This is a genomic window from Bacillus sp. 3255 (assembly GCF_031456485.1).
In the GTDB taxonomy this organism is placed as follows: domain Bacteria; phylum Bacillota; class Bacilli; order Paenibacillales; family NBRC-103111; genus Paenibacillus_E.
This window is the reverse complement of record NZ_JAVDUS010000006.1, coordinates 115,344-173,014: the sequence shown is the minus strand read 5'-3', so window position 1 is coordinate 173,014 and position 57,671 is coordinate 115,344. Positions and strand designations below refer to the sequence as shown.

Genomic DNA, 57,671 nt, shown 5'->3' with positions numbered 1-57,671 from the left:
TTGACCACAAGCGCGTTGGCCACTTTCTTCAATTCGTCCCATGTTGTCGGAACGGCAAGCCCTTTCTCATCCAGCATATCCTTATTGATATAGAAAATTGGCGTAGAGCGGTTGAGCGGCAAGGATACCAATTTATTGTTAAATGTGGAATGCCCCATCAAGCCAGGAACGAAATCGTCAGCGCTCAGCTTCGAATTTTTCATATAGGAATTGAGATCCTGCAAAACGTCGGCGTCCGCAAACTGCTCGACATAAGCCCGTTCCAGCATCGTCACATCCGGTGCGGTATTAGCTGCAATAGATTGCTGCAATTTGGTAGCGGTTTCATCATAATTGCCTTGAAACGTTCCGACCACTTCGATGTTCGGATGGGAAGCATTGAAGCGATCGATCATCGCCGTCATGTATTCGCCTGTTTTGCCGCCAAGAGAGTGCCAGAATTGAAGCGTAACCTTGCCTTTGGCCGGTTCGGACGAAGTCTTCGCCGCCGGAGCTGGAGCCGTTCCCGGAGCCGCCGACCCTTCAGATCCGCCGCTTCCGCCGGACGAACATCCTGCAAGCAAGCTTGTGATTGCGACTGCGGATACCACTAATTTACCAAATTTGTTCTTCATGTACTTACCCCTCCATCATTTGGATTAGATTGTCATACCTAAATCAAGTTATTTAATGCCGGAGTAGACGAACGCTTTGACAATGTATTTCGAACAGAACGCATATACAATCAGAATAGGAATGACCAGCACAACATTGGCAGCCATTAGAATATTCCAGTTGCTGACACCCTCGGTTTCCTTCAGCATGGAAATACCGATGGTCAGCGGTCGAACGCTGGTGGAGTCAGTCATGACGAGCGGCCAAAAGTAATCGTTCCAATGGCTGACGAAACTGAACAACACGATCGTCGCGAGTGCGGGCAGCGCCATAGGCGTCAGAATGTTCCACATAATCCGGAACTCGCTGGCATTATCCATTCTGGCCGCCTCGATAATCTCCTCAGGCGCTTGCATGAAATATTGGCGCAGCAGGAAAATCCCGAATGCATTGGACATGAATGGTAGGATTTGCGGCAGCAGCGTCTTGATCATCCCCCACTCCGCCAGCATCAAATAGACCGGAATGAATGTAACCTGGCCGGGAATCATGAAAGCCAGCAGCACCATGCCGAACAAGATGGTTTTTCCGCGGAAATTGTACTTGGCAAAGGCATATGCGGCTGGAATCATCACGATCACTTGCAGGATGATGACAGAAACGGTCACGATGACCGAGTTCCTCGTATAAGTGAGGAACGGCCCTGCGCCCATGGCGTCCGAGAAATTGTTCCACTGCGGCATGGCCGGAACCATCGTCGGCGGGAACGTCATGATTTCATCGTAAGACTGAAGCGAGGTCGATATCATCCATAGAAACGGGAATATAAAAATGAGCAGAAGCGCAATTTTGAATATAAAGCTTAAGGTTCGCTTCATGGCAAATCGGACTCTCCTTTTTCATCCTCTAGTTGCCATTAGGAATAATGGACTTTTTTGGACAGTAATCGGAAGTACAGCACGGTCAATAGCCCAATTGCCGCCATCAATACCACACCCGTCGCTGAAGCATACCCGATATTCGTTGTGCGGAACTCATAAATGTAATAGACCAGCGTGTTGGTAGCTTTATTAGGACCGCCGCCTGTCATAATTCGGACCGTATCGAAAACCTTGAAGGAACCGATCGTCATAATAATCAGGATAAAAAAAAGCTGCGGCGAAATCATCGGAATCGTGATGGAGAAAAGCACACGAAATTTACTGGCGTTGTCAATGGCTGCCGCTTCAAGGATCTCCTTCGATATTCCCCGGATAGCCGCAATAATAATCAATGCATAATAGCCGATGCTGTGCCATACCGAAACGAGAATAACCGAGACAAGCGCCGTTCTCGAGCTCTGCAGCCACTGAGACGGAGGCAGACCGAGCGCTTTCAACATGTAATTGAGATAGCCGACACTCGGCTCCATCATCCAAAGCCAAACGAGCGCAATGGAGACGATCGAAATAATATGAGGCGTAAATATCCCGACTTGGATGAGAGAATTAAACTTGCTGCTATGGCTTAACCAGACGGCAATAATCAGGGATAAGGCCAACGTCAGCACGACGACCCCGACCGTATACAAGCACGTATTCCACAACGACTTGTAAAAGTCTTCTCGCGTGAAGATCTCGGCGAAATTATCCAGTCCGATGAATCGGCTCTTCGCCTTGTTCAGCATGTTGTACTTGAAAAAGCTCAAGTACACTAGATACAAGATAGGGTAAATCACAAAAACTAAGATGCCTGCCATAGCCGGCGCAATCATAACATAGGGGCGAAGCTTGCTCCAAAGCCTCATCTTGTTCAAATGAATCCTCCTTCCACTAGGGTCCGTGAGTAATACCTGCGCGATAATGTTCAAAATTATGTGGTAAACGCTTTCTTTTGTGCTTAGATAAGTTTACTTCAATTCATTATTTTTGTCATTACTCGAATTTGCTTCTGCTTCTGAGCTTCCATTCACCACTTGATGTCCAATAAAACCTTCTGCCACCCCCTGTTAGCTTCTGCAAACTCCATGGCGTGCGAGAAATCTTCAGAGGATTGGATTGACTTCCGTTCATTCGGCAGCAGTTTTCTCAAAGTCGCCTGGCACCGCACATCTTTCATCGCTTCCAGCACGGGAATGAAATCAGGGATGGAGCTCCGGCTGCTGCCTCGCATTGTGATGCCTTTCTCCAGAACGTCGCGCGTATTAATGGGCACCCTGTCTTCGGTGACTCCCATTAGGATAAGATGACCTCCGGGATTCAAAACATCAATCGCTTGATTAATGGCGCTTTCTGAGAATTTGCCCCCGGTGCATTCCAATGCGACATCATATTTGCTGCCTTGGGAGAAGTCGTAATCCTGCACCAGCCTGCAGGTTGCAAATTCGAACTGCGCCAGCTTCTCCGGAACGGCGCCGAACACCGTCAGCCGGTCTTGGCTTACTCCATAAACATGATGAAGCATCGCCGCCGCCAAATATCCGACCGGACCGTCTCCGAACACGACAACGCGCGCCTCCTTCAGCGTCTCCGCAATATGGCTGAGCGCTTGATAGGATACGGAACTGAGCTCCGTCAACACGGCAATCTCATCCGGCACTTCATCGGGAATCGGGATCGCGCTTGCGGCCGGGATGACCAGCCGGCTCTGCATGATGCCGTCCGTCCCGCTCCCCAAGAAGCGCCCGCGTTCGCAATAGTTCATTCCTTTGCCGCTTCTGCACGATTCGCAGCAGCTCTGGCGGTCCGCCCCATCCAGCAGATAACCCTGAATATTCGGAACGATAACAACCCGCTCGCCAACTTTCACATTCGGCGATGCGCTCGCCTTCACGATTCCGATCCCCTCATGGATGAGCGCCATAGGGAGCTTGCGTTCCAATGCTTCCGCTCGCCGTTGACCGCTGTAATAGCGCAAATCTGCATGACAGACGCTGCCCAGCGACGGTTCCACAACGACCTCCCAATCATGAACTTCCTTCTCAAGAACCTTCTCTTCCACCACATGGGGCTTGGTGAGGCGGTACACACGAGATTGGACGTAATTCGGTTTTCCTTCAGCCTGTTCCACGTACGATTCCTCCCAACTTCATCTCTCAAGCTCTTTAATGTTCATTTTATGCATTAATAAGTTCATTAATGCTCGTTATTGCTTGATTAGAGTATATATCGACGATTTATTCGGCGTCAAGCATTAATTTTATGCGTATTTCATGCTTTGTTACTGACTTGCAGGACTGATTTACAGCAAAAAGAAGCATGACTACACCGTGAACGCCTGGCCTCATGGCTTGAGGTCGTTCACTGGTTGTCATACTTCTTTTCTTTTTCATACATATTGAAAAAGCACCTTGCCCCCTGGTTGATTCATTTGGAATGTAAGGATGATTTCCATGCATGTTCATACGGATTATTTCCCAGGTAATTAGGTTGAACGCTCGGAACAATAGCGAGAACACCCTCGAGGGAATTTAACGCATCTGTTATATCTGCAAGCAGCTTTTCGTTACGAGCCGTTACGATAAGTTTCAGGGAAGTTTCCGGATCCGGTACAACGCGCACTCTCTCCGATCTTTCCTCACCGTTCATCACTTGCAGATGACGAATTTGCACCTGCAGCTCCGCCAATTTATCAAAAAGATGATTTAACTTCGCCGTATTGCTCGTTACCCAGATCACGTATTCCTTGCTCCGCCGTTTCCTCATCCAATACTTCTCCCAATGATTGAGAACAAACAAGCTAAACAAGACGAGCACAGCCGCCATAATCGAAACGTAATAAAATCCGGCACCGACAGACAATCCGATGGCGGCGACTACCCAGATCGAAGCCGCTGTCGTCAGCCCTGAAACCGTTGCCCCCGTGCGCATAATCGCACCCGCGCCCAGGAAGCCGATGCCACTGATCACCTGCGCTGCCAAGCGGGCGGGATCGATCCTTACATTCGCTTCGTTAACGAATTCGTTGAACCCGTAAACCGACAAAAGCATGATCGTCGTGGAGCCGACGCAGACGAGAATATGCGTGCGCAGTCCCGCTGCATGATTGCTCCACTCGCGCTCCAGACCGATTAGCCCCCCGAGTACGACGGATAAGATCATTCGGAAAGTCAGTGACCAATCGCTAATATACCAAATTGAGTCTTGCGATAACAATCGGCGATCCCCCCTAGATAAGCTAGCTTTCAAATGCTTTGTTTGCTTTTGAATATGGAATGTTCATTTAGATTAATTTAATGCTCATAAATGTTTATTTAAATCCTATTTCATCTTTGCGGATGTGTCAAGCACATCATGGAACAGAACCACCAACATGCCGGCTGCTTCCGGTGGACAAAGAGACGGGGGTTGGCCCCTGCGTATATAAGGGCACTGGTGTCCGCCGCATAAAGAACGGGACTGGTGTCCGCTGCGCAAAGCCTGCCTCAACCAATAAGGGCCTCGCTGGCTGTTAGCGAGTGCTGCAAAATACGAACCCCGCCCGCCTAACCTAGCCGGCCGCCTTGAAGACCATTGTGGTCGAAAATTCATATACATTTCGCGTTGCGAGGGCAATATCATATAAATCTATATGAAAAATAGTATACATTTGCGTTTTTTTCCTCTTACCCCGATGAATCTATTCGAAAATTCATATAGATTCTCACAATTCGCCCGCGCAAACAAAAAAAGCCGCTAAAGCGATTATCTCCAGCTCAGCGGCTTTGATCATATTCACGACCCTTTGCTCACCCAGAACGTGATGCGGTCGCCCTGGCGGACGGCAGCTCCCGGCGTGAGGTCCTGCTTGAAAACAATCCCTTTGGCGGCGGCATTCGCCTCCAGGAAAAATTGGTAGCGCAGCCCGGCGGCTTTCGCCATCCGTTCAGCGTCTTCCCTCGTATGGGCGATCAAATCCGGGACGACGCCCGCTTGCACTTGATCGCCTCCGTCGGTTGGAGGCGCATCCGTCTGCACAGCCGCGGGCTGGGATGTCGGATTAGCCGGCGGAGCGGCTGTCGGTGCGGCCGATTGCGCAGCCGACGGCGCAGCCGTTGCTGCCGGCAGCTGAGACGCCGGCACGCGATTCGCCGATAAGGAAGGCTGCGGATTGCCGCCGCTCACAGAGGCCGGGCCCGGTCGCAGCGTTAGCCAGAGCAGCACGATCAGCGCACAGAAGCCGGCGCCGGCGAGAAGCTGCCGGCTGCGCAGCCGTAACGCTGAGCGGTCAGCAGCCTTCTTGCTGGCCGCGGCAGTGCGGGCGCGCGGCTGCGGCTGCGGCTGCGGCGCCGGCTCCGGTCGCTTCCCTTCTGGTGCCGCCACCACACTCTCCGGCTTCTTCACCTCGCGGCTGCCGAGCAAAGCTTCCAGCTCCGCTTGGAAATCGGCCAGCGTGCATTCTCCTTCATACGCCCTGCAGGCTAGCGTCACAGCACGTTCCCGCGTCTCAACCGGCATATCCGCAAACAGCCGGTTCATCTCGAAGGCGTAGGCGCTGAGCGATGATGTCGGGATATCCGTTCTGGCGCCCAGCTGGTATAGCAGCAGCGCCAATCCCGGGACACCGCGCCGGCCGTGCTTGCCTTCCGACCAGTAATTCAGGATCCGCATCCGGCCGCTATGATCCAGCCACAAATTACCTGCATCGACGGAGCATTCCGGCAGCCGGTTGCGGCGGCTTTCCCGAATGCCTTTGGCGAGCTCGCGGACATATTCAAGCGCCTTCCGGCCGGTAATATCCAGATCGATTAACCGTTCCTGCAGCGGACTTCCTGTTTCCGCCTGCAGAACAACGATTATATGACCTGCCTCCGCTCCCGCCTCAACCATGCGCATGAGGTGCGCACCGGATATCCGGCACGCTTTGGCCAGCCAGCGCAAAGCTTCATGATGCGCCAACTCATCTGTTTCTTGATAGGTATAGAGAAGAACCTCCCGCCCGAGGGTCAGATCCGTTCCCCTCGCCAACATCCCGTTCATCATCGTTTGAATCGGCTGTTCTGTCCGATAGCGATTTCCGTCAAAAGTCATGGACGTGTTCCCCCTTTATATCCATAGATATTCGCCGCGTTGCGTTTATTTGCGTCATCGGCACTTTTTCCCGGCACCGTCTTGCCTTCTCCTTCAACTTCATGCTACTGTGAGAACGAGCACTCCTACTATTCAGTAAGAACGAAAGCGAGGGAATGACGTTGCTATATGAACTGCGCATTTATACGATGCATGAGGGTAAAATGGAGGCCATTCAACAACGGTTCAGCGAGCATACACTCCGGATTTTTGAACGGCTGGGGATGAACGTCACCGAGTTCTGGATCGATCAAACAGGGCTTTCGAAGCTGTATTATGTATTGGAATATACGGACAAGGACGAACGTCAGCGGCAGTGGGACGCCTTCCGGCAAGATCCCGAGTGGATCGAGGCGAAACGCAAATCGGAGGAGAATGGACCCATCATTGAAAGCATTCAGGAAATTTTCATGAATCGAGCTTCATTTTTTGCGAAATAGCATAGAAAAGCCCGCCATTACTTGGCGGGCTTTCCAATTCGCAGCGGCAAATGAACTGCCTACTTGGTTTTCGTTCCAATCCTTCTGATCTTGGTCTCCATCGAGACTTCGAAGGACATTTCTTTATAAGCCGCTTCCCAGGCTTCCTTCGTTCTGATTTGCTTATTCCAGTATGCAGACTGCTTGGCGCGTACATATTCTCCGAAGCCAAAAATATCGCAGCCATCGTGCTGTGTTTGCTGGATGAACGCTCGAATCCCCGACTCTGCGTCCTTTTTAATTTTTTCCTCCAGCTTCTTCATATTTTCCTTCGTGATAAGTATTTCTTCGTTCGACTTTTCCTTTAAATTCCCTTCGACTTGGCATTTAATGATCGCATGTACCTTACCGTTCCTGATCTTCGTCGTTATTTTGGATTTCCGGTGCGTGGTTTGGTAAACGACCAAAGTTTCGGAGTCGGGCATTTGTTGAAGAATGCTATATCCGCTTGGGTTAATCTCTTTGACCGCCATATACTGGCCGATTTGCAGCGCCGTTGAGGAGCCTACCATTTTGTCGTTCCTGAAATAAGCCAGCCCGGCGATTTCGATATTCGATTCCTTCTTAAGTTCCAAATAAGGAATTATTCCTTCCTGGCCTTTGGCCGAACTGGCACTTAAAAACACACCCAGGAAAATGTTCGGCAGCTTCCCCATTTCTCTTGCATGCTCCAAAGTCGCCAACAAATACAAAGTAGGAACTCGCTCTAATTGCGGTGTGGCGTTCAATATATCAATCGCAAGCCCTTTGGATACGACCATCCAGACCGTTCTTCGAACTTGCGGCTGCCGGCGAAAGAAATCGTTCTCGTTCTGAATTCCCCTCTTGGCTACGGCTTCCGAGAGTACAATAACCCGCAAATGTCCGTAAAATAAACGATGCGAAAGCTGCTGCTGGAGATTCATCAGCGCATCATCAACCGTATGGCCGACGCTGCCCAGCACCCAAACCGGTTTCTGTTTGGACGGATTGCCGCCATCGCTGCCCGTTCCTAATGGAATGCGTCCCGGAACGGCAATTTGCACCGTTATTCGAATGAGATCCCTATTCGCGCCTTCATCCTGTTTCCGGATATGCGTAGCATTGCTGCTCTCCTTCTCATCGCCAGGCTTCGCCTCATCGATCCCGATCGCCAGAACGACGGCACGATCTTCGATTTCCAACCGGTCCCAGCAGCCTCCAAGCAAAGGAGCTATCAACACGAAAACAAGAATCTGTTTGATCAGATTTTGCCGCAAGTTGATCACCCCATCCAATCATCTATTCCATAATGTTATCTAAAAATGGAATTCTATGCATGGGAGGCGCCGACCAGCATCTTCATCAATTGATCCGCTTCAAGCGGCCTGCTGATCAGATAGCCCTGAATTTGATCGCAATGATACCTTTGCAGCAGTTGAAGCTGCTCCGGCTGCTCGACGCCCTCAGCGACGACAAACAGCCCGAGCTGATGCGCCATCAGGATAAGCGTAGAAACAATCACTTGACTGCGTTCGTCGTGATTCACGCGATCGATTAATGTTTTGTCCAATTTCATGCATTGTACGGGCAGCATGCACAAATATTTCATGGAAGAATAACCCGCCCCGAAATCATCGAGCGAAATAAGAAAGCCCATGGACCGCAGCTTGCCGAACACATCGATCACGCGCTCGACCATACCGATGGCCACGCTCTCCGTTACCTCCAATTCAAAATGAAACGGCTGTACCCCCTCTTCTTCAAACACATTCTGGATACACGCCAGAAAGTGGGGGTGAAGCAGTTGGGCGCCGGAAATGTTGATCGCGATCCGTATGCATACATGCTGCTGCTCATGCTCCCATCTCTTGAACTGCCGGCAAGCCTCACGCATGATCCATTCACCGACTTCATGAATCATGCCGGACGATTCCACAATCGGGATAAATTCAGCAGGAGATACCTGCCCAAGTACCGGGTTATTCCAACGCAGCAGCGCCTCTGCTCCCGTTATTTTTTTGCGCTCCGGTTCCCACTTCGGCTGGTAAACCAGCCGAAACTCTCCAAGCTCCAGCGCACTCTTCAGCTGCCTTTCGAGCAGCGATTTGCGGGCCCGCGGCGATTCGAACGCCGCGGAATACCATTGGTAATTGTTCTTGCCGGATTCCTTCACGTCCAGCATGGCCGTATCGGATTGCTTCAGCAATTGCTCGGCCGTAGTTCCATGATCTGGATATAGACTAATTCCAATACTGGCAGAAATAACGACATGTTGGCCCTGTATCAGGAACGGGTTGTGCAGACACTCCTTCAAACCGGCCGCCAGCTGCTCGATTTCCGTGGAAACCGAAATGATGCAGAACTCGTCGCCGCCCAAGCGGCACAGCCTTTCGCTATCCTTCACGCAAGCCCTCAGGCGCCGAGCAACTTGAATTAGAAGCAAGTCACCGACACTATGCCCCATCGTATCATTAATTGTTTTGAAACCGTCCAAATCAATGAACAGCACAGCGAACTGCGAACTTGTCCCCTTAGAAGTGCCAATCAGCTGCTCAAGCTGAAGATAGAACGCTTTGCGGTTCGCCAAGCCTGTCAACACATCGTGATGGGCTTGATACTGAATTTCCGATTGCGCATGCTCCAAGGACGACATCATATGATTCATAGACTTCTCAAGCTGCGAAATTTCATCGTTGCCGGAGACCCGTATGCGGATGGAAAAATCCTTGTCCATTTCAATCTTTTTCATACCGCCGATCACCCGGCTGAGTCGGATGAATATATTGTGTTCCAACAGAGCCATTGCAACGATGAATAGGGCAATTCCGGATAAGGTAAGGAAAATCAAAAAAAACTGCGTGTTTTTGCGCGCTTGCATATAGAGCTCTCTTGGAACTGAATAAGCCAGTAAAACAGCAGGTTTGCCCTCAATGTCGCTTAATAAAGCATAGCTCTTCATTGCATCCCCTTCGGTTGCCGTCCAAAATGGAATGTTCTGATACATCCGGATGTTCACGGTCGTACTAGAAGAAGGAACTTTGAACAAAGGTTCCACTAATGTGTACGTCAAGGGAATATCCGCTTTGGCCGAAATATACTGGATGTAACTGTCGTCCAGGAACCGGGCAAACAGCAGCGCCCCGCGGACAGGTCCCGCGTTATCGCTCGTCAAGATCGGATAGGAAGCGGCAATCATCGGCTTATGGTCAATCACGACCAAGCCTTCTTTGCGCGAATTGATATCCGAATGGGTTAGGAAAGAAGCATATTCTTTCTGTAAAGTTTGTATGTATGTATCCGTATTTGGCAGTCTCCTATTCCCGCCGAAATCATACGCTTTGGCAAAATAGACTTGCTTCTGATTATTCAACAGCACCGCAAGGTTGAGCCGGCTGGAAGTAAACAGAGCATCCGGATAATTGGCTGCCAAATAAGGATCGTTCATATCGAAGGGCGTTTCCTTTTGGATAAATTGATACGTTTCGTCCCAGCCTGAATAATTGATGGTCATAGCTCCAAGATTCGTATACTCGTCCGATAAAGCGATCAGCGCCCTTTTCATCCCTTCAAGGGAGTATTCCCGCTCCATCATCAAATAGTTACGAAGCATCATTCTGTCGGAAATGGTATAGAGGATCCCCATCAGCACCAGGGCGACAACTCCAACATACAGCATGAATTTACGGCGAAGTGACATACTCACACGCTTCCTTATTAATATCTGAAGGTATTTATATCGAGTGTTAGAGTTTCTATGTATAGGAAGCGCATTCCTCCAAATTTCGACAACAGCCATTATTATCCATAAACAAAGTATGAAAGAAGGGATCCGTGTGTTAGACAGAAAAAAAAGCCCCTGCAGCAGCAGGAGCAACCTCGTCTATTCGGACAACCAGTTAGCCAAATGGGTTTGCACGAAGGCATCATCGTTCAAATGCGGGTAGTCGCGATACATCCGGTCGATCTCTTCCACTTGCCCCGGGGACAGCTGTTCATGCGGATTGAGGCACCACGTGCCTTGCATCAGTCCCTGACGCCGCAGCACCTCATGAATGCCGGGGATGCAGCCCGCGAACGCGTGAGCCGGATCAAAGAAAGCCGCGTTCGTATCCGTAACTTCGATGTTGCGCGTGAACCAATCCAGCGCTATCCGTTCGTTTTTCCTCGCTTGTTTGATCTCATCCAGCAGCTCTACCGCTTTTTTCGTCCAAACCGCCCAATGACCTAGCAAGCCTCCGGCAATTCTTTTCTCAACCGGCTGGCCGTCGACCTGGAATCGGAATACGGTTAGCAAGTCATTCACGATATTATCGTCGTTGCCTGTGTACAGCGCGATTTTGTCGCGACGGTCCGAATAGCAGACGGCACGGGCCACATCAATCGTCTGATAGCGATTGAACGGCGCGATTTTGATCGCGATGATGCCGGGAATATTGGCAAACGCTTGCCAGAAATCAAAACTGAACACCTTGCCCCCGACCGACGGCTGCAAGTAAAAGCCGATTACCGGCATGCGCTCTGCGACCCTCGCCGTGCGCTCTAGAATTTGAGCCTCGCTCCACCCGCCGAGACCGCCCATCGACAGCAGGCCTGCGTCGTAGCCCAGCCCCACCGCCAAATCCGCTTCGTACAACGCCTGCTCCGTAGGGCCGCAAATGCCCGCTACTTGGATAAAAGGTCTCGCCAATGCAGCTCGTTTCACTTCTTCAGCCGCCATGCCCAGCACCTTCTCCAGCAAACGATGCTTCGGATCGCGAATTTCAAATTGCGTGGAATGAACCCCTACGGCGATGCCGCCTGCCCCGCTCGCGATATAATAACGGGTCAACGCCCGTTGGCTTCGTTCGTCCAGCAGCCTGTCGGCCCCCAATGCAAGCGGATGTGCCGGAATAACCAGACCGTCATGAAGCGCAGCTTCCTGCTGCACGGTTAGCTCCCGCCGAGTCGTCGCCATCAGAATTTCCCCTCTCTTTCTTGAAAATGCGTCGGCTTATTGATGGTCGCTCCGCCGTGCTGCACCCATTCCGCCACCCAGTCGAACATTTGCAGAAGCGAAACCCGCGGATATCCGTGGAGCTGCATGTTCTTGGACGCGTTACTCAGGAGCGCCGTAGACGACTCTTCGCCTTTGAATACAGGCTCGATGCCTAGTCTGAGGCCGAGCTGCTGGGCTGCATATTTAACCGAAATCGTTTCCGGTCCGGTGACGTTCAAGAAATTGGCCGGGCTCTGCGCCGCATCCAGGGATCGAAGCGCAATCTCATTGGCATCTCCTTGCCATATGCAGTTGAAATGGCCCATGGATAGGTCGATAGCGCGTCCATCTCGAATAGATTTGGCGATTTCTAGCAGCACGCCGTACCGCAAGTCAATGGCATAATTGAGCCGGTATATCAGCACTGGAGTGCCATTCTTGTGACTAAAGTGCTCGAACACGCGCTCACGCCCCAGACATGATTGGCCGTATTCGCCGACCGGGGCCGGGGCTACGCCTTCATGAGCGCCGCCGTAAGCGACGGGCGTGAAGGGGTACACATTGCCTGTCGAGAAGACAACGATGCGCGAGTCGCGGAATTTCTCGGCAACGCGTCCCGGCAAATACGCGTTCATGGTCCAGGTGAAATGTTCCTTGCCCGTCGTTCCGAACTTCGTTCCGGCCATATAGATAACATTCCGGACTTCGGGCAGCTCCTGCAGCGCTTGATCGTCAAGCAGATCGCAGGCAATGGTCTGAACGCCTAGCGCCTGCAGCTCGTCTTTTAATCCGGGTTCCGAGAAGCGCGATACGCCGTATACGGTTTTGTTCACGCCTGCTGCCGCAATGGCGTTCATCGCCAGCTTGGCGAGACTCGGCCCCATTTTCCCGCCGACGCCCAGCAGCATGATATCCCCTTGCAGCTCCTGCATAAAAGCGATTAATGCCGGCGACGGCTTCGCCATAACTTCGTCCAGTTCCTGCAGTGTTCGCATCCTTGCATTCCCCTCTCGTCATAACCAATTGGTGGTAATGAGGCAAGTATACAGGGGGTTTTATATAAAAGACAAATCTTTTAATTGTCTTTAAATGGACTCTTGGTAGACTGGTTACTGGTGGGGTACGACACTATTTGCGGCGATTGGATACTAGCGGGTGACGGCACTATTGGCGGGTGTTGGCACACGGGGCGGAACAGAATACTGGCGCGATAAGCTACTTTGGGTGGAAATTCGGATACCGGCGGGGATAAGGCACTCTTGGCGGGTGACGGCACACTAGTAAACTAGCTAACGGACACAGCGGCCGTTATTCGATGATCTTGCGACATTTGGGAATTCTAACGGACACTAGTGCCGCTATTCACCTGTTTTCACTCGATTTTGGCTGCGAAATCGGCAAATAAAGCCTTGGGTGTCCGTTAGAATCGGCACACCACGGTTTTCACGAGAATAACGGCTCCCGTGTCCGTTAGAATGCGTGCTGCATGAACTAACGGCTTATGGAGCAGGCAGCTGCCATGCCAGAATCTATATACTGGCGCGATAAGCTACTTTGGGTGGAAATTCGGATACTGGCGGGGATAAGGCACTCTTGGCGAAAATTCGGATACCGGCGGGGATAAGGCACTCTTGGCGGGTGACGGCACACTAGTAGACTAGCTAACGGACACAGCGGCCGTTATTCGATGATCTTGCGACTGTTGGGAATTCTAACGGACACCAGTGCCGTTATTCGCCTGTTTTCACTCGATTTCGGCTGCGAAATCGGCAAATAAAGCCTAGGGTGTCCGTTAGAATCAGCACACCACGGCTTTCATGAGAATAACGGCTCCTGTGACCGTTAGAATGCGTGCGATTTCAGGGGCACAACAACAAGCCCCTCCCGAAACTTCGCATAGGTGCGACCCGTCACACGTCCTCCAGAAAGGACAGCCGGAACAGCTGCTTGGGCCGGCCTTTGGGCACTTTGACCGATCCCGCTATCGTGATAAGGTCATGATCCATCCACTGCAGCAGCAGCCGGTGCGTGCTGCGAACGGTAATGCCGAGAATCGCCGCCAAATCGTGCACCTCGTATTCCAGCTTGCTCGTTCGCGCGACCGTAGCCAGCAGCCTGCTCAAGTAAGCGGAAGTCATCCCCGCTTCTTCGGCTTTCCGCAGCAGCGCGGGATCCGTCATCGACAAATCGCGGCTCAGCGAGTCCGCCATCTCCAGCGGACCGATCAGCGTTTTGTCCTCGCGCACGATGAAACAAGTGTTGCCGCCGGCCTCCTTGCAGCGGCGCAGCGCCAAGCGGGCATGCGTCCCCGCCTCATTCGCACTGCGTCCAAAGCCGATGCCCATGCTTAACGACAGCCCGAGCGACTTCCAAATCTCCCGGGCCAGAGGAACCGTTTTGTAACCGACGGTTTCCCGCTCAAAGATGCCCCGAGTCGTAAAAAACAAATACTCATCCCCGCCAAGAGGGGTCAAATAGCCGTCCAGCGATTCGACATAGTCGATCAGCATCCGATGAATGTCCAGCTTAAAGCGCTGAATATCATGCTCGGATCCTTTGAACCGGAGCCTTCTGCCGAAGTCGTCCACATTCAGCATGCCGACCAGAATTTGCGCTTCCTTGCTGCGCCTTGTTTCCGTGGAGAGCAGTGCGCGCTCCAGGACAACGGTTATATTTTGATCCGTCGGCTTAATCCATTCGCATGGAATTCCCCGCTCGCCAAGCTTGGCGGCAACCTCGCTCTCCGTCGTCAAAGCTCCCTGCGACACACCGCTTAGGAAAGCCTCCGCATGATAACGGACCAGCTCCTCTGCCGGCGGATAAGGCGGACCGTCATAAACGCGAAAAGCGCCGGGCGATTCCCCAATGTCTGCGGCGATGCGCCCGACAGCCGAAGTGGAGAACGAGTCGATGCTGTACGCCGCCTCGCTTCGCCCGGGCTGCACCCGCTTCTGGAGCCGGTACAGCGCACTGATGAAGCCCGTATCCGTTAACGGAACCGCGTGTACCGGCAGGTGCGTGATCACCTGGTCTTTGACTCTCCGGTACAAAGCCGGTCCGGTAACGAGCAGCGCCTCGACCTGATCCAGCAGAGCCGCAGCCGCAGCCGGCGCTTCTTCCTCCGAACAAATCCGGGCAACCGGATGAAGGGAAGGAAATGACGAGGTAATGACATGCAGCACCTGGTTAACCAAATCTTGCGATCCAAGCACGCCGATGAGAATCCGATTCGCATTTTCCATGACAGACGACTCCTTAACATGGGTAGTTAACCCATTATAACCATTAGCATTAAGTATGAACAAGGTATATGTGGGGCGAGCATCTTTGCGTAGGAACAAACAGGGTTGCCTAGAAGCTGCGCTGCAGCAACAGAGCGCAAGGCCACGACATGCCAGCCTATCGCTCTTGTTCATGAGGGCAACGCCGGTTACGACGCCTGCGGGTCGCGGGCGGTCTCCTCTCCTTCAAAATTTCTACCAAAAATTACCCGTTTCTATGCTATAATTAGACAATAAACAACATTATTCGCCAAACAGAAACTGAACGATCAGGAGGGAATTTGTGATAGCTGCAAGATGGTTGATAACAAGTTTGACACTCATCATCGTTATGCTCGTCATTCCTTGGCAGGCGCGAGCGAACGGTGATTCCAATGCGGATTTACAAAGTATTTATCAAGGCTCGGGAAGCCTGTCGCCGGGCTTTTCTTCCGGCGTTACGGAATATTGGGTGCGCATGCGCAGCACGGATCCGAACTATTACACGGCATTCATTTCATCCAATTCTTCTGCTTCAATCGCCTACTCGATGAATGGCAGCGCTTGGACACCGATCGGTTACAACGTCTCTACCGGCTACCTCTCTACCAATCGCGGTGATAATACGATGCAGGTGCAAGTGACGGCAACGGACGGTACGACAACCAAAACGTACACAATTCACATCTACTATCCGCAGGCGGACGATGCCGAATTATTCACGCTATCCCTGGATCAAGGCACACTGAGCCCTCCCTTCCAATCCGCCGGCACGTCCTACTCGGCGACGGTTCCTTATTCGACCAGCCATGTCGCTCTGACAAGCGTACTGAAGGACCAGGCTGCCACGATGGAAGTAAACGGTATCGCTGTATCCAGCGGAACGGCAACCGCTCCGATCCCATTGGATGTTGGCAGCAATACCATTACGGTTGTTACTCGCTCGCAAGACACGACTCAGAGCATGACCTATACGGTTGATGTCACTCGTTCAGCCCCGAGCACGAATTCGAATTTAAGCATGCTGGCCGTGACGGATTACGAGTTGACGTATCCCTTTCAGCCCGCTCAAACGGCCTATTATTTGCCCGAACTGGCATATGCAGCTGACCAAATCATTTTAACGCCTACGGTTTCGGATCCGAATGCGACGGTGGAAGTCAAAGCTAACGAAGCAGCCTATGCCGCTGTAAGCAGCGGTTCTCCAAGCTCGCCATTGCCTCTGGAAGTGGGCAGCAATGTGATTTCTGTGAAAGTAACAGCACAAGACGGCTCTTCCAAGGTTTACACCATAACGGTGAAACGGTTGAACAATGAAGCGCATCTAAGCAATTTAACCATATCTCCAGGTAACTTAAACGAGCAGTTCTCCAGCGACAAGCCGGATTATACAATGGCGGACGTTAGTTATTCCACCTCTAGCATAACCGTCACGCCTACGGCTGTTGATCCGGCAGGGGTTTATATCCGAATGAAGAACATAACCAATCCCAACTTCATCCCCGTAACTAGCGGGTACGGCATGAGTCTTCCCTTGGAGGAGGGAACGAATACGATTCTGGTGGAAGTTTGGGCGGAAGATACGAGCATCAGGAAGCAGTACACGATTACCGTAAAACGCAGAACCCCTTCGGGGAACTCTTTGAGCGGTCTAACCGCATCCTCGGGCAATCTCCAATTCGCCGAGCAAACGTCGGCGTATTCCATTACTGTCGGACAATCGGCTTCTTCATTGACGGTGCGCCCCGTGCTGTCGGCGGACAATCCGGATGCTTCGATCCGGGTCAGCTTGAATAACGGGGAATATTCACCCGTGCAATCCGGAACGGACAGCGATCCGTTATATTTACTGCCGGATACTCCGAATGTGATCCGTGTCCTGGTCACCGCGGAGGATGGGATAACGACACGTCTCTATACCATCTATGTGTCCCGGGCATATGCACCAATACTCGAACGTTGGGAAATGGAAGGAACGCAGGTCAAGCTGACGTTCTCAGACCCGCTGCTTAACGCGGTGACGGATGTGACCTATTATCAAATCTACAATGGGAATACCCCGCTCACCGTAACGGGAATTGTATACGCCGAAGGTGCTGCCGAGGTCAACTTGACGATCAGCGAGCAGCCGAATCCGACGGACCAACTCTTGTTCAATATCCTAGCCGGCGCGGTGACCGGCTCGAACGGCGAGACGAATGCGCCGATTCGGTTTTCACATGTGTATGGAACCGCACTGGAGCAGGCGCTCTATAGAATCCAATCATTCGACCACTCGCAGGACGGCATCCAGGTGAATGAAATCATCCAATACTTGATATCCCCTTATGGTCAGCTTGATGTGACCGGTGACGGCCAATTCGACAGGACCGACGTGCAGCAGCTGCTTCCGCACATTGCTCCGCTTCACGGCCATTCATATGAATAGATAGAAAATGACCGGCAAGCGCTCCCCGCTTGACCGGTTATTTTCTTTTGCCTTTGTGTCCAACATCTCAAAAAATAACTTGAAGTTATTTCCAAAAGTGATATCATATCAATATCACACTTCATGGGATTTCATTCAGATCGTGAAGCGAGCCCCCTTATTGGGCGGCAAATACATAGAACAAGGAGTGAAGGACATGGTCCATCAAGGCTCGATCATGGCAATGATCGTTCAAGTCATTATTGGAATTGCACTCATTCTTTTTCTGCTCCTTTACTACAAGCGAACGCTTCAAATCTCTTTCCGTGCGGTCGGTGCCGGCATCGTTGTCTTCCTTGTATTCTCGCAGGTTCTGGAACAACTGCTGCATGCTTACATGTTCTCAGGCAACCGCACCACAGCGCAATGGCTGGCCAACCCTTGGCTCATGGCCGTCTACGGCGGTCTTGCCGCAGGTATTTTCGAAAATGCCGGACGTTGGGTCGGGTTCTCGCTCCTTCTGCGAAAGCGCCAGGAGCGCAAAGACGGCATTGCGTTCGGGATCGGACACGGCGGCATGGAGGTGCTGCTGATTGGCGTCTTGCTGGGTATCGTCGGTATCGTGCTTGCTACCATGATGAACGCCGGTGTATTCGAGCAGTCCTTCGGCACCGAAGCGACGTCCGAGCAAATAGCGCTCTTCCAAGCCCTGAAAGACAAAATGCTGCAAACAACGCAGGTTGAATACTGGCTTGGGGCGTTCGAGCGAATTCCGGCGATAAGTATCCAGATGGCCTTATCTTTGATCGTTCTGTATGGCGTTCGGACGCGCAAGATCGTGTACTTGCTGTATGCGGTTCTGATCCATGCGTGTATCGATTTTTTTGCCGGCCTGTATCAAGCCGAGATGCTGCCGTTATGGTTCGTCGAAGTCATCGTGTGGGCCTGGGGGCTAGCCGCTATCTTCCTTGTCGGCAGATCTAAAGTCTGGTTCGCCCGATAACCGGTGTTCAGGTATCCCGCCCTGCGAGGCTCAAAGCCGAGGAGCCGGCCGCTCGATCGCTGCTAAGGCATGGGTATCTGCAGCGGGTCCAGGTCCCTCGTGACGACCGAACCGCTTGACTTTCAGAATTCAAACTGATAGCATGAATTTGTAATCGCGACCATTCGCGTTGCGATACACCCCTAAGTAAATACTAAGGTGACGGTTGGAGTCCTTGAGAAACCCGAACAATTGGATTGGCTCGTTAACGAGCTGATCTTATTGCTCGGGTTTTATTGTGTTCACCGGACTCGTCCGACAGGAGGAGGTGCCGTTCGCAGCTTACGGCCAAACAGCATGCAGCATAGGATCAGTCGTAAAGAATTGCCCACCAAAGGAGGTATTCGAATGTTTCGAGTTCAAGCATTGAGCCTTATGAAATGGCGATTGAAACTTCTCTTCTCTGTTGTTCTCTCCATCCTGATTGGGGGAATGTCCGTTATGCCCGCGTTCGCAGCAACACCTCAGAAAACCGTCAACGCTTCGGCAACGCTCGCTTATAACCTCAAAGGCCTTAAACACAACGTGGCCGTTCAAAAAGCCTATATTGCGTCAACGTATCTTTACGTAACCCAGCGGTCCGGGGGCACCTGCTATCTGTCCAGATTGCTCATTAACGGAACCGACGCCAACTACGTTGATGAAATGACCGTTACCAATGCGGGGCACTGCCAAACGCTGGATATGTACACCTACAACGACATTAATTATTTCTACTTCAGCTCCAAAGCAGACCCCGATACAACGAATTACTGGTCGCTTCAAGTAGCCAGACTTCAATACGCAGCCGGTGCGACCTATGATTATACGGATCTTCACCGCTTCACTTATATGAATTATGCCAATAAGACCGGCACGAGCTTAGGCGAGACGTACCGTGTGGACGCCGGCGGCAACAGCACGCATACGGTTTTCCGTGTGCAAACGAAGAACGGCGACGTCACATGGTCCATTTATGACACGGTCGCCTTGAACCAACTGCTTGACGCCAACGAGCAGGTCCGCATGGACAGTGCGGCGGCGATGAGCGCGTGCGTGACCAACTTTACGCAGTCGGGCACTGCGATCGTCAGACCGAACGAATCTTTCCAAGGCGCCGATCTGTTAGGAAGTACGGAAATCTATACGTCCGGCGGAGCGGAAACCGAAACGCCGCAGATTGCGATGATGTCCAACACCGGCGCATTCAAGACGCTTGTCCGTATTACAAATGTGGGAACGCATGAGATCGAAGGCGTACAGACGAAGAACAGCAACGTCTACTTTACCATCGTTACTGACCCCGTGAATAAAACAAATACCCAAAAAATTTATTACGTGCCTGACAGTATATTCCGGTAACCCGAAAGTTAGAAGGCCATCACAGATAAGCATGCTGGATTTGCAGCATGCTTTTTGGTTTGGGCTGAGTTCTAACTAATTGGCGTGAACTTTTCAGTTGCTTTCCCCCACTTCCATCCGGGATTTGTCCCTCTCTCTCGCTCACAAGCTGATGCTATATTGGTAGAAACGAAAGTGAATCAACGTGATCGGGAGGTCCATACACATGAGAAGCCACACTACGAGGAAGACGGTCAAACGCCCTTTCGCCTGCTATGAGGCCGGGCAGTTGGCGAGCATCCGCAGCAGGATTGCCGCACAGCCGGAGCTGCGGGAGGAATATGAGCGTCAGGTGATGCTATCCGATGCCTACGCAAGAACGGAGAAGTCTTTGCCTATTCACCTGAGAGGCGCTTTCCGAACGGATCCGTTCGTCTTCCGAACACCGGCGAACGCCGGATGGATCCGGATCGCTATCCATATTCGGGGGAAGGGCGAAGCCCGAATCAAACGGCTGCAGCTGACTCATTCGGAACGGGGACTTTCGATTCCGCTGTCGAACGGCGGTTTCGCGCAAGGGCTAGCCGGGTGGTCCGTTACGTCGCGTGCCTCTTCTAGCTCGGCTTTCTTCCAACCATCCGAGGCCCCCGGACAAGGGCACATCTTCTGTGCGGAGAACACCACCCATGACGACTGGGTTACTTTGGCTTATGCCGAAGCGGTTCCCGTACGTGCTCTGGAGCATTACAGCATTCAGAAGATGCTTCGCTTGGACGAACCTTTATCCTTAGGCGTGTTCGTGGAAGTCGAGTTTCTGGATGCCGCAGGGCTGCCCATGACCATGAAGCTTACATCGCCGCCATTTAACCGCAAGACGCCTACGATCTGGGCCGCCCTGCTGGAGACAGCCGGAGCGGATGCCAATGTCTATATGGTGACGGGGGATGCGGCATATGCGGAGCGAGCCAAGCGGAAGCTCCTGTACATGCTGCCGGATATGTGCCAAGGCATGGATATATTCAAGGCGACAGGCTGGCATGTGGATGATAACTACGGAGCGGTCCATATCGGACGGGGCATCGCGGTGCTCTCGGTCATCTATGACCAGATCGCGGATTCCGGGGTCATTCCGCAGGAGGAAGACGCCGGAATCCGGTCGCACTTCCGTTACATGGCCGGACTGATGATGGATACCGGCTATTACCGGTTCGATCTGGAGCAGTTTGCGGATGAGAAGGGAGGCAAGCGCAGCAACTGGAATGCGGACCGCGCCACAGGCCTCGGCATCTATGCCTTGGTCTTCCCCGAGGAGGAGCAGGCGGACGCTTATCTGGCGCATGCCTGCGCCGTCGTCGATTGGCAGCTGGACCATGTGGTCGATCGGGACGGCGCATGGCCGGAAAATATCCGCTACCACGGCGCTGTGCTGCACCGCTACTTTCTATTTTTCACGCTGCTGCAGCGTCTAAGGGGGATTGATTATTGGTCCCGCGACAAGGTCAAGAACATGTACCGGTTCTTAATCGGCACGGTGACCCCGAAGGATGCCGTTCATGGCGGTCCGGGACGGGCATCCGCCCTCCTATCTCCTGCTGTCGGCGATTCGACGGTAGATGACCAGTGGTTCCGATTGTTCGCCTATGCCGCCCCTTTCTACGCGAATTCGGATTCGCGGCTAAGCCGGGAGATGATGTGGACTTGGCAGCATGGCGGCGGCGTGGTCCGGGATACGGGTGCACATCCCTGCACACTGCTCGCGCTTCTCTATCCGCAGCCGGAGCTTGCGCAGGAAGCGCCGGATCTGGCATCCGTTCATTATGAGGGGATCGGGTATGTCATCTTCCGGCAGCATTTCGGTAAGTGGAACCGGGAGAACTATGCTATTTTCGAGACATCCCCGCTCACCTATCATGCTCATCATGATGAAGGCCATTTCTCCCTATGGGCCAACGGCACCCCTCTGACCCTGGATCCCGGAACGGGCGGATATTACAACGGAGACCGTCACTGGTATGTGAACGGCCATGCGCATAACGTGGTTCAGTTCACGGACGAGGCGGGCACTGTGCAGAACGGACCGTTTCAGAGCATTTGCGAGGAGGTCGTCTTCTCGGAGCAGCTGGATTATGTCCGCAGCTTCATCCCGGATGTGAATGCCGATGCCTACCGCCGCCACTTCGCTTATGTGAAAGCCGGCGCCGACGTCTATATCGTCTGGGATCATATCCGCAGCCAGAGAAGCAGCGTCTGGAATCTGCATGCGATGAGCTCCTCGTCGGAGGTACAGGGGAATCGCATCACGGCACACGGCTTGAATGATATGAAACTGGAAGTCACCTTCCTGCAGCCGGACAGCCTTTCGGCAGCTACGGATTTGGGAGCTGTATCCGGCGGTTATCCGTTAGCGGCGCAGGAACATTTTCGAATAAGCGGCGATAGCGGCAACGATTATTTGGCCTTGCTTTATCCGAGATCGGGTGCATCGTCGGGGCTGACCGTTACCGTACTTGATAGTCCGGTTGATCCCGAATCATCAGATTGCAGGATGTACAAGGTGCTCCGGGACGAGCAAGTATTGTTCCTCCTGCTTGTGAACGGAGCGGAACATGCACAAGCGTATTCCGTTCCATCCCGTTCTCCGGTATGGAGCCTCCATGACAAATCCCTTCATCCTCCGGATGCCAACGGGCACTGCAGCATTGAAGTAGCCGGCGGTAGACTGGCCATTCTTATGGAATCCATATCCGGATAAACATACGGATAAACAAACAAGGTCAATCGACATCATGTCGTTTGACCTTGTTTGTTTTACCTATGCATGGATAACTTCCAATCGAATTACGTTCCAGGAAGCTTTGGACAGGCGGGCATGAATATGTCCGTCCTCGCATCTTGCGCTCCCGCGATTATGCGGGATAACCTGGTCCGGATGTCCCTTGGTATTGGTCGCTTTCAGATTGTCATGCTCAAGCACCAAATGCTCGACCAGTCTGACTTTACCGAAGCTGCGAAGATTAATATCCAGGTCCAGCGTATCTTGAAGATGCCGGTTCACGGCGAAAACCGTAATTTGATTTTGCTCCTCGTTATAGACGCTAATGGCTTCCAAATAAGGTACGTCCGTATAATCTTTGGAGTCGTACTTAGGCGAGCGGATGACAGGGTGCAGCACTTTCCCTCTGCCGTATAGGGAAGCATGGAGGTACGGATAATACGTCGTTTGCAGCCAGAGAGGTCCTCCGTTCTCGGTCATAATAGGCGCAATGACATTGATCAACTGAGCCAAACAAGCCATTTTCACCCGGTCCGCATGCTTGAGCATCGTAATTAAGCAGCAGCCTACCACAAGAGCGTCCTCAAGGGTATACGTATCCTCGAATTCGGGCGGCGCCACCTGCCAGCGCTCATCCGCCCGGCTGGTGCCGATCGAATTCCATACGTTCCATTCGTCCAAGGAAAGATACAGCTTCTTTTTACTCCGCTTCTTGGCTTTGACATAATCGCAGATGGAAGCTACAGTCCCGATGAATTGATCCATATCCATCGAACGGGCAAGAAAATTGTCCGAGTCGTTCGCATTATTGTTGTAGTACGTATGCAGGGACAAATAATCGACTTGATCATACGTCAGATCCAGAACGGTTGCTTCCCAATCCGCGAAGGTCGGCATCCCGCTGCTGGAGCTCCCGCAAGCGACAAGCTCCAGATTCGGGTCCACCCACCGCATCACTTTCGCCGTTTCATTGGCTAACCGGCCGTACTCGACTGCTGTCTTGGCGCCGATTTGCCAAGGGCCGTCCATCTCGTTGCCCAAGCACCAGGTTTTGAATTTGTGAGGCTCCTTGTAGCCGTGAGAAATGCGCAGGTCGCTCCAATAAGAGCCGGATGGATGGTTGCAGTACTCCACCAGATTCCGCGCAGCATCCACGCCACGGGTACCGAGATTAACCGCCATCATGACCTCTGTGCCGGCAAGCTTGGCCCACTCGGCGAATTCATTCGTTCCGACCTGATTGGTTTCCGTCGTCCACCAAGCCAGCTCCAGCTTGCGCTTGCGCTCCGATTGCGGACCGACGCCATCCTCCCAATTGTAGCCGGAGACGAAATTCCCTCCGGGATATCGAATGATGGGGACTTGCAGCCGCCGAATGACCTCCAAAGCATCTCTGCGGAAACCCCGCTCGTCAGCCGTTGGATGGGAGGGCTCATAGATCCCTCCATACACCGCACGGCCCAGGTGTTCAATGAAAGAACCGTATATTCTCGGATCAACCTCTGCCAGAATGAAGTCTTTGTCTACAATCATGGATGCTTTCAGTGCCACTGCTCATTCCCCCAACGAATTATTGAATAATCCCTTTCAGCGTGAAGCTGTATGCATAGCTGCGGTTTGCGTAAAGCGTAAACTCAGGATGCGTCTTCGACAACCAGCTGTCGTCGCCGCCAACCCCCATCTGCCGGTAGTTCACGCGCAAAGCGACTTTGTCGCTGAGAGGCAGCTTGTACAGATGATCGTGCGCTTCCAATTCAGCCGGCGTATACGGCAGCGCGTTCAGTTCCACGGCCGGGGCGCCTTCGATCCGCAATCCGATGCCGTCGGCACGGGTGAGTTCCGCCCATCGCACCTCCGTTTTGTTCCCGCATTCCTGAGGGCGCAAATACGGCACGTATTGGTCAGCTACTTTCCCCTCATAAATACCTAACCTTGCACTTTCGGCGCGATCCCAATGATTCTCATGCGGGCCTTTGCCGTACCACTTCAGGTTCTCCAGGCTGCCGTCAAGCTGGAACATCATCCCGATCTCCGGAATTTCCGGCAGGTTATGGCCTGGCTGCAGCTCTTCGCGAATGCGAATCTCGCCGTTGCCCAACACGGTATATTGCAAGTGACACAATGAACTGCGTGTCGTCGGCAGCAGATACGATACCGCGATTTCAACCTTATGTGCATAGGTCTGAATATGCATGTCATGCAGTTGGCGCTCTTGTCCGGCTTCCCTCCAAGCGGCGCTGCGTTCAGGGAGCTTGTTCCCTTTATCGTTGTCGATGCTTGCCCGCCAGAAGTTAGGCCTCGGCGACTCTTTCATCAGCTCGACGCCTTGATAACGGTAAGAAGTCATATCGCCTGTCAGCTTGCTGAAAGTCACACGGAAATCCGCTCCGAATGCCATAAATGCGGCTTCCGTCTCTTCCGTCCGGAGGGGATGAGAGACCGCTTGTTGTGCCGGACGCGTCTTAACAGGGAGCACGTACTGTTCGAACGCCACCTCGTGACCTGCAGGCGCCCACGCCTGCTCGGCTTTCTCCACCAGTCTTACGGTCAATGTGCACTCTTCACCGTCGCGCATATCGGCAGGCTGTTCATAAGGAATTATAATTTCTACAGCATCTCCTGCTTCTGCAGCCAGTGCGGCATCCCCTTCCTGGATCGGCAAGCCGTTTCTCGCCACTTCCCACTTACAATCATAATCGATCAGGTTCGTAAACAAATAATTGTTCGTAACGCGAATCCGCCCTTGCTGTAAATCAACCGCCTCGAGCTTGACGTTCTGATAACATTTTTTCACTTCGTACAATTTGGGGGTTACCCGGCGATCTGCGAACAAAAGACCGTTCCCGCAAAAAGTGCCGTCGTTCGGTGTATCGCCGAAATCTCCGCCATAAGCCAAATACGCGGTGCCTTCCGGAGTTGTCGTACGAATAGCCTGGTCGATCCAATCCCAGATAAAGCCTCCCTGTAGAATCGGATATTGATCAAACAAATCGGTATATTTGACAAGATTCCCGCTGGAATTGCCCATGGCATGGCTGTATTCACACAGGATGAAAGGCTTCTTCGGGTTGGAGCGCGCATACTCCTCAACTTTGTGCGGCGGCGTATACATCTGGCTTTCCATATCGGAAGCCGCGTCCGATTTGCGGCAGCGCGTGACGCCTTCGTAATGAACGAGACGGGTCGGATCATTGGATCGGAAGAAATCGTGCATGCGGATGAAATTGTCCCCGCCCCAGGATTCATTGCCTAACGACCAGATGACAATGGACGGATGGTTTTTATCCCGCTGAAGCATCGAATTCGCCCTGTCGAGGACATTAGCCGTCCATTCCGGCTTACTCGCCGGGACGGTCCATCCTTCCTCTTCCTGGAAATTGGACCAGCTGCCGTGTGTCTCCAGATTCGTTTCATCGATCACATAGAGGCCATATTCGTCACACAAATCGTACCACAGCGGATGGTTCGGATAATGGGAAGTGCGGACGGCATTGATGTTATAAGCTTTCATCAGCTGAATATCGCGCACCATATCGTCATACCCGATGGCGCGGCCGGTCTCGCAGTTAAACTCATGGCGATTCACGCCTTTGAACAGGATGCGCTTGCCGTTGATTTTCATTAAGCCGTCGGCCAGCTCGAACCTGCGGAACCCGACGCGGCAGCTCACCGCTTCAACGAGCTCCCCCGAACGATCCTTCAGCGCCAGTACCAGCGTGTACAGATTCGGCGTCTCGGCGGTCCACTTCAGCGGGTTCTCCACGCTTGCGCCTAACTGCAGCTGCCGTTCTTGTCCGTCGTTCAACTCGACGTCCGCCGTCAGCGGCGCCAGTACGCGGTTCCCCGCCTTGTCATACAGGCTGGCTTCCAGCGTGTGGCTTCCCAGACGCTCGCCGAACGCATTCGTCACCGTCGCTTGGATGTGCAAATGGCCGTGCCGGTATGCGTCATCCAGATCGGCAACGACACGGAAATCATACACATGCGCTTTCGGCGTGCTGTACAGGAAGACGTCGCGGAAAATGCCGCTCATCCGCCAAAAGTCCTGATCCTCCAGCCAACTGGCATCGCTCCAGCGATAGACTTCAACAGCCAGCTTGTTCTCGCCGTCAAGCAGATAAGGGGTGAGATCGAACTCCGCCGGAGTAAAGGAATCTTCGCTGTAACCGACCATTTCGCCGTTCACCCAGACGTAGAAGGCGGATTCCACCCCCTGGAAGCTGATATAAACTGGCTGGCCATGCCAAGCTTCCGGTACAGTGAACGTTCGCGCATAAGAACCGACGGGATTATACTTCGTCGGGGCGAACGGAGGCTTAATATCCTCTTTCCCTTCCCATGGATACCTGACATTCGTATACTGCGGATAATCGTAGCCCTGCAGCTGCCAATGCCCCGGCACTTGAATGTCGTCCCAACCGCTCGTATCGAAGCCGGCTTCGTAGAAAGGGACGATCCGCTTGTCCGGGTTCTCGGCGAAGCTGAATTTCCATAAGCCGTTCAGCGAAGCCGTATAGTTCGAGCCGCTTCTGTCCCCCTTCAGCGCTTCTTCCAACGTCGCGAACGGCATTAACGTCGCGTGAGCCTGCATTCGGTTCAATTGGAATATTTCCGGGTTGTTATTCCATTCGGGATACCCGTTCTTCGGGGGCACATAAGAAAACTTATGACGCATGACTTGCACCTCATTTGCTAGATTTGAACTTCAATTTGTGTACAGCTGCTTAAATTCAGACGGTGTCATGCCGGTATGCTTTTTGAACAGTTCGCTGAAATGCCTTCTGTCCTCGTACCCGAGAGCTTGGGCGATCTCCTGCACCTGCTTGCCTTCGAGGAGCATGGCTTTCGTTTGTTCCATGCGCTCGGAGGTGACGAATTGGGTTACGGTCATCCCGGTTACTTTCTTGAACAGATTGGCAAAGTAACTGCCGCTCAAATAGACGAGCTTGGCATAATCATTGACCGTCATATTGGAGGCCACGTTTTGCCGGATATGGGCGATGACCTGCTCTACGACCTGGTTCACATCTTCAACATGGCGCTTCTGAATGATTTCGCAGCCGATCCTGCACATCTCCTTGATGTTATCCTGCAGCTCCTTCAGCTTGTACGAGGAAAGGTTCGTGATATGATACAGCTGCCGTTCGATCCCTTCCATCTCTTCGCGCGTCAATTTCTCCGAGAACACCCGATTGATGAGGAAGGCGAGCTCGTCGCACATTCCCTTCACGACCTCCGGAGCCGGAGGCATCGACGCATTGACGGTTTCCTCGAACAGTTCGTCCACGATACCGCTCGCCTTCTGCAGGTTCCCGGACCTGATGCAATAGAACAGCTCTTTCTCCTTCTCGGGAGAGTAACGGGGCAGCGATTGGGGGACGGGACTCATATGGCGGTAGCTGTACACGGTATTGCCGCCCGTATAGAAGTTATAGGAGAGGGCCGCGAATGCTTGGGAGTAGGAGTAGGAGATCCGGTGGATCTCCTGCACTTCTTCTCCAAGTCCTATCGAAATGGTATAGCGGGAATAGTGATTGACGTTCTCACGGCATTTCTCTGCAATGGCTTCTACGCTGATATGTTCCGGCGGATTGAATATGGCGACAAATCGGTTCGTGTGATCGCGGAATACGAATCCCTTGGTATGCTCCGTCAAGCTTTCTTCCAAAATGTTCTGGACCGTGAACCGGATCAGCTCCACCTCCTGGACCGGAAGCGCATCCGTCTGTTCGGTAAACTGATCGATTTCCATCAGCATGACGATGAATCGTTCCCGCTCAAGCGCGATGTTCAAGAAATCCCAGCGTCTCTGCGCTTGTTCCGGCGTCGTAGGGAATTGCAGCAGCAGCTGGAAGTATTCCTGCCTTAAATACGGCAAGCTTTCCCTCAGCTTTCTTTCCATTTCACGATAGCGCTGCTTCTCGGACATTTCATCCTCAACCGCCTGTTTGGCCTTGAGCACCACATCGATAATTTTCTGAGGCGTGTACGGCTTAACGATATAGTCGAATGCGCCCAAACGCAGCGCTTCTTGCGCATAATCGAAGTCGGTATAACCGCTGAGGAACACAATTTTGGTTCGCGGAAACATATCCAGCACTTGCCGGGTCATCTCCAGCCCGTCTTTTTTCGGCATGCGAATATCCGTCAGTACAATGTGGGGCTCCGTCTCCCGGATCAATTCGATCCCCTGCTCGCCATTGCTGGCCGTGCCCGTAATACGAATGCCGTAAGTCTCCCAATTGATTTGATTCGCGATGCCCTGCACCACGGTCTTGATATCGTCGATTACGCACATTCTAAGTTCGGTCGTCACTGCTTCATCACTCGCCTGTCAATGGTATAGTTAGTTTCACCGTGGTGGAGACGAAAGGTTCGCTGCTAAGCCGGATGTCCGCTTGGTTGCCGTAGTATAGCTTCAACCGTCCATATACATTGCGAAGCGCGTAGCTTTTGGGTGCCGAGTGCTCCCTTCGCATATCCGTATCAACGGACAGCACATCCATGCCTTCCCCGTTATCCTCCACTTGAAGATGCAGTTCGTCTTCGGTTCTCCAAATCGAAATCCGAATGTTCCCCATCCCTTCAATACTTTGAAAACCGTGCAGGATGGAATTCTCCACCAAAGGCTGCAAAATAATTTTCAAAACGGGAACCTCCAGCAAAGACTCATCTTCGAGCTTAATCGTATAATCGAACAGATCCTCGTAACACTGCTGCTGCAGCATCAAATATTGCCTTACATGATCGATTTCCCGGGCCAAAGTCGTCATCTCGTTACCGCCATTCAGACCGAACTGGAACATTAAGGACAGCGACGTAATCATTTCCGTTACATCCCGGTTCTGCGACGTTTCCGACTTCCAAATGATCGTGTTTAACGTGTTATACAGAAAATGCGGGTCGATCTGCGCCTGGAGAGCTTTCACCTCCATCTTGCGCTTCTCGTACTCGGCGTCCTTCACATCCTCAATGAGCGAAGCAATTTCCTCGAGCATCCGGTTGAATTTCAACCCGACCTGCGTCACTTCATCCTCATATTTGCTCGTAAAACGCACGTCGAGTTGATTTTGCTCAACCTTCTTCATCAACCCTTGCAGCTTATGCAGCGGCTTCAGCAGGAAGCTCGACATGACATTGGATAGCACGAAAGCCAATACGGCGCAGCACAGCATGATCAAGAGCGTAATCGTTTTGATCCGATTCACCTGATGGAGCAAATCCGACTGCTTCTGCACACTGACCATCATCCAATTGTCCGCAAGCGTGAGCCGCGAATAATTGACGAGGTAGTTGCTGCCGGCGATGTCATATTTGAAGAAACCGCGATCCTCGTGCTGCAGCTGGCTTATGAAATCGGGATCGCTTTGAAACAGCGCTTTTTGACTGCTTAACGGAAGTACGGTATCCCCATCTCTCGTGATGAGATAATAATTTTGGGATGGATCCAGCAGGTCATCCGTGATAACCCCGCCGATTAACTCCTGATTCACGTTCACCACCACGTACACATCCCGGACATCCGCCTCTGTGACGGGCTTCATCACCAGCGAAATTACCCTCTGTTTCCCCTGGAAAAGAGGATCTTCATGGTCTTCCACCCACACGACGCGGTCGGTTGTATTCAGATAGCGGGCAAAGATCGTCTCCTTGAAGCGCACCTGCCCGTTCCGCAAATCGTTCGTAGCATACATTTCGCCAACCGGTGTGTAGATCAATACGGATTGAATAGAGGGCTCGATCAGTTTCATTTGCCCAAGCGGCGTTTGCAAAGAAGAGAGCCGTGTATAGTAGGAGGCCGAATTATTCGATAAGACATCCTCCATCGCGTTCCTGAACGGATCGCTGAGCATCATCGACGAGGTGGTCACGATAATGTGCCTGAGCTTCTCGTCAAACACGCGCGCCGTTTTATTCAACGTATTCTGGCTGGATATGAACGCTTCGCTTTCTGTCGATCGAAAGGCGATCCAATAAGACATCATCCCCGTTATTGAAATGGAGATGACGGTCAACATCAACACCGAGATCCATAACCGCCGGCGGAGCGAAAGCCGGTAAAACCATGTATGCAAGCTGACTCCCCCTTCTCCGCACAATAATAAGGAAGAGCGCGCTGCTTTCGGCCGCGCGCCCCATTCCTATTGTATCCATTAAACTTTGCCCCTATTTCGCGAGGCTGCCCTGCAATTTGTTCGGATCGAAATTCGGATCCGCCTTCATCTTGGTCTCGCCCGCAGCACGCGCTTTCTCCAATGCCGTATTATAGCGGGTAGTCAAATCACTCAAAATTTTGTCCAAATCTCCGCCTTCGAGCATGTATTTAATCACGACGTTGCCTAATTTCGTGCCTTCCACCTTCGTCTCTACGACACCGCTTGGTGAAGGTGCATATAGAGCGTCATACTTCGTCGGCAAGAAACCTTCGATTCCCGGCATAGCCGGCTTCTGGGCCGCTGCGTTAACGTCCGGCACAATCGAGATCCCGAGACCCTTCTCGTGATATTCCTTCTGGAAGCTCAGGTTATAAATGTACTCCATGAATTTCCACGCTTTGTCTTTGTTCGGCGTGTTGGCGCTAATGCCGATATAGTTACCCGCATTGGCCAGGTTCACAGTCCCTGTCAGTTTCCCGTCAATCGTTGGAGGCAGTGCCGCGCTCCAGTTAATTTTGGTCGGGAATTGGCTTTGGTACACGGCAGGTTCGCCGGAGTGGTTGAAGTACATACCGATCTTACCAGCCGCGAATTGGGCGCGAAGCGGATCGATATCGAGCGATTCAACGCCAGGCAGCATGCTGCCGTCCTGCTTCATCTGCCGAAGTGCATCGACAATCGGCTTATACGCCGCAAAATCGAACTGGCCTGTTTTGTAATTGTAACCGTCGACTACGGAAGTACCGCTGAGCGAACCGATCGGATTGGCAATCCGCGAGAAGGCCGAGCTTGGATTTTTGAAGTTTTCCGCGAAGCCGTAAGCACCGATGTCTTTGCCGGCTTCCGTAATTTTCTTGGCATCCTCAACCATTTCCTGAATCGTTTTCGGCGGTTCGGTGATGCCGGCTTTTTTGAACAGATCGACGTTATAGATTAACCGCCAGTATTGCCCTGTGTTCGGAAGCGAGTAAATTTTGCCATCGACCATATTGCTTTCTTCTACAAGTAAATTATTATACCGTTTCTTCATTTCGTCTGTCATCATATCGTTCAGCGGCAAGAGATACCCTTTCTTCACGAAGCCGGGGAAATCGTTCGTCCGAAGAATATCCGGCGCCTGCTTGCTGGCGAAAGCAATATCGACCGATTGGTTGAAGTTATCGGCCATGACCGTCATCTCAACCTCGATGTTGTCCTTGTTCGTCTCATTGAACTTCTTGATGACTTCTTTCATATAATCGGCATCGTGACGGTCAATCGTCCAATAGCTCAGCTTCGTCTTCTGTCCGCTTGCCGCAGGGGCGGCACTCGCACCCGTTTTGGCAGCGGATGAATCGGTTTGGCTGCCGCATGCCGCAAGTGAAGCCACCAACGTAACTCCAAGCAGTGCGTTCAATACGATCTTTTTACTCATGTCGTGAAACCCTCCTGTTATCTCTTCCTGGAATGTGATGCACATCTCATGTAACTGTTTTCATGATAACTCGATATCCGGCTGAACCGTGAAGGACAAATCAACTTTCCAGGTGGGGGAAAATAACTGTTTTGTATGTTTCTGTATCAATTTAACCTTTCACACTTCCGGCCGTTACCTGGATGAACGACTTGTTCGCAAGCACATAGACGACCAGAATGGGCAGGAAGGACAGACAAGCGCCGGCCATCATAAGCTGCGCCTCCGCTGCTGCGCCAATGCCGTAGCGCAAATTCGCCAAGCCGACCGTCAACGTTTGCAGCTTCGGGTTCGTCATCGTGAAGACGAGGGGCAAAATATACTCATTCCATGCGCCGCGGAACGTGAACAACGCGGTAACGCCCAATGCCGGGCGCAGAAGCGGGAGAATAATCCGCCAATAGACCGTGAAGAAATTGCAGCCGTCGATGTATGCCGCCTCGTCCAGATCTTTGGGAATGGCCTTGAAGAAGCCGATCAGCATGAAATAGATCACGGCATGCGAGCTGATGAGAATAAGGATAACACCCCATAGCGATTTATTTAAACCGAGCTTCACCATGAGATTGAACTGAGGCATCAAAACAACGGCGCCAATGGAAATGAACATCGTGCTGGCCTGCAGAGCTACGTAAAGCCTTTTGCCAGGAAACTGCGTTCGATCCACGGCATAAGCCGACATCGTAGCCACTAGCAGCGTTCCGATCGTTACGATGATGCTGATAAAGAGGCTGTTCCATGTAAACTGGGCAAAATTAGCCTGCTTCCAGGCTGTGGCGTAGTTGGAAAATTGCCAGACGGTAGGCAGGATGGTAGCTCCCGTCGTCAGCTCCGCATTCGTTTTGACCGAACCCAAGATCGCCATAATAATCGGAAATATCGTGAAAAAGGCTACCGCTATCAAAAATATCCATTTGATGCCATGCCCGATGAAACGGCCGCCTCGGAAACCGCCGGAGTTCATGCTAGTAATCATTGTATACCCTCCCTTGTTAATCCTGATTCAAACGTTTGGACATCGCGAAGTACGCAATGGTAATGACCCCGACGATGAGAGCCGTTACGAAGCCTGCGGCGCTGCCGTATCCGATCTGCTGGACTGTCGGAGAAGCCGCCGAAACCGGGAAGAACAGCTTGTACACGTACAGGTACATGACATCGGTTTTACCGAAAGGTCCGCCCTCGGTCATGACCATAATGCTCTCATAGCCTTTCAGGGAGTTGATGATGGCGAGCATCACGATCATTTGCAGAACCGGTCCGAGCATCGGAATCGTAATGTACCAGAACTTCTGCACGACATTCGCTCCGTCAATCGAGGCGCTTTCGTACAGATCGTCCGGAATTCCTTGCAGTCCGGCAATGAACAGAAGCATATAGTTACCGATGGCGCCCCAGACGGCCATAATAATAACGGTTAACATCGCATAATCCGGTCCGAGCCAATCGATCGCTTTGGAGGTTAAGCCATACTTCAATAGAAATTGATTGAGCAGGCCGTTATACGAATTGAATATCGTGAAAAAGACGATCGCCATGACGGAAGTACTGATAATGGTCGGCATGAAATACACGGCGCGGAGCAGCACTTTGCCCCGGATGCCGCGATTCAGAATGACGGCAAGGATGAGGGAAAGCGGCAGGACGATAATCAATTTGCCGCCTGCATATATGAGCGTGTTGTACACGGAGTGCCAATACTCCGTATCACGCAGCAATCTTGTGAAATTATCGATACCGATAAATTTCTCTTCACCGTACCCCTGGTAATCGTAGAACATATAACGAAACGCCCATATAAGCGGGTATATGCCTAGCGCCAAAGTTAGAAACAGACTTGGCAAAATAAAAACATAGGAATTGAACAGGGAACCCCTTCTGCGCATATGACATCTTCTCCTTATACTTAAACTAGTAGTCTAAGCATATTACAAGCTCGCGGCGATGCGGGAGTGGTAATTCAACTGTGTCCGTGTGACAATTCAACTGTCTTCGACAGCCGGTCAACCGCCTGTCAATAAATACCGAAAGCAAACAGGCCGCAAAGGAATTTGCGGCCTTGCTGACGCTACAATTTATTGGAAATGGACAATAAAAGTCTTGATCTCATAAGGCTTCATAGGAACGTCTAGCTGAGCGCTCACCAACTTCCCGCCCTGCGGACGTTCGAGCAGATCGCATTCCTGCCAGGATGCGATCCGGGCATCGCTCGCGATCTCCAGCTGCCCGCTGATGCCTGCGAACTCGTGAATCCGCAAGATGACGCCGCCGCCATCCTCCGCTTCTTTCACCGCGTCGATCATGACATGATCGCAGGACAGACGGAATAAGCTGAATGACGCTTCGGCATCGGCACGCTTACCGCCGGTGCTCGTCAGCGGGTTATTCAAGGACCATGCGGCTTGCACCGTTCGCCCGTCATACCAATCGCCGGCATGCGGGAACAGCGAATAGGTGAAATGATGTTCACCGATATCGGCCGTAGGATCCGGCACCATGGCGGACTTGATCAGCGTCAGCCGCATCACGTTGTCTTTGATGTCATAGCCGTACTTGCAATCGTTCAAGAGGCTGACCCCGTACCCGCGTTCCGACAGATCGGCCCACTGATGGCCGACCGTCTCGAAGCGCGCGTAATCCCAGCTTGTATTCCAATGCGTAGGGCGCTTCACGTTGCCGAATTGGATATCGTACGTCGCTTCCGTCGCCCGGATTCGCACCGGGAATGCCGCCTTCAACAGCTGGCGCTGCTCGTTCCAATGAACATGCGTTTTGAAATCTATTCGTCGGCTGTGCGCGTAGACGATCATATCTTGAATAATGGTCGAATCCATATACGCCCATTCGAAGCGGACGATCGCGGCCAGAGCCCCGATGTTCGTCACTTCCATGCGGGTCACCTGGGTCACTTCGCGCCTTTTCTCCGTGTAGAAAATGTCGATGTCCCACGCCTCGTGCCGGCCTTTCGGCTTATCCTCGAACACCTCCAGCCGGTTGCCGGTCTGCCCCTCTGCGAGGATGTCCCGCTTCGCCAGCCGGTCATAGAGCCGTTCGAGCTGACCGCTCGCATTCCATTCGATTTCATAGAAAGGCGTGACCAAACCACGCTCCTTCGAATGGAATACATCGGCATCAGACTTCGGCGCAGGCGCATGGCTATCCGCGGCTTCCGCCGGATGAATCACCGTGTAGCCCATCGAAGGGATCTCCGCTACTTTCACCCATCGTTCTCCATCCACCAACTGTGTCTCCAGCGGACGATTCCGGGCATCCAACCAGACCTCATGAGCGGCAGCGTCCCCTTGGGGTAAGCGAACGATATCCGTCTGTTCCCAGGAAGCGCTGTTGAACACCGTCACTTCCCGGTCCCCGCCCTGTCCACCATCTGTCAAGTAAGCAAGGGATTGGTTCCGCACTTGCTCTCCGAGGGCAAGCGCTTCGCCATACTCGACCCTGCTGTCCTCATAAACTTCACGAATCGACGAGCCGGGGATGATGTCATGGAATTGGTTTCGCAGAATAATGGTCCAGCCTTTATGCAGAAGCTGAGAGCTTTCGCCGCTTGCCGCATGCGCGGCCGCGTTCGCAACGCTGCTCAACACTTGCAGCCATTCCGTTTCCCTGTACAGCAGCTCCAGCTTGCGATTCATCAGCTTATTGTAAGCTTGACTTGTATACGTACCGCGGTGCAGCTCCAAATACAGCTCGCCGTCCCATGTGTGCACGTAGGAATCGGTGCTTGCCACCCGCTGCTGCAGCTCGCGGAAATATTCGTCGGCGCGCCCCGTCTTCACGGCCGGAATGCCGGGGATTTGGTCTAATCGGCGCCGCATCTCCAGCATTTCCCGGTTGACGCCGCCTCCGCCGTCGCCGAACCCATAGGCAAGGAGCAGAGACGAATTCAGCGACTTATCGCGGTACGCGTCCCAGATACCTTGTACCGAAGCCGGCGTCACTTTCCCATTATACGTATAGTAAAAGGCCCCTTCGCTCGATCCGGGATCCGGCGTCGTAATGAAATGGGTCAGCACTTCCGTTCCGTCAATCCCCCGCCACATGAAGGTATCGTGCGGCATGCGGTTATATTGATTCCAGCTGATTTTGGTCGTCATGAACGATTCGATGCCCGCTTTGCGCAAAATTTGCGGCAGCGCCCAGCTGTAGCCGAATACATCCGGCAGCCACAGGTACTTGCATTCAACGCCGAATTCTTCCCGGAAGAAACGGGTTCCGTACAGAAGCTGTCTGACCAACGATTCCCCGGAAGCCAGGTTGCAGTCCGCCTCCAACCACATCGCGCCGCCCGCTTCCCAACGGCCTTCCCGCACCCGTTCCTTGATGCTTTCATAAATTTGCGGATAATCTTCCTTGATGTACGCATACAGCTGCGGCTGTGTTTGCAAGAATACGTACTCCGGGTACATCTCCATCAAACGCAGTACCGTCGAGAACGATCTCGCCGCCTTCTCCCGCGTATGCTTCAGCTGCCAGAGCCACGCGACATCGATATGCGTGTGCCCGATGCATTGGACGACAACCGCATGCAGCTTGGGCATGGAAGCGAGCGTGCGGCTCAGCTGTTCCTGCGCCATCGCCACGGAGCTGTAGAAGCCGTCGCTTCCCGGCCTCGACCAATCGAGAAGCAGGAAAGCCTGATCCAGCATAGTCAGCAGCGCGTGCCGTTCAGGACGGCTTTCCTCCAAGATCCGAACCGTCTCCAGCAAAGCTCTCGCCGTGTAATAAAGATCGTCGCAAGCTTCGTCCAGCCAGCACAAGGACGCCCATTCCAGCTGGCTTTCCATTTCACGGTAGCTCTGATAACCGCCAAGCCCGGACCATAAACGGAAGCGAAGCTGTACAACGGATCCAATCAGCTCGTCGGGGAAGAAGACTTCCTCATGATTGGAATCCACGCCTTGGAACGGCGCGCCATTCACATAAAGAAGCGATTCAAACCCGCTGTTCGTTCCGTCACCGGTTTGCCCCAGCTTGAACCGGCCAAGCACTTTCTTACCCTGCCACTCTGCCGGAATCTGCGGATCGGCGGCTAACCAATAATACACATCGCGCCCTTTCCAACGGTCTCCGATCTGAATGCCGCTCCATTCGCCGTCTTCCGCCGGGTAAGCGCCAATCGCTCCTTCGGCGTCGCGTTTGATTCGAATCGTATCTATAGCCCTTTCGCCGCGATAGCGGTAAGGTTCAAGTTCAAGAATTCGCGCCTGTAATTTCTCCACTGTCCACAACATGTGACTGCTCCCTTCAATCCTATGGCGATATTATCCCTGAGGGATGGATATGCTTATTCTAATCGATAATAACGTTATGCCGTGATAGGCAATCTGATGATGCATGGGGGGGAAATTCATTTTTATCGAAGAAAGGAGATCGCCATGTCACAGCAAGTAGATACCCCTTATGTGATCCTGCCCGAAGAAGCGGCACCGGTTAATGCCCAGCATTGCGAACGATGTGAGCTATCCAACCAGCGGAGTCGTGTCATTTGGGGGGAAGGCAATCCGGACGCTCCCATCCTGTTCATTCTGGATAACCCGGGAGCCCGGGAGGATCGGCAAGGCAATTCGTTTCTATGCGGTACACGCGAAACGCTGCAGCACGGCATGAGCTTAGCCGGCTTGAACATCGATTCCGTCTATGTGACGTATTTGCTGAAATGCAGACCCATCCGCGCTTATAATAAGCCTGCGGCTAGAGAAGCTTGTTCGCCTCATCTGCAGACGCAGCTCTTGGAGAAGAAGCCACGTCTATTGTTTGGATTCGGGAACGTTGTGGCCGAATCCGTATTTCCAGGGCAGGAGAATGCCACGGTGAAGGAACTTCGCGGGAGCTGGCACGAGTTCCAGGGGCTTCCCATCGGCTTTACGTACCATCCGTTAGCCGTCAGGAGGCGCCCCAATTTAATGCGTTATTTCATCGATGACCTGACCGCTCTCCAAAGAAGATGGACAGAGATTGAATCCTCCCGTTAGGAAGTCAAGCATCCTTTCGCAAAAAAAGTGACTCCAACCGCCGCACGCGGATTGAAGTCACTTTCTCATTCTCGAACCTATCTATTAATAAACATCACGTTGGTAACGTCCTTGCTCTTGCATACCGTTTAGATACGCTTCGGCTTCTTCGCGAGTCATGCTGCCTTCTTTCTCAATAACCTCCAGAAGCGCATGATGAACATCTTTAGCCATGTTCAGTTTATCGCCGCAAACGTAGAAGTAAGCTCCTTTGTCCAACCATGCGAATAACTCCTGGCTGTTCTCGAGCATTTTGTGTTGGACATAAACTTTCTGCTCGCTGTCACGCGAGAAGGCTACGTCAATTTTCGACAAAACCCCGTCTTTCTGGTATTGCTCCAACTCTTCTTGGTACAGGAAATCCGTTGCCGCATGCTGGTCTCCAAAGAACAGCCAGGATTGGCCTGTTGCTTTGGTCACAGCGCGCTCTTCGATGAAGGAACGGAACGGTGCAATCCCTGTACCCGGTCCCACCATAATAATCGCTTGATCCGGGGACTCCGGCAGATGGAAATGTTTGTTCGCTTGAACAAATACAGGAAGCGTATCGCCTTCTTGGATGCGTTCGGCAACCAAAACGGAACAAACGCCTTTGCGCTCACGCCCATGAGCCGTGTAACGAACCGCACCGATCGTCAGATGCACTTCCTCCGGATGAGCGGCGATGCTGCTGGCAATGGAATAGAGCCGCGGCGTCATTTTTCTTAAAAGAGAGACGATATCCTGCGCCGAAGCTTTCCACGGACCATAATCGCGCAATAGATCAAGCAGATCGCGTCCGTTCGTATATTCTTTCAGCTGATTGGCATTCTCCGCCAACAACAGGTTGTGCAGCTCTTGGTTATCCGTGAAAGCCACGGCTGATTGTACAATCTTCTTGGAAAGCAGCGTAATTTCGAAGTGCGTCGTCAATGCTTCCTGCAGGGGAAGTGTCTCGCCTTCTTTCCCCACTGCAACCGGTGTGCTTGCGTCCCACTTCATGACTTCAATCAGAGCGCTCACGAGCTCAGGATCATTCTGCGGGAGAATGCCCAGCGCATAGCCTGGCAGATAGGAAAGATCGGATCCTTGCAGCGACAGTTCGAGATGTCTCGTTTCTTTGTTCGAACCGGCACCGTTGAGGTTGACATTCTTGATCACTTTCGCTTGAAACGGATTTGTTCTTGAGTATGTTGCTGGCACTTTTTGGACATCAGTAGTTTGCATGCTCTTCACCCCGAATTTATATATTAACCTACATTATCATATTAAGACCAAATAATACATATTTTTTTGGAGATTTGTCTACATTTTTTGATAAAGTATTACAAACCGGCGGCAAATAAAAGAGACCCCGAACCGAGGCCTCTTCTCATCAACATTCCCTCCAACAGCAAGGATTATTTATTTAACCCCTGTATAAACAAATGCCCGAATAATATGTCTCTGCGCGAAAAAGAATGCGATCAGAATCGGCGTGACCAGAATCATGTTCCCGGCCATCAGCACGTTCCAGTTGGCTACGCCTTCTTCCTCGCGGATTTTGGCAATTCCCAGAGGCAGCGTTCTCGCCGTTTCATCCGTCGTCATGACGAGCGGCCAGAAGTAATCGTTCCAGTGGGCGATGAAGCTGAACAGCGCGAAGGTCGCGAGCACCGGCTTAGCCATAGGCACCATGAGCTTCATAATAATTTGCCACTCCTTAGCGCTGTCCAGCCGCGCAGCTTCAATCAATTCCTCCTGCACCTGCTTGAACGACTGCCGCAGAAGGAAAATACCGAAGGCGCTGGATGCGAAAGGTAGAATCAGAGCGAGATGCGTATTCAGCAGCTTCCAGGCGCTCAGCTGCAAATAAACAGGCAGGAAAATCAATTGCGACGGAATCATCAGAGTCACCATCACGAGGCCGAACAAAACGCCGGAGCCTATAAATTTATAACGCGCGAAGGCGTAGGCCGCCGGAATAATCGTCAGCATCTGCAGGATGAGAATGCCGATCGATATGATGAAGCTGTTCGTAATATAATGCAGGAACGGGCCGGAGCCCCAAGCTTTGGCATAATTGCTCCAGATGAAATCTTTGGGAATCCAGTTCGGCGGGAAAATCATCGTTTCAGGGAGCGTTTTGAGAGATGTCGATAACATCCAGACAAAAGGCATGGCGAACACAAGCACTAAGGCAATCATACCGATCACACTGATGACGCGCAGGGCGTAATGCAGGGTTCTCGATAAGATCTCTTCTTTGCTTTTGACATAGATCAAGCTGCGATCGGAATGTTGAATGGTCTGCTCGGCTTTCACGGGTTTCCCTTCTTTCTATTGATAATGAACGCGCTTGGACATCATTTTGAAGTAAATGATCGTCAGCACACCGACAATGAACAGTAAGATGACGCCTGCCGCAGAAGCATAACCGATCTTGAAGAAGCGGAACCCATACTCATAAATATAATAGACGAGCGTATTCGTGGAATTGACCGGTCCACCCTGCGTCATAATCGCAATGGTCTCGAACACCTGAAACGAACCGATCATGTTGATGATCACGAGGAAGAAGATCGTCGGCGACAACATGGGAAGTATCAGCCGGTAGAACGTTGTCCAAGGCTTGGAACGGTCAAGCGCAGCCGCTTCATAGATATCCTTGGGAATGCTTTGCAAGCCGGCAATGAACACCAGTGTGTTGTAGCCAAGCCCTTTCCAGACCGCAACGATGACGAGCGAGATCAGAGACGTATTCTGCGAGGAGAGCCAAGCCAGCTTCCCGAAGCCGAACAAACCGATGAACCAGTTCAATAAGCCGTACTGCGGATCCATGACCCAAGCCCAGATCATGGAGATGGATACCCAAGAGACGATATGCGGACTGAAGATCGCACCCTGGACGAAGCTGGGAAACAAGCCGGATTTATTTAACCAGAGCGCTAACAGCAGCGAGAGACCCGTGATGCACGTGACCGTTAAAATCGTGTAAATCGTTGAATTCGATATCACTTGAATAAATTCTTTTTCCGACAGAAGATCGGTAAAATTCTGCAGGCCGACGAAGTTTTTCGTTGGACTGATGAAATTCCAATCGTACATGCTCAGGTACATCATATAAAGGATCGGATATATAAAAAACAGGGAAAACACAGTAATCGCGGGTGTAACCATCGCGTACGGACGCAGTCTCTCCCACATTGTCATCTTATACACCGCCGCCTTCTATATCGCGAATTCTTTGGCCGTCATGACCGAAATAGTACAGTTTATCGTAAGGAACGACGACTTGGATATGATCTTCCGTTTGCAGCGTGGACAAGAACGCCTTAACGAAGAAAGTACCCATACGGGACTGAATCTGATAAATATTTTCTGCTCCCAGACTTTCTCTTGTCAGGATTTCCCCATGAATCACCCATCCGTCTTCAGGACGATTCGGCGGCATCACGACATGCTCGGCCCGGAAGCCGATATAACCGATCGATGCGGAAGCCCCAACCTTTAATCCTTGAACGTCGGCGAATGGAAAAATATTCATAGCCGGCGTGCCGATGAACTGCGCCGTGAATACATTATCCGGATCATGATAAAGCTTCAGCGGAGAATCCGACTGTTGTATCACCCCTTTGTTCATGACGACAATCTCATCGCCCATCGACATGGCTTCCACTTGATCATGGGTGACATAAACGAACGTGGTGCCCAGCCTTTTATGAAGCTGGATCAGCTCCGTTCTCATTTGGTTGCGCAGCTTCGCATCCAGGTTGGAGAGCGGTTCGTCCAGAATAAACACTTTCGGCTTCTTGACCATCGCCCGGGCAAGCGCCACCCGTTGACGCTGTCCTCCGGATAATTGCTGCGGCTTTTTATCCAGATGAGGCGTCAAGGCTACGATTTCGCAAATATCCCGGATCAACGCTTCGCGTTCCGGCTTCGGCACCTTCCTGTTCTTGAGCCCGAATTCGATATTCTCGCGCACCGTCATCGTCGGATACAGCGCATAGTTCTGGAAGACCATCGCCACGTCACGCAGTCCGGGCTGCGTTTCATTCACACATTTGTCGCCGATCCAGATCTGCCCCTCGCTCTCCTTCTCAAGACCCGCAATCATGCGCAAGGTGGTGGATTTGCCGCAGCCGGACGGACCGACGAGAACGGTGAACGAGCCGTCTTTAATCGTCAGATTCAAACCGCTGATAATCGCTTCTTCTTTATACTTTTTGCCGATATTGACTAGTTGGATCCTTGCCATACGCTCATCTCCTTTTCGTTCTGAATCGCACGCATCAGCTGGGCCAGCTCCTCCAACCGATGCAGGCGGATATCCCATTGCCGTTCGTCCCCGCTCCGGTATGGCGAGATAAAGCAAGTTCTGCCGCCGGCTTCATGAACCGGGTATAAGTCGTTCCAAGGATTATCTCCGATCGATAAAATTTCATGCGCGCGGACTCCCTGTTCAAGGAGAGACTGGATGTAGGTTTGTATGCCAAACGGTTTATCTGCACCACAGTAGATTTCGTCGAACATATGGTGTATTTGCATATAATGCAAAAAGTCGATCCCGGATTTTTCGTACGTATTGGTCATTAATACTTTGCGGTCTACAGCAGTGACATGCTGGATGGCTGCAAAGAGCTCGTGATGAAGCCCGAATTGATAAGGCTTAAGGAGCATCTCTTCGCGCACTTGCACAAAAGCCTGTTTCATTTTCTGTTCGGGAATATCGTACCTATGGCGCAGCGCCCCAACGATGACCCATGGGTCCCCCATGTAGATCAGATTCGAATCATGAATCGATAAGGACGCATACTTCGCTGCGAACTGCTCTCCGTCCAGCTCCTCGCCTTCCGGCGTAAAACCTTGAATCAACCTGCCGGCCCGATGGGCAAGCGCCACTCGGTCCGTTCGATGAAAGAAATGGCCTAACCGTACGTTGTGAGTACCGGATAAAATGTTTCTTGAGGCCGTAACGGCCTTGTCCGTTTCCGCTTCCCATTCGGTTCCTTCCAGCAAATAACGGATATAACGATCCATGAAGGTGTCTTCTTGATACAGCGTTCCATCCATATCGAAGATGATTACTTTAATGTCAGAGAACCATTCCACTGGTGAGATCAGCCTTTCTTCTAGATGAATTGAGAGCCTGCCGGCTTCCGCTTGCGTCCATGTCGGGAAGCCGGCACCTCTCTGCCGGACGGAACCGGAACTCCCTGTCCCTGTCCCGGTCCGGGTTATTATTTGCTGAGCAATTTGTTCGCTTTCTCCGCAGCTTCGTTCATCGCATCCTGCGGCTTGACACCCTTCTCGAGGATGGCTTTCGTCATAGCGTCGATAATCGTCTTCGATACCTCGGAATACGCATTGGCGTTAGGGCGAAGCACGGCATACTGCAATTGGTCGGAAGCTACTTTGTATTGAGGGAACTGTTTGTAATAGCTTTGTACCTCTTCGCTTTGCAGCGCGGACAGACGGTTCGGCAAGTATCCCACATACTTATGTTGATAGATCGTATTTTCCTTGTTGGTCATGAACTTCACGAATTGCCAAGTGGCTTCTTTCTCTGCTTCGCTAAGTTTGGACGTGATAGCCAGCTGGCATCCCCCGGTCGGAACGCCATAAGATTTATTGGCCGGCATGAAGTCGGTCGCCATCTCGAAATTGTTGCCTTTCGCCACTTCCAGGCTTGCCGAGACGCCTGCTGTAGATCCGATTTTGAAAGCGGAAATCTGATTGGTCCAATCCTTCTCGGCGTCAGCGCCTGCTGTCTTGCCTACCGTGAATTTGATAAGGCCGTCATCGGACATCTTCTTCCAGAACTCCACAGGAGCAACGCCTTCCGGAGAGTTGAACGCCGCTTTCTTCCCGTCCTCGCTCAGCACCTTGCCGCCGCTTTGCGCAACAAGCGCCTCATATTCCCAGACGCCGACCGCCATCGTCAGAGCTGTCTTGCCTTTGGCTTTCAACACCCGCGAATATTGCTCGAGCTCCGTCCAGTTCTTGGGACCGGCAGGATCCAGGCCGGCATCCTTGAGCATCGTCACATTTTTGTAGAAGATCGGCGTACTTCGCATGAACGGAATACCGTACAGCTTGCCATCCACGTAGGCGTTCCCCATAAGTCCCGGAATAAAATCTTTCAAATTCAGTTCGGCATCATCCCTGGTCGCCATGGGGGTCAAATCCACGAGCATGCCTGAGCGGGAGAAAATCCCCGTGGAGGCAATCTCCAGGTCGAACACGGCAGGCGCGTTGCCGGCGGCAAAAGCCGCTTGCACCTTCGCGTGCAGATCGTCGTAATTCCCTTGGTTCGCTTGCTGCACCTCAATTTTGTTCTGCGACTCATTGAACTTTTTCACCAGGTTTTGCTTCGCTTCTTCAATTTTTCCGCCGTTAGCTGTCCAGTATTTGATCACAATTTTCTTGTCCGAGGACGCGGACGTACTGGCTGCGCCCGAAGCGGCCTTGTCGCCTGCACCGCCTGCACCGCAAGCGGACAGCATGAGTACGGAACTAAGCGTCACGATGGATACGAATTTCTTGTTTAACATGGTTGATTCCCTCCCAATTTTTGAATGCACCCAGCAAAAAAGAAGCCTAAATCAACCGCCGACATGCTGTCGGCCGCTAATCAGGCTTCTCCACTACTCCAACCATTTTGTATTTACTTGTCTGCATTCATCATAATGGCTGAGTATTATCCGTGTGTTAAATGACTATGAATTTTTTGAAAATTTCCGGTCTGTGCCTACGGTTCACACAATGCTGCGAAGCTTCTTCTCATCCGGGGCAAAAGATTCACGCCATAACTCCGACTTGGAAGAAGATACGGCGGTGGCTCCATATTTGAAATCTTCCATGGCATGGCTTCGTTCGAACAGCAAACCGCCGGTAATGATCGGCAGGGAGGTGAACTTCTTGATCTCCCGGATCATCTCCGGAATTCGCGCCGGCATCACTTCGATGATATCGGGCTCGATTTGGGTCAGGCTCTTGGCTATGTTCTCCAACCCTTCGGTATCTACGAGGAAAAAGCGTTGAATGGCGAGCAGCCCCATCTTTTTCGCTGTTTTGACGACATTCGTCTTCGTCGTAATAATCCCGGTCGGTTTGATCACTTTGGCCAAGTAGTCCATGCCGTAGGCGTCCGTGCTTAAACCGCCTATTTTCTCCAAATGCAGGAAGACCGGCAGCTGATGACTTTTGAACACATCCACGTACCCTTTGATGACCCCAATGTGCCCGGTAAGCAGAAATACGCCGCTAAGTTGGTTTCTGAGCGATAAAGCAAGTTCGATCTGCTTCGGCTCCTTGATCGAGGCCACCATACGGTGTGCGCTTAACCGTTGGAAAAACAGCTCGCCTTCATCGTTCTTAAGCTTCTTCATCCATCAGACCTCCTGGTAAACGCCTGTGTTCGAACCGAAACCGCTATTTGTGTTCCGCTGCCAGCCGCAGGGAAACCGTACATGCCCGATCCGATTCTTGGCCGCGAGCAAGAGGGTTGTGTCTAAAGTGCTTCATGTTGTTGTACAGCATCTCGACATTGTCTGTGAGGGCCGCGTCCGCTACATCTACAGCACTAATGCGAATTTCATCCCGGTCGATCTCCACAACCCGCAAACCGTGCTGGTCAAGACACGCCGACAGCTGAACGAACGTCCAGTTCTGCTGATTCACGATCGAATCGATATGCGTATGGCCGTTGAAATAAATGCCGACTCCTTCTTTCTTGCTCAGCACCTTCCACATATCGATGTCCGGATGAATGGAGCCCTTATCCTTATCCGAATTCGTCGTCGTCTTATGTACCGGGTGATGGGCAAAAACTAATACCGGCTTCGTTCCGGATGCTTGGATGACCTCTTCGAACCAGCTCAGCTGCTCTTCGTCAACCCAGCCTCCCCAATCCTCGAAATCCATCTCTTTGGCCGTATCCAGAAACACGAGGTCAGCCACTTCCGTCTTAACGACATGATAGCGGGCTTGTCCGCTGATTGCGAGCACTTCGTTTCTCGTTGACGCATATAGATCGTGGTTCCCTAGAGCATGGTAAAACGTTCTGCCGCCATTGCGTAAGATCTCGTAGACTTCATTCAGTTCCGAGGAATGTCCGTAATTGGTGAGATCGCCCAAAGAAATATGAGCATCCCCTTCCACTTCCATAAATCGTCTCAAAAAGGTTTGATAGAAATCGTTACGGGCTTCCAACCATCCTGGAATTGCTTCATCAACCTCGTGATAATGTAGATCTCCCATTAGTACTAATCGCATGAGTTCTCTCCTACCTTCTATCAAATTTGATGTGACGCCATCTCCTGTAATGATAATGAACAAGTGTAAAATTTATTTACAAGTTTACTTTTATTTTTTGTAAATATTTTACGTTCAGGCGGCTGTCATGCAAAAAAAACGAGCCAATGCCGGTAACGGCATTGGCTCGTCTCTTGTTTTTTGACATTCTCGTGTACAGGCATGATGGAAATTCCCTTGACAACAAGGCCTTTTATAGTAAGATAAAAACAATTGAATATGTTGAATTTTCTTATCAAGAGCAGGTGGAGGGACTAGCCCGATGAAGCCCGGCAACCGACAGACCTTCGTAACACGAAGGCGTGCACGGTGCTAATTCTTGCGGAGACGCTACGTATAGCGAATCCGGGAGATAAGAGCGAGGATCTGACATTGTAAGCTTAAGACCTTTCTCTGCTTCCGGAGAAGGTCTTTTTTGCTTTATCATCCAACTTGTTTGCAGGAGGGATCCCATGTCGATCACGATGAAAGAACACACACACCGCGAGCGGGATATTCATCCCCAGCGGCAAGATAGCCGAGAATGGTCTGATCCGGCGAACGGTCTCGACTCATTAGGGGCTTACAGAATTATTCGAATCGAACTATTTCGATATGACAGCGAGCTTGCAGCCAAGCGGCAGCTGGGAGACCAATCGCAGCTTTGCGGGCTCATGGCAATTACCACCACTCTCGGAGTCGTCGGCTTAAGAGAATTCGCGATTCCCTGCAGCAGCTTGAGAGGCGATTTCACGATGTGGGCTTCTCAGTTTCAGCGTTTGAAAGGTCTGAACCTGCCGGATAGCCTGGACTATGTTCAACGCAGGTATGAGGCGCTCGGACCCGAGAGATCCGAGTTCATGGAGTCGGCACTCCTGGATGCTGCCGGCAAAACGAAGCTTACTTTCATTACCGGCAAGGATCGAAGTGACTTCATGGAACGAGCCTACCTCCTGGCGCATACGCAAGCGTATGTCAGGTTCTAAAATAAGCCGCAGCGACAAGAAAGCTCGGCTCCTCCAAGAGAGCCAAGCCTCTACCGAGAGTCCCGCCCATAGCGGGAATTTCTCCTGTTACATGCAGCCTGGCGGATCCTTGAATGCTGAATAACAGGAATTCCTCCCGTTATTCAGACCTAACTCGCAGCCATTACGCGAAATGGGGATAAATTAACGGGAGGAATTCCCTTTATTCGTACAACTGGGCTAATTTTCACGCGAATAACGGGAGAAATTCCAGTTACGCCCTGCGGCTGACTAGGAAAAACCGTCAGGGAATATTAATGTGCCCCCGTGAACAGGAGACTACGGTTGGCGCCCAAATCAGCATGTCGCGTCGCGGCAATTGTTTAGACAACGCCGTTATGGAAAGCTTCTTCTCGCATCTCAAAGCAGAAGCGCTCTACCCATATGATATCCGTTCGATTGAAGAAGCTCGACAACGAATTGAGGCTTTTATCCAATTTTATAATGAAGAACGCATTCCAATTAAAGCTAAACAAGCTGACACCGATAGAGTATCGGCACCAGCTTGCCGTATAGGGCTTTTTTTCAATGTCTACAATTTGGGGTCTTGACCAGCGGTCTTCCACGTTCATTTAAATTTTATTGACAATTTCCTTATTCTGAATCAGTGCGACCAGATAAGCCAGGGTCAATCCTTGGCCCCACCCTTGCACTCTCTTCTTGGAGATCACCTTGTAATCGTCAACGGAATACATGACCGCCGTACCTGCGGACACATTCCGGACGGATCCGTCTTCGTCGATATTGGCCAGAATGCCTTCGTACGCTTTGGCCATATAGTTTTGATGCATCGGATGTCCATAGCTAACCAGTGCGGCGGCAATACCGGCGGAAGCCGAGGTTTCTTCATAGGACGTTTCGTCATTCAGTACCGTACGCCACAGCCCGTTCGGGGATTGCAGCCTGACCAGAGCGCTTAATTGGTCGCCGAGCGCTCCCCCGATCTGCATCCACATCGGCATGAACGGATTCAACATTTTGTAAGCTTGTGCCATCGTATAAGCGGCCCATGCGTTGGCTCTGCCCCAATAAATCGCGGACAGATGATCTTGTCTGACATTATCCCAGGCATGATAGAACAGATTCGTCTTCGTGTCCTGCAAGTATTCTTCATGCCAATAAAATTGATTGAGCGCATCGTCGATATATTCTTTTTTGTCAAGCTTAAACCCTAGTCGCAGCAAGAAATAGGCTGCCATGAACAACGTATCCGCCCACGCCTGCTCCGGGAAATCGTTCTTGGAGGAAACCGTATGCTGGAAAACGCCCTCCCCGAACCGAATGGCATCCTTGCGCAAATACTCGGCTTTCATCAGCGCCAGATCGAGGTACTTGGAGTCGCCTGTTGCTTCATGCAGAGTCAGCATCGTATGTCCCATGGCACAGCTATTCACCATCATTGGCGGCAGCCCGAGCTCCAAATACTCGTCCACCCATTTGACGAGAAAGTCGATATAATCTTGGTTTCCCGTTACTTCCCAAGCTTTGCCGATTCCGTAATAAGCCACCCCGCAGGACCAGTTCCAAGTGAAATCCATGTTCATCGTTCTGCGGACTACACGGTCTATAAGTTCTTTGACTTCGTTTTCATTACATTCGAATTTTCGCATATGATCTATTCCTCCTATAGCGTCACTATCAAAAATAACATAATATTGGATGGAATTCTCCGCATTTATAACTGAAAAGCAGCAAACCCCGCATTTATTGCTCTCATCTAGGACAATTGGGATTCCCGGAACTGACCTGGCGACAGGCCGACACACTTCTTGAAGATCCGGCTGAACGATATCGAATTCGTATATCCGACCCGGACAGAGATGTCCTGCACGGTTTCCATCGTCTCGACCAGCAGTTTCTTGGCGAATTCCATCCGCAGCGAAATTAACAGATCGCTGAAATTTTCACCGAGCTCCTCCTTGAACAACTGGCTCAAATACTTGGAATTGATTTGAAAACGGTCGCTCAACAAGGTCAAGGAAAGGTTGGGGTCTGTGAAGTTCTCCGCCACATAGCTGCGAATTTCTCTCATCAAGGCGTGATGCCTGCGGTTCTGGGAAAGCTCGGACAATCGCACGGCCATTTGCTCTAACACGAGGCGGAAGCAAGTCTCGATTTGTTGAAGCGTCTCCGAATGCTCCAGGCCTTGCATCAATTCTAATTTCAAGCCGTTCTTCCAGTAGGCGTCCATTTCCGGTTGAATGCCTTCCAATTCGCGCTCCATCTGGAAGACGAAATATTGCAGAAGCCGTTCGATATCTTCTCTTTGCAAGCGTTGAACCCGCATTTCGTGGAACAGCTTGGCGAACGCGTCCGGCCATCCGGCCTCCGACATGCGAATCTGCCGTACGACGGTTTGGATGAGCTGAAGATAAGTGAACCATTCGTCCGATAATGTCTCATTGTCCTCCACCGTATCGATGATTTGATTAATTCCCAGCGTTACTTTCCGGTTGACTGCTCTGCCGGCCTCTTGATAGGAACGGCGAATCAACGCGACATCCTCAGCAACGCCGCCAACCCCAAAGGTTACGGTAAAATCAAGATGCGCCTCGATCCAGGAACGAATATGCTCCGCCAATTTCAACAGATGGTGCTCGGGGTCCTGATCCTCGTGCGAGATATGGAGCAGAACCAGCCTGTTTTTGGAGATCCATTCCATCATCACCTGCTGCTGATTCTGTTCGGCGAACTCCACGGCCACACTGCTGATGACGAATTTGAACAGCGATTGGTCTTTCTGATTATAGGTCGTCCCGAACTGGACATAATGATCGATTTCGAGCAGTGCGACGATAAAGCGGGTATCAGGCTGAATCCCATAATGCTCGCTTTCCAGCCTCCACACTTCCTGATCTTCAGCATATTCGCCATTGAGCAGATTTTGCAGAAATTGCTGCCTGCGGATCGCCAGATGCTCCACCTGCTTCTCCTGAAAAGCCATATTATTCGTAATGAGCCGCTCGATCGCATGATCGATGAAAGCAAATTCGTTCTTATCGCTCTTCAGGTCGTGCGACATGAAGGAGTGCGAGAACCGGTCGATCCGGTGCAATATCGCTTCGATCGGCCGATAACTCCGGCGGGTGACATAAAAGGTGGAACCGATGGCTAAGGCGATGGCGCCTAATACCGCAACAATCCATACCGCATTGCCGTGAAGTAAAATGCTGTACAGCCGGCCGCCTTTAATCCCGGTCTGATAAGTCCAGCCCGAGTAATCGGAAGTGACTGCGGCATGGACGCTTTGATCCTGGGAATCGAAGGCGATGTCCGGGAAAAAAGGCTGATGCCCTGCATCGTAAATTTGCGCGTTCGTTACCGTGCGGTCAATCATCCCGTCGACGAATTTGCCAATCGCCTCCAGATTGACATTAATGATCATGTAGCCGAGACTGCCCGTATCCAGCGGCACTTTTCTTCCCAGCGTGATCACTTTAAGATTCGTCTTGTTGCTCCCGTTTTTAACGCGTGGCGAGGACCAATTCACAGGATACGGTTGCTTTAACAACTCCAGAATATACGCACGGTCCGGGAATTCGTCAATCGAGCGAATCGTGCTTTGATCGAGCACCTTGCTATCTTTGGTTCGATAAAAATAAATGGAATCGATAAAATTGTGCTGAACCATCATTTCGCTCAAAATGTTGGATGCTGCATAACTGAGCAGCCGGTCGGAAGGCGTATCCAGGAATGCCTGCAGCTCCGCATTCGTCTCAATCACTTTCCTGGCATCGGCATCGATGGTTTTCAGGGAATTATCGATCATGTTGCTGATATATTCCGTCGTCACTTTGTTGGCCTGTATGGCGTTGCGCACATTGAGCTCATTGATGATCGTAACGAAAATCGAAATGAGGATCGAAATCGTAAGGAACAGTATGGGAAGATACGAAAACATCATGCGTTTGATATACGTGTTACTTTTCATCGTTTACTCACCCTGGTTAGCAGCATTTGTAGTTACCTTACTATAACACAATCGTATGAGCATGAGTGCGCTTCCAAATTAGCAAACGACCAACCCCCTATTGCGTCAGGGAGCCGGTCGTTCCTGTTCTTATTTTTTCTTCATTTCTTTATAAGCGGCTCTTTTCTCATCGATAACGGCTTGACCGCCAATTTTCAAATATTCTGCGGCAATGCTGTCGAAGGTTTTGCTGAAATCCTCCGGTTTCGCCAGTACACTCTTGACGACCGCTTCCTGTGCTTTGTCACCCAGCGTTTTGCTGTTCTTGATCTCGGCATCGATCGGACGATCGAAACGCGGATTGGTGTAGCCGTCATTCAAAGCGTTGATGATGGTTTGTTTCGCCAGCTCTTTGTAGTTCGGGAATTGAATGGATGCGGCCTCGATATTTTTGTCCGGCGCCCCGAAGTCCTTCCCGTTGCTTATCATCGCGATATCGGTGTTGTTATAGAACGTTTTCTTCGCTTCATCCGTTGTAATCGCTTTGGGGTATCCGTTCTCAAGCGTATAATGCTGGCCTTCAATCCCGTTCTGCAGCGTGAATAAGACCTCCGGCTTAGACATCCAGTCCAAATATTTGATCGCTTCGGCTGCATGCTTGCTTGATTTCGGAATCATCAGGTAGGCGCCGATCGGATCGTAAATCGCTTTGGGACGTTTGCCTTCCTCATTCGTGAACGGATCCATCCCCACATATTCGGCGCCCGGCACATTCTTCTTGAGCGAATCGAAGACGTTGCCGGTTCCCATTAAGTTCGGATGGGCAGCGAGCGCACTGAAAGCGCCGACCAAACCGTTGGAAACATCCTTCTCGAAATTTTTGCCGTCTTTGTCAAGCGCGAAGTCCGGATTGATCAAGCCCTCCTGGTTCAACTTATTCAGGAATTGAACGCCATCCTTGTAGCCTGGCTTCAGCAGCTCTGGCGTCGCGTAGAAATCTTCCTCCGATATTTTCTTGACGAACGAGCTGATGAGAAGCCCCGGAGAACTTATGTTCGTGCCGTTCATCGCGCTGAAATCGTAAGGGATCACTTTACCCCCGGTTTGCCCGGGATCTTTCTCTTTAAACGCTTTCAATGCTTGGTAAAATTCGTCCGTCGTTTTGGGCACCGGCATGCCCAGCTTATCTAACCAATCCTTGCGAATATAGGAGGTATGCGCATATTGCAGCGGCCGCTTCGCAGGAAGGGTGTACTGCTTGCCGCTAAATATACCGTAATTCAGCACTTCCTGGCCAAGGAACTTCTTCAAATTCGGCCCATTCTCGTCCAGCAGCTTGCCAAGATCCGTCAAACCGCCGTTCTTGACATAATTGTTAATCGTGTTCGTATCGTAAGTGAACACAATGTCCGGCGCATCGCCGGATGCCATCAGCACGTTGAGCTTATCCACCTCTTGGTTGCGCGGGACCGGAACGAACTGCATCTTGATGTTGTTCGGATCACCGAAGTTTTTCTGAATCCATTGCGTCCAGAAATTATTATCCACGGACCCTGCGCCTGCAGGCGCGTTCCCCCTGTCGAACATTTCGACCTTCAAGGTCACGGTCTCTTTGCTTGCGCCGCTTGTTGCGGCTGCCCCGGACGAAGACTCGTTAGAAGCGCTGGAGCAAGCGGACAGCATGCCGGTCAGTACCAGCAGGGCCGTGGAAGCTCCCAACCATTTGCGTTGCTTTGTTTTCATAGAACTCTAACCCCTTTCACAATGAAGATATATCGTATATGTTAACCTCGACCTGACAGAGGTGGTAACCGAGTTTCGTCTATTCCGGCACATGGCCGGCTACCCCTTCACCGCTCCGATCATAATGCCGGACACAAAATACCGCTGCAGCCACGGATACACGATCAGGATCGGCGTGGTGGCGAACATGATGCTGGCCGCCTTGATGCTCTCCGGGACGGACTCGATCTGTGAAGCGCCTTCCTGCGCCGTCAAATCCGTCACCATGCTGTTCATCACGACCTGATACAGCTTGAGCTGGATCGGATACATTTCCGCATGGGTGATGTAGAAGAGCGCATCCATGAAGCCGTTCCATCTGGATACGGCATAGAACAAGCTGAGCGTCGCGAGCGCCGGCAGCGACAGCGGCAGCACGATGCGGATGAGCGTCCCGATGTGAGAGCTCCCGTCCAAATAGGCCGACTCTTCCAGGCTGGCCGGTACCGAGGAGAAGAACGAACGCAGAATGATCAGATTAAATGCGGAGATCATTCCCGGTACGATGAGCGACGCCAGATTGTCGAGCAGCCCGAGCTGCTTCACGAGCAGGTAATCGGGAATTAATCCGCCGCTGAAGAACATCGTGAAGACGATAAGCAGCGTGAATGCCTTCCTGCCCTTCAAACGCTCTTTCGTTAACGGATATGCGGCGCATATGCTCATGACCATGCTCACGACCGTGTAAGTAACCGTCAGCACGATCGTAAGCCCCATCGACCATAGCATCCTTGTATCCGTGAAAACGATCTGATAGGCGTGAAAGTCCAGCTCCACCGGGAAAATGGTCACGAGATCCGATAAGATCGCATGCTTGGAGCTTAACGAGATCGAGATGATATGCAGGAACGGGAGCAGGCAGATGAGCAGCGCCACCCCGATCGTCAGGACGATCACGGCGTCCGTCAGCCGGAACTTCCTCGATTTGCGCAATAGTGTTGAGTTCATTGAGGTTCCTCCTACCATAATCCTTGCTCTCCGAATCGTTTGGCAATCGTATTGGCCAGGATGACGAAGATCAGTCCGACCAGCGCTTGGAACAAGCCCATGGCGGTGGCCAGCGAGAACTGCGCCGATTGCAGACCTGCTTTATACACGAAGGTAGAGATCACTTCCGCATAATCCATCACGAGCGGATTGCCCATGACGAACGGCCGCTCGAAGCCGATGGTCATAATATGGCCAAGCTGCATAATCAGCATTACGACAATGGTCGACCGGATGCCGGGCAGCGTGATATGCCACACTCTCTTCCATCTTCCCGCACCGTCCACCTCGGCCGCTTCGTACAGTTCCTTGTTAATGCCGGTTAACGCCGCCAAATAAATGATGGTTCCCCAACCGGCGCTCTGCCAGATTCCGGTTCCGAGATAGACGAGCAGCCAGTGGTTCTTCTCGGTCAAGAACGGAAAGGCCGGCAATCCGATGTCTTGTATCAGATTATTAACGAGACCGCCCTTCGTGGCAAACATTTGATACACGAGACCGCCGATAATGATCCATGAAATAAAGTGAGGCAGATACAGAATCGTTTGCGCCACTTTTTTGAACCAGATCACCCTCAGCTCATTGAGCAGCAGCGCTAAAATAATGGGAGCCGGAAATGAAAAGAACAAATCCAGGAAGTTCAGCAAGAGCGTATTTCGCACAACCTGGTAAAACTGGCTCATGGCGAACAGCTCGCGGAAATGATCGAACCCGACCCACTCGCTGCCTGTCACCCCTTGGAAAATACTATAATCCTGAAAGGCAATGGCCGCCCCGTACATCGGGACATACTTGAATACAATGAAATACGCAATAGGAAGAATAAGCAATACATACAATTGGTAATCTTTCAGAAACTCCGCTGCCCTCCGGCGCCTCTCGGCTGTCCGGACGGATGTCGGCTTCGTCTGTGCTACGCTCTGGTCCACGTGCATCCCTTCCTTCTCTCTGTCGCTAAGTTGGTAATCACACTATACGCGGACTGCTTATTTCCACACAACAAACTAATTTCAGAACATAAACCGATTTCCGAAACCCCTGCTGCAACGGGCTTTTGCGAGGTTCGGCACAACCTGAAATAAGCCCCGCCGGGTTACGGGGGACTTGTTCAGTTATAGCGCCATATACAATTGTCTTCTCTTCTTATGCTCGCATCCCCGTCTCAAAATCCGTTTATTTTGCTATAATAAATAGACCTAGCTCTTGTTACAAAGGAGTCTGCCATGACAACACCGTTTCTTCCTGACATGCTGCGGTTCGGCTCGGAAGACGACCCGTTACGAATCGAATTCGACCGTAGAACCGGCTATTACGCGATGGAAAACAACCATTACCATATCGAACATGAATTGTACTATCTGTTTCAGGGGGAGCGCAACTATTTCATCAAAGACTCCGCCTACCGGGTACAAGCCGGCGATATGGTGCTTGTCGACTCTAACGCCCTTCACAAGACGTCCGACCTGCGCGAACCCAACCATGAGCGGATTGTGTTATACTACTCGCCGTCCTTCTTCGCCGGTTATCAATCCGCGGAGAAGGAGCTGCTCCTGGCCCCCTTCGCACTTGGCAATCCGCTAATCCGATTGAACCTCCAGGAGAAGATGCATGTAGAAGCACTGCTTGCGTCCCTGTTGAACGAGCTGAACGAACAGCCGCCGGGTTATCAACTGCACATCCGGAACGTAGCCGTGGAGCTCCTGCTATTCACCTCCCGCTACATGCTGAAGCGGCAGAGCGAGCGGGATGACGAGCTTTCGCCGGTCCGGCACAAAGTGACGGATATTATTCGTCATATCAACCTGCACTTCGGAGACTCCCTCCAGCTGCACCTCATAGCCAAACAGTTCTTTATCAGCAAAAGCCATCTGAGCCGTGTTTTCAAACAAATGACAGGCTTCGGCTTCACCGAATATGTCAATATTACTCGGGTGAGAGAGGCGGAGCGCTTGCTGCGGGAGACGGACTGGAGCATCCTGCACGTATCGGAGCACTGCGGATTCGAGAGCTTCTCCCATTTCGGCAAAGTGTTCAAAAAGCTGTCCGGCGTCTCGCCGCGCTCCTACCGGAAGTTCGAGCGCCCATAGAGTAGGGCCGCCCTCGGTTACGATTTAATCGATCCGACCATCATTCCTTTGATAAAGTGCTTCTGAAGAAACGGATAGACCAGCATAATCGGGATCGTCGCCACAACGATCACCGCCATTTTCAGCCCTTCGGGCGAGACGGACAGCAGCAATTCGGAGGAGACGTCTGCCGAGCCCAAGTTGTCCGTAATCACGATTTCGCGAAGCCGTACCTGCAGGGGAATCAGCGATCTGCTGCTGATGTAGTAAATGGCTTGCGAATACATGTTCCAGTTCCCCACTGCGTACATGATGGCCATCGTAGCCATCACCGGCTTGGACAGCGGGAGAACGACGCTCGAGATCATACGAAACTCGCCGCAGCCGTCCATTTTGGCGGAATCGAACATTTCCGCCGGCAGCGTCATGAAGAAGGAACGCATGACGAACAAGTTGTAGGCGCTGATGGCGCCCGGAATGATCAATACCCACAGCGTATCGAGCATATGCAAATTTTTGAGGAGCAAATAATTCGGAATGAGCGGAGCGTGGAAAATCATCGTGAACAGCACAAGAATAAGCGCCGGCTTCCTGTAAATATATTCGGCACGGGACAATGGATAAGCCAAGCTTGCCGTCGCCGCCAAATTCATGAGCGTCCCGAATACCGTGATCACGACGCTGTTTCGGAATGAGACCCATATCGAGGGGTCCTTCAAGATCATATGATAATTCTCCAGCGTAAAGCCCACTGGCCATAGCCCTACGGCCCCGCTGTTAATGGCAGCCGCATCGCTGAAGGATTGCGAGATGACATTCAAGAGCGGCAGAAACATCGTAAGGCCGATGACGAGCAGGATGATCATATTGCATAGCTGGAAAGCACGCTGTCCTTTGGTGAGAATCACTTCTATTGTCCTCCTTCATCATCGAACTAAATTAGTACAAGCCGCTGCCGGTCGCTCTTTTACTCCAAGCATTGCCAAGCATGATGAGCAATAAGCCGATCACGGATTTGAAGAGTCCGATCGCTGTCGTATAGCTGTATTGGCGATCTATCAGACCTGCGCGATAAACATAAGTATCCAGAATTTGGCCGTTCTCACTGTTCAGCGAGTTTAAGAAGACATAGACTCTTTCGAACCCGAAGTCGAGGAAGCTTCCGATGTG

41 protein-coding genes, 2 pseudogenes and 1 riboswitch (2 of these 44 cut by a window edge) are annotated in these 57,671 nt (G+C 51.7%); of the genes and pseudogenes, 9 read left to right on the top strand and 34 right to left on the bottom strand.

Annotation, left to right across the window (positions count from 1 at the left end; all coding sequences use genetic code 11):
- The 6 genes from J2X61_RS11465 to J2X61_RS11440 all read right to left on the bottom strand — a co-directional run.
- Positions 1–614: the 5' end (the start) of an ABC transporter substrate-binding protein gene (locus J2X61_RS11465; RefSeq protein ID WP_274469971.1), read on the bottom strand. It extends 721 nt beyond the left edge of the window; the window shows 614 of its 1,335 coding nt (coding positions 1–614); it begins with the start codon at positions 612–614; the stop codon falls past the left edge of the window.
- 48 nt (positions 615–662) lie between these two features.
- Complete coding sequence (locus J2X61_RS11460; RefSeq protein ID WP_274469972.1) at positions 663–1,472, bottom strand: carbohydrate ABC transporter permease; 810 nt, start codon at positions 1,470–1,472, stop codon at positions 663–665.
- Between the two features lie 38 nt (positions 1,473–1,510).
- The gene (locus J2X61_RS11455; RefSeq protein WP_274469973.1) at positions 1,511–2,389 is read right to left on the bottom strand and encodes a carbohydrate ABC transporter permease; all 879 of its coding nucleotides are present in this window, start codon (positions 2,387–2,389) and stop codon (positions 1,511–1,513) included.
- 152 nt (positions 2,390–2,541) lie between these two features.
- Positions 2,542–3,642 carry an alcohol dehydrogenase catalytic domain-containing protein gene (locus tag J2X61_RS11450; protein WP_310187861.1) on the bottom strand — a complete coding sequence of 367 codons (1,101 nt, stop codon included), beginning with the start codon at positions 3,640–3,642 and terminating at the stop codon, positions 2,542–2,544.
- 296 nt (positions 3,643–3,938) lie between these two features.
- Complete coding sequence (locus J2X61_RS11445; RefSeq protein ID WP_274470885.1) at positions 3,939–4,673, bottom strand: MgtC/SapB family protein; 735 nt, start codon at positions 4,671–4,673, stop codon at positions 3,939–3,941.
- Positions 4,674–5,285: 612 nt separating this feature from the next.
- Complete coding sequence (locus J2X61_RS11440) at positions 5,286–6,581, bottom strand: PASTA domain-containing protein (RefSeq protein ID WP_310187860.1); 1,296 nt, start codon at positions 6,579–6,581, stop codon at positions 5,286–5,288.
- 155 nt (positions 6,582–6,736) lie between these two features.
- Here J2X61_RS11440 and J2X61_RS11435 point away from each other — a divergent pair, with 155 nt between their 5' ends.
- Complete coding sequence (locus J2X61_RS11435) at positions 6,737–7,060, top strand: NIPSNAP family protein (RefSeq protein ID WP_274469977.1); 324 nt, start codon at positions 6,737–6,739, stop codon at positions 7,058–7,060.
- A gap of 59 nt (positions 7,061–7,119) precedes the next feature.
- On the opposite strand, the gene J2X61_RS11430 is transcribed toward J2X61_RS11435, so the two are convergent.
- From J2X61_RS11430 to J2X61_RS11410, 5 genes are all read right to left on the bottom strand, one after another.
- On the bottom strand, positions 7,120–8,346 hold the full coding sequence (locus J2X61_RS11430; protein WP_310188067.1) for a Ger(x)C family spore germination protein: 1,227 nt from the start codon (positions 8,344–8,346) through the stop codon (positions 7,120–7,122).
- 44 nt (positions 8,347–8,390) lie between these two features.
- Positions 8,391–10,757: a bifunctional diguanylate cyclase/phosphodiesterase gene (locus tag J2X61_RS11425; RefSeq protein WP_310187859.1), complete on the bottom strand. Its 2,367-nt coding sequence runs from the start codon at positions 10,755–10,757 to the stop codon at positions 8,391–8,393.
- A 183-nt stretch (positions 10,758–10,940) separates the two neighbouring features.
- The gene (locus J2X61_RS11420; protein WP_274469980.1) at positions 10,941–12,014 is read right to left on the bottom strand and encodes a dihydrodipicolinate synthase family protein; all 1,074 of its coding nucleotides are present in this window, start codon (positions 12,012–12,014) and stop codon (positions 10,941–10,943) included.
- Positions 12,014–13,030, bottom strand: coding sequence for an NAD-dependent epimerase/dehydratase family protein (locus tag J2X61_RS11415; protein WP_274469981.1), 1,017 nt, complete (start codon positions 13,028–13,030; stop codon positions 12,014–12,016). Before J2X61_RS11415 ends, J2X61_RS11420 begins: the two co-directional genes overlap by 1 nt.
- 915 nt (positions 13,031–13,945) lie before the next feature.
- Positions 13,946–15,277, bottom strand: coding sequence for a hypothetical protein (locus J2X61_RS11410; protein ID WP_310187857.1), 1,332 nt, complete (start codon positions 15,275–15,277; stop codon positions 13,946–13,948).
- Positions 15,278–15,599: 322 nt separating this feature from the next.
- On the opposite strand from J2X61_RS11410, the gene J2X61_RS11405 reads away from it, so the two are divergent.
- From J2X61_RS11405 to J2X61_RS11390, 4 genes are all read left to right on the top strand, one after another.
- Positions 15,600–17,723, top strand: a complete 2,124-nt coding sequence (locus J2X61_RS11405; protein ID WP_310187856.1) for a cadherin-like beta sandwich domain-containing protein — start codon at positions 15,600–15,602, stop codon at positions 17,721–17,723.
- A 196-nt stretch (positions 17,724–17,919) separates the two neighbouring features.
- A complete protein-coding gene (locus tag J2X61_RS11400; protein WP_274469986.1) occupies positions 17,920–18,705 on the top strand; it encodes a YhfC family intramembrane metalloprotease in 786 nt (261 codons plus the stop codon).
- A 387-nt stretch (positions 18,706–19,092) separates the two neighbouring features.
- Complete coding sequence (locus J2X61_RS11395; protein ID WP_274469988.1) at positions 19,093–20,085, top strand: helveticin J family class III bacteriocin; 993 nt, start codon at positions 19,093–19,095, stop codon at positions 20,083–20,085.
- 205 nt (positions 20,086–20,290) lie between these two features.
- Entirely contained in the window at positions 20,291–22,816 is a 2,526-nt protein-coding gene (locus J2X61_RS11390; protein ID WP_310187854.1) for a heparinase II/III domain-containing protein, read from the top strand.
- Between the two features lie 60 nt (positions 22,817–22,876).
- On the opposite strand, the gene arfA is transcribed toward J2X61_RS11390, so the two are convergent.
- The 8 genes from arfA to J2X61_RS11350 form a co-directional block, all read right to left on the bottom strand.
- Positions 22,877–24,370: an arabinosylfuranosidase ArfA gene (gene arfA, locus J2X61_RS11385; RefSeq protein WP_396135438.1), complete on the bottom strand. Its 1,494-nt coding sequence runs from the start codon at positions 24,368–24,370 to the stop codon at positions 22,877–22,879.
- Between the two features lie 37 nt (positions 24,371–24,407).
- On the bottom strand, positions 24,408–27,512 hold the full coding sequence (gene lacZ, locus J2X61_RS11380; RefSeq protein WP_310187852.1) for a beta-galactosidase, LacZ type: 3,105 nt from the start codon (positions 27,510–27,512) through the stop codon (positions 24,408–24,410).
- Between the two features lie 30 nt (positions 27,513–27,542).
- The gene (locus tag J2X61_RS11375; RefSeq protein ID WP_274469993.1) at positions 27,543–29,153 is read right to left on the bottom strand and encodes a response regulator; all 1,611 of its coding nucleotides are present in this window, start codon (positions 29,151–29,153) and stop codon (positions 27,543–27,545) included.
- 7 nt (positions 29,154–29,160) lie between these two features.
- A complete protein-coding gene (locus J2X61_RS11370) occupies positions 29,161–30,912 on the bottom strand; it encodes a sensor histidine kinase (RefSeq protein ID WP_274469994.1) in 1,752 nt (583 codons plus the stop codon).
- Between the two features lie 91 nt (positions 30,913–31,003).
- Positions 31,004–32,407 (bottom strand): extracellular solute-binding protein, encoded by a 1,404-nt coding sequence (locus J2X61_RS11365; protein ID WP_274469995.1) that lies wholly within the window; start codon positions 32,405–32,407, stop codon positions 31,004–31,006.
- A gap of 151 nt (positions 32,408–32,558) precedes the next feature.
- Positions 32,559–33,410: a carbohydrate ABC transporter permease gene (locus J2X61_RS11360; RefSeq protein WP_379240363.1), complete on the bottom strand. Its 852-nt coding sequence runs from the start codon at positions 33,408–33,410 to the stop codon at positions 32,559–32,561.
- A 28-nt stretch (positions 33,411–33,438) separates the two neighbouring features.
- Positions 33,439–34,332, bottom strand: a complete 894-nt coding sequence (locus J2X61_RS11355) for a carbohydrate ABC transporter permease (RefSeq protein WP_274469997.1) — start codon at positions 34,330–34,332, stop codon at positions 33,439–33,441.
- A gap of 189 nt (positions 34,333–34,521) precedes the next feature.
- Positions 34,522–37,695: an alpha-mannosidase gene (locus tag J2X61_RS11350; protein ID WP_310187850.1), complete on the bottom strand. Its 3,174-nt coding sequence runs from the start codon at positions 37,693–37,695 to the stop codon at positions 34,522–34,524.
- A gap of 144 nt (positions 37,696–37,839) precedes the next feature.
- Between J2X61_RS11350 and J2X61_RS11345 the strand changes: the two genes are divergently transcribed.
- Entirely contained in the window at positions 37,840–38,436 is a 597-nt protein-coding gene (locus J2X61_RS11345; RefSeq protein ID WP_310187848.1) for a uracil-DNA glycosylase, read from the top strand.
- An 84-nt stretch (positions 38,437–38,520) separates the two neighbouring features.
- On the opposite strand, the pseudogene J2X61_RS11340 reads toward J2X61_RS11345, so the two are convergent.
- From J2X61_RS11340 to J2X61_RS11305, 8 genes and pseudogenes are all read right to left on the bottom strand, one after another.
- A pseudogene (locus tag J2X61_RS11340) lies at positions 38,521–39,678 on the bottom strand (sulfite reductase subunit alpha); the annotation flags it as partial.
- 180 nt (positions 39,679–39,858) lie between these two features.
- Positions 39,859–40,641, bottom strand: a complete 783-nt coding sequence (locus J2X61_RS11335; RefSeq protein WP_310188065.1) for a carbohydrate ABC transporter permease — start codon at positions 40,639–40,641, stop codon at positions 39,859–39,861.
- A gap of 132 nt (positions 40,642–40,773) precedes the next feature.
- Positions 40,774–41,640 carry a carbohydrate ABC transporter permease gene (locus J2X61_RS11330; RefSeq protein WP_379240365.1) on the bottom strand — a complete coding sequence of 289 codons (867 nt, stop codon included), beginning with the start codon at positions 41,638–41,640 and terminating at the stop codon, positions 40,774–40,776.
- A gap of 7 nt (positions 41,641–41,647) precedes the next feature.
- The gene (locus J2X61_RS11325) at positions 41,648–42,694 is read right to left on the bottom strand and encodes an ABC transporter ATP-binding protein (protein ID WP_310187844.1); all 1,047 of its coding nucleotides are present in this window, start codon (positions 42,692–42,694) and stop codon (positions 41,648–41,650) included.
- Positions 42,676–43,548 (bottom strand): HAD family hydrolase, encoded by an 873-nt coding sequence (locus J2X61_RS11320; protein WP_310187843.1) that lies wholly within the window; start codon positions 43,546–43,548, stop codon positions 42,676–42,678. The genes J2X61_RS11325 and J2X61_RS11320 overlap by 19 nt, the downstream gene beginning before the upstream one ends.
- A gap of 128 nt (positions 43,549–43,676) precedes the next feature.
- Entirely contained in the window at positions 43,677–44,990 is a 1,314-nt protein-coding gene (locus J2X61_RS11315) for an ABC transporter substrate-binding protein (protein ID WP_310187841.1), read from the bottom strand.
- 204 nt (positions 44,991–45,194) lie between these two features.
- Positions 45,195–45,827 carry a glycerol-3-phosphate responsive antiterminator gene (locus J2X61_RS11310; RefSeq protein WP_274470009.1) on the bottom strand — a complete coding sequence of 211 codons (633 nt, stop codon included), beginning with the start codon at positions 45,825–45,827 and terminating at the stop codon, positions 45,195–45,197.
- 43 nt (positions 45,828–45,870) lie between these two features.
- Entirely contained in the window at positions 45,871–46,713 is an 843-nt protein-coding gene (locus J2X61_RS11305; RefSeq protein ID WP_310187839.1) for a metallophosphoesterase family protein, read from the bottom strand.
- Positions 46,714–46,981: 268 nt separating this feature from the next.
- A riboswitch (SAM riboswitch) is annotated at positions 46,982–47,111 on the top strand.
- Between the two features lie 93 nt (positions 47,112–47,204).
- Between J2X61_RS11305 and J2X61_RS11300 the strand changes: the two genes are divergently transcribed.
- Together J2X61_RS11300 and J2X61_RS11295 are read left to right on the top strand one after the other, a co-directional pair.
- Complete coding sequence (locus J2X61_RS11300) at positions 47,205–47,717, top strand: hypothetical protein (RefSeq protein WP_310187837.1); 513 nt, start codon at positions 47,205–47,207, stop codon at positions 47,715–47,717.
- 338 nt (positions 47,718–48,055) lie between these two features.
- Positions 48,056–48,272: pseudogene (locus J2X61_RS11295) on the top strand (transposase); the annotation flags it as partial.
- 56 nt (positions 48,273–48,328) lie between these two features.
- On the opposite strand, the gene J2X61_RS11290 reads toward J2X61_RS11295, so the two are convergent.
- The 5 genes from J2X61_RS11290 to J2X61_RS11270 form a co-directional block, all read right to left on the bottom strand.
- Entirely contained in the window at positions 48,329–49,366 is a 1,038-nt protein-coding gene (locus J2X61_RS11290; RefSeq protein WP_274470012.1) for a glycoside hydrolase family 88/105 protein, read from the bottom strand.
- Positions 49,367–49,473: 107 nt separating this feature from the next.
- The gene (locus tag J2X61_RS11285) at positions 49,474–51,687 is read right to left on the bottom strand and encodes a helix-turn-helix domain-containing protein (protein WP_274470013.1); all 2,214 of its coding nucleotides are present in this window, start codon (positions 51,685–51,687) and stop codon (positions 49,474–49,476) included.
- A gap of 129 nt (positions 51,688–51,816) precedes the next feature.
- On the bottom strand, positions 51,817–53,409 hold the full coding sequence (locus J2X61_RS11280; RefSeq protein ID WP_274470014.1) for an extracellular solute-binding protein: 1,593 nt from the start codon (positions 53,407–53,409) through the stop codon (positions 51,817–51,819).
- 99 nt (positions 53,410–53,508) lie between these two features.
- Positions 53,509–54,396 carry a carbohydrate ABC transporter permease gene (locus J2X61_RS11275; protein WP_274470016.1) on the bottom strand — a complete coding sequence of 296 codons (888 nt, stop codon included), beginning with the start codon at positions 54,394–54,396 and terminating at the stop codon, positions 53,509–53,511.
- Positions 54,397–54,407: 11 nt separating this feature from the next.
- A complete protein-coding gene (locus tag J2X61_RS11270) occupies positions 54,408–55,364 on the bottom strand; it encodes an ABC transporter permease (RefSeq protein WP_274470017.1) in 957 nt (318 codons plus the stop codon).
- Positions 55,365–55,658: 294 nt separating this feature from the next.
- On the opposite strand from J2X61_RS11270, the gene J2X61_RS11265 reads away from it, so the two are divergent.
- Positions 55,659–56,522 (top strand): helix-turn-helix transcriptional regulator, encoded by an 864-nt coding sequence (locus J2X61_RS11265; protein WP_274470018.1) that lies wholly within the window; start codon positions 55,659–55,661, stop codon positions 56,520–56,522.
- A gap of 17 nt (positions 56,523–56,539) precedes the next feature.
- Here J2X61_RS11265 and J2X61_RS11260 read toward each other — a convergent pair whose 3' ends face one another.
- Both J2X61_RS11260 and J2X61_RS11255 read right to left on the bottom strand, forming a co-directional pair.
- Positions 56,540–57,367: a carbohydrate ABC transporter permease gene (locus J2X61_RS11260; protein WP_274470887.1), complete on the bottom strand. Its 828-nt coding sequence runs from the start codon at positions 57,365–57,367 to the stop codon at positions 56,540–56,542.
- A 73-nt stretch (positions 57,368–57,440) separates the two neighbouring features.
- Positions 57,441–57,671: the 3' portion of an ABC transporter permease gene (locus J2X61_RS11255; RefSeq protein ID WP_379240052.1), read on the bottom strand. It continues 651 nt past the right edge of the window; the window shows 231 of its 882 coding nt (coding positions 652–882); its start codon lies off the right edge, out of view — the gene reads right to left on this strand; its stop codon occupies positions 57,441–57,443.

Bases quoted from the DNA above. Each gene is read 5' to 3' on its own strand.
- J2X61_RS11460 (WP_274469972.1), bottom strand. From the start codon at position 1,472: ATGAAGCGAACCTTAAGCTTTATATTCAAAATTGCGCTTCTGCTCATT.
- J2X61_RS11445 (WP_274470885.1), bottom strand. From the start codon at position 4,673: ATGATCTTATCCGTCGTACTCGGGGGGCTAATCGGTCTGGAGCGCGAG.
- J2X61_RS11440 (WP_310187860.1), bottom strand. From the start codon at position 6,581: ATGACTTTTGACGGAAATCGCTATCGGACAGAACAGCCGATTCAAACG.
- J2X61_RS11435 (WP_274469977.1), top strand. From the start codon at position 6,737: ATGACGTTGCTATATGAACTGCGCATTTATACGATGCATGAGGGTAAA.
- J2X61_RS11425 (WP_310187859.1), bottom strand. From the start codon at position 10,757: ATGTCACTTCGCCGTAAATTCATGCTGTATGTTGGAGTTGTCGCCCTG.
- J2X61_RS11420 (WP_274469980.1), bottom strand. From the start codon at position 12,014: ATGGCGACGACTCGGCGGGAGCTAACCGTGCAGCAGGAAGCTGCGCTT.
- J2X61_RS11415 (WP_274469981.1), bottom strand. From the start codon at position 13,030: ATGCGAACACTGCAGGAACTGGACGAAGTTATGGCGAAGCCGTCGCCG.
- J2X61_RS11410 (WP_310187857.1), bottom strand. From the start codon at position 15,277: ATGGAAAATGCGAATCGGATTCTCATCGGCGTGCTTGGATCGCAAGAT.
- J2X61_RS11400 (WP_274469986.1), top strand. From the start codon at position 17,920: ATGGTCCATCAAGGCTCGATCATGGCAATGATCGTTCAAGTCATTATT.
- J2X61_RS11395 (WP_274469988.1), top strand. From the start codon at position 19,093: ATGTTTCGAGTTCAAGCATTGAGCCTTATGAAATGGCGATTGAAACTT.
- J2X61_RS11390 (WP_310187854.1), top strand. From the start codon at position 20,291: ATGAGAAGCCACACTACGAGGAAGACGGTCAAACGCCCTTTCGCCTGC.
- arfA (WP_396135438.1), bottom strand. From the start codon at position 24,370: ATGATTGTAGACAAAGACTTCATTCTGGCAGAGGTTGATCCGAGAATA.
- lacZ (WP_310187852.1), bottom strand. From the start codon at position 27,512: ATGCGTCATAAGTTTTCTTATGTGCCCCCGAAGAACGGGTATCCCGAA.
- J2X61_RS11365 (WP_274469995.1), bottom strand. From the start codon at position 32,407: ATGAGTAAAAAGATCGTATTGAACGCACTGCTTGGAGTTACGTTGGTG.
- J2X61_RS11360 (WP_379240363.1), bottom strand. From the start codon at position 33,410: ATGAACTCCGGCGGTTTCCGAGGCGGCCGTTTCATCGGGCATGGCATC.
- J2X61_RS11355 (WP_274469997.1), bottom strand. From the start codon at position 34,332: ATGCGCAGAAGGGGTTCCCTGTTCAATTCCTATGTTTTTATTTTGCCA.
- J2X61_RS11350 (WP_310187850.1), bottom strand. From the start codon at position 37,695: ATGTTGTGGACAGTGGAGAAATTACAGGCGCGAATTCTTGAACTTGAA.
- J2X61_RS11345 (WP_310187848.1), top strand. From the start codon at position 37,840: ATGTCACAGCAAGTAGATACCCCTTATGTGATCCTGCCCGAAGAAGCG.
- J2X61_RS11335 (WP_310188065.1), bottom strand. From the start codon at position 40,641: ATGATTGCCTTAGTGCTTGTGTTCGCCATGCCTTTTGTCTGGATGTTA.
- J2X61_RS11330 (WP_379240365.1), bottom strand. From the start codon at position 41,640: ATGTGGGAGAGACTGCGTCCGTACGCGATGGTTACACCCGCGATTACT.
- J2X61_RS11325 (WP_310187844.1), bottom strand. From the start codon at position 42,694: ATGGCAAGGATCCAACTAGTCAATATCGGCAAAAAGTATAAAGAAGAA.
- J2X61_RS11315 (WP_310187841.1), bottom strand. From the start codon at position 44,990: ATGTTAAACAAGAAATTCGTATCCATCGTGACGCTTAGTTCCGTACTC.
- J2X61_RS11310 (WP_274470009.1), bottom strand. From the start codon at position 45,827: ATGAAGAAGCTTAAGAACGATGAAGGCGAGCTGTTTTTCCAACGGTTA.
- J2X61_RS11305 (WP_310187839.1), bottom strand. From the start codon at position 46,713: ATGCGATTAGTACTAATGGGAGATCTACATTATCACGAGGTTGATGAA.
- J2X61_RS11300 (WP_310187837.1), top strand. From the start codon at position 47,205: ATGTCGATCACGATGAAAGAACACACACACCGCGAGCGGGATATTCAT.
- J2X61_RS11290 (WP_274470012.1), bottom strand. From the start codon at position 49,366: ATGCGAAAATTCGAATGTAATGAAAACGAAGTCAAAGAACTTATAGAC.
- J2X61_RS11285 (WP_274470013.1), bottom strand. From the start codon at position 51,687: ATGAAAAGTAACACGTATATCAAACGCATGATGTTTTCGTATCTTCCC.
- J2X61_RS11280 (WP_274470014.1), bottom strand. From the start codon at position 53,409: ATGAAAACAAAGCAACGCAAATGGTTGGGAGCTTCCACGGCCCTGCTG.
- J2X61_RS11275 (WP_274470016.1), bottom strand. From the start codon at position 54,396: ATGAACTCAACACTATTGCGCAAATCGAGGAAGTTCCGGCTGACGGAC.
- J2X61_RS11265 (WP_274470018.1), top strand. From the start codon at position 55,659: ATGACAACACCGTTTCTTCCTGACATGCTGCGGTTCGGCTCGGAAGAC.
- J2X61_RS11260 (WP_274470887.1), bottom strand. From the start codon at position 57,367: ATGATCATCCTGCTCGTCATCGGCCTTACGATGTTTCTGCCGCTCTTG.